This is a genomic window from Nocardioides dubius, from assembly GCF_039528155.1.
Lineage (GTDB): Bacteria > Actinomycetota > Actinomycetes > Propionibacteriales > Nocardioidaceae > Nocardioides > Nocardioides dubius.
Genome location: NZ_BAAALG010000005.1, coordinates 58,005 through 114,355, shown reverse-complemented (window position 1 = coordinate 114,355; position 56,351 = coordinate 58,005). Strand labels below are relative to the sequence as shown.

General features: G+C 69.0%; 51 protein-coding genes and 1 pseudogene. 28 read left to right on the top strand and 24 right to left on the bottom strand.

Annotated elements, in window-relative coordinates:
• Positions 1–275 precede the first annotated feature (275 nt).
• On the bottom strand, positions 276–1,712 hold the full coding sequence (locus ABD151_RS07390; protein WP_343992859.1) for a hypothetical protein: 1,437 nt from the start codon (positions 1,710–1,712) through the stop codon (positions 276–278).
• 237 nt (positions 1,713–1,949) lie between these two features.
• On the bottom strand, positions 1,950–2,801 hold the full coding sequence (locus tag ABD151_RS07385; RefSeq protein ID WP_343992857.1) for a nuclease-related domain-containing protein: 852 nt from the start codon (positions 2,799–2,801) through the stop codon (positions 1,950–1,952).
• Positions 2,802–2,871: 70 nt separating this feature from the next.
• On the opposite strand from ABD151_RS07385, the gene ABD151_RS07380 reads away from it, so the two are divergent.
• Both ABD151_RS07380 and ABD151_RS07375 read left to right on the top strand, forming a co-directional pair.
• Positions 2,872–3,426, top strand: a complete 555-nt coding sequence (locus ABD151_RS07380; protein ID WP_343992855.1) for a PGPGW domain-containing protein — start codon at positions 2,872–2,874, stop codon at positions 3,424–3,426.
• Between the two features lie 153 nt (positions 3,427–3,579).
• Positions 3,580–5,658, top strand: coding sequence for an OmpA family protein (locus tag ABD151_RS07375; RefSeq protein ID WP_343992853.1), 2,079 nt, complete (start codon positions 3,580–3,582; stop codon positions 5,656–5,658).
• A gap of 202 nt (positions 5,659–5,860) precedes the next feature.
• On the opposite strand, the gene ABD151_RS07370 is transcribed toward ABD151_RS07375, so the two are convergent.
• From ABD151_RS07370 to vapB, 3 genes are read right to left on the bottom strand one after another with little or no spacing between them, the layout of a single operon-like run.
• Positions 5,861–6,202, bottom strand: a complete 342-nt coding sequence (locus tag ABD151_RS07370; protein ID WP_343992851.1) for a metallopeptidase family protein — start codon at positions 6,200–6,202, stop codon at positions 5,861–5,863.
• Positions 6,203–6,249: 47 nt separating this feature from the next.
• Entirely contained in the window at positions 6,250–6,660 is a 411-nt protein-coding gene (locus tag ABD151_RS07365; RefSeq protein WP_343992849.1) for a PIN domain nuclease, read from the bottom strand.
• Positions 6,651–6,872, bottom strand: a complete 222-nt coding sequence (vapB, locus tag ABD151_RS07360) for a type II toxin-antitoxin system VapB family antitoxin (RefSeq protein ID WP_343992847.1) — start codon at positions 6,870–6,872, stop codon at positions 6,651–6,653. The genes ABD151_RS07365 and vapB overlap by 10 nt, the downstream gene beginning before the upstream one ends.
• A 71-nt stretch (positions 6,873–6,943) precedes the next feature.
• On the opposite strand from vapB, the gene ABD151_RS07355 reads away from it, so the two are divergent.
• A complete protein-coding gene (locus tag ABD151_RS07355; RefSeq protein ID WP_343992845.1) occupies positions 6,944–7,252 on the top strand; it encodes a hypothetical protein in 309 nt (102 codons plus the stop codon).
• Positions 7,253–7,365: 113 nt separating this feature from the next.
• Entirely contained in the window at positions 7,366–8,610 is a 1,245-nt protein-coding gene (locus ABD151_RS07350; RefSeq protein ID WP_343992843.1) for a chymotrypsin family serine protease, read from the top strand.
• A 288-nt stretch (positions 8,611–8,898) separates the two neighbouring features.
• On the opposite strand, the gene ABD151_RS07345 is transcribed toward ABD151_RS07350, so the two are convergent.
• Positions 8,899–9,981 carry an inositol-3-phosphate synthase gene (locus tag ABD151_RS07345; RefSeq protein ID WP_343992841.1) on the bottom strand — a complete coding sequence of 361 codons (1,083 nt, stop codon included), beginning with the start codon at positions 9,979–9,981 and terminating at the stop codon, positions 8,899–8,901.
• Positions 9,982–10,066: 85 nt separating this feature from the next.
• A complete protein-coding gene (locus tag ABD151_RS07340; RefSeq protein ID WP_343992839.1) occupies positions 10,067–10,639 on the bottom strand; it encodes a PadR family transcriptional regulator in 573 nt (190 codons plus the stop codon).
• A gap of 288 nt (positions 10,640–10,927) precedes the next feature.
• Here ABD151_RS07340 and ABD151_RS07335 point away from each other — a divergent pair, with 288 nt between their 5' ends.
• Both ABD151_RS07335 and ABD151_RS07330 read left to right on the top strand, forming a co-directional pair.
• Positions 10,928–13,192, top strand: coding sequence for a transglycosylase domain-containing protein (locus ABD151_RS07335; RefSeq protein WP_343992837.1), 2,265 nt, complete (start codon positions 10,928–10,930; stop codon positions 13,190–13,192).
• Between the two features lie 2 nt (positions 13,193–13,194).
• Positions 13,195–14,649: a glycosyltransferase family 87 protein gene (locus ABD151_RS07330; RefSeq protein WP_343992835.1), complete on the top strand. Its 1,455-nt coding sequence runs from the start codon at positions 13,195–13,197 to the stop codon at positions 14,647–14,649.
• A 103-nt stretch (positions 14,650–14,752) separates the two neighbouring features.
• Here ABD151_RS07330 and ABD151_RS07325 read toward each other — a convergent pair whose 3' ends face one another.
• From ABD151_RS07325 to ABD151_RS07305, 5 genes are all read right to left on the bottom strand, one after another.
• Positions 14,753–15,397, bottom strand: coding sequence for a DUF4760 domain-containing protein (locus ABD151_RS07325; RefSeq protein WP_343992833.1), 645 nt, complete (start codon positions 15,395–15,397; stop codon positions 14,753–14,755).
• 71 nt (positions 15,398–15,468) lie between these two features.
• Positions 15,469–16,515: an alanine racemase gene (locus ABD151_RS07320; protein ID WP_343992831.1), complete on the bottom strand. Its 1,047-nt coding sequence runs from the start codon at positions 16,513–16,515 to the stop codon at positions 15,469–15,471.
• Between the two features lie 4 nt (positions 16,516–16,519).
• Positions 16,520–17,674: a lipid II:glycine glycyltransferase FemX gene (locus tag ABD151_RS07315; RefSeq protein WP_343992829.1), complete on the bottom strand. Its 1,155-nt coding sequence runs from the start codon at positions 17,672–17,674 to the stop codon at positions 16,520–16,522.
• A 17-nt stretch (positions 17,675–17,691) separates the two neighbouring features.
• Entirely contained in the window at positions 17,692–18,501 is an 810-nt protein-coding gene (locus ABD151_RS07310; RefSeq protein ID WP_343992827.1) for a deoxyribonuclease IV, read from the bottom strand.
• Positions 18,502–18,553: 52 nt separating this feature from the next.
• Positions 18,554–20,014: a threonine dehydratase gene (locus tag ABD151_RS07305; protein ID WP_343992825.1), complete on the bottom strand. Its 1,461-nt coding sequence runs from the start codon at positions 20,012–20,014 to the stop codon at positions 18,554–18,556.
• A gap of 84 nt (positions 20,015–20,098) precedes the next feature.
• Here ABD151_RS07305 and ABD151_RS07300 point away from each other — a divergent pair, with 84 nt between their 5' ends.
• Positions 20,099–21,376, top strand: a complete 1,278-nt coding sequence (locus ABD151_RS07300) for a hypothetical protein (protein WP_343992823.1) — start codon at positions 20,099–20,101, stop codon at positions 21,374–21,376.
• 150 nt (positions 21,377–21,526) lie between these two features.
• Here ABD151_RS07300 and ABD151_RS07295 read toward each other — a convergent pair whose 3' ends face one another.
• Entirely contained in the window at positions 21,527–22,264 is a 738-nt protein-coding gene (locus ABD151_RS07295; RefSeq protein ID WP_343992821.1) for a PaaX domain-containing protein, C- domain protein, read from the bottom strand.
• Between the two features lie 69 nt (positions 22,265–22,333).
• On the opposite strand from ABD151_RS07295, the gene ABD151_RS07290 reads away from it, so the two are divergent.
• The gene (locus tag ABD151_RS07290; protein ID WP_343992819.1) at positions 22,334–23,989 is read left to right on the top strand and encodes an acyl-CoA dehydrogenase family protein; all 1,656 of its coding nucleotides are present in this window, start codon (positions 22,334–22,336) and stop codon (positions 23,987–23,989) included.
• Positions 23,990–24,028: 39 nt separating this feature from the next.
• On the opposite strand, the gene ABD151_RS07285 is transcribed toward ABD151_RS07290, so the two are convergent.
• Complete coding sequence (locus ABD151_RS07285) at positions 24,029–25,075, bottom strand: serine/threonine-protein kinase (RefSeq protein ID WP_343992817.1); 1,047 nt, start codon at positions 25,073–25,075, stop codon at positions 24,029–24,031.
• Between the two features lie 167 nt (positions 25,076–25,242).
• Between ABD151_RS07285 and rpsF the strand changes: the two genes are divergently transcribed.
• From rpsF to rplI, 4 genes are all read left to right on the top strand, one after another.
• Positions 25,243–25,530: a 30S ribosomal protein S6 gene (gene rpsF, locus ABD151_RS07280; protein WP_343992815.1), complete on the top strand. Its 288-nt coding sequence runs from the start codon at positions 25,243–25,245 to the stop codon at positions 25,528–25,530.
• Positions 25,531–25,624: 94 nt separating this feature from the next.
• Positions 25,625–26,194: a single-stranded DNA-binding protein gene (locus tag ABD151_RS07275; RefSeq protein ID WP_343992813.1), complete on the top strand. Its 570-nt coding sequence runs from the start codon at positions 25,625–25,627 to the stop codon at positions 26,192–26,194.
• 83 nt (positions 26,195–26,277) lie between these two features.
• A complete protein-coding gene (gene rpsR / locus ABD151_RS07270) occupies positions 26,278–26,514 on the top strand; it encodes a 30S ribosomal protein S18 (protein ID WP_101525917.1) in 237 nt (78 codons plus the stop codon).
• Between the two features lie 21 nt (positions 26,515–26,535).
• Positions 26,536–26,982, top strand: coding sequence for a 50S ribosomal protein L9 (gene rplI, locus ABD151_RS07265; protein ID WP_343992804.1), 447 nt, complete (start codon positions 26,536–26,538; stop codon positions 26,980–26,982).
• A gap of 170 nt (positions 26,983–27,152) precedes the next feature.
• Here rplI and ABD151_RS07260 read toward each other — a convergent pair whose 3' ends face one another.
• A complete protein-coding gene (locus ABD151_RS07260) occupies positions 27,153–27,776 on the bottom strand; it encodes a hypothetical protein (RefSeq protein WP_343992802.1) in 624 nt (207 codons plus the stop codon).
• A gap of 54 nt (positions 27,777–27,830) precedes the next feature.
• The gene (locus tag ABD151_RS07255; protein ID WP_343992799.1) at positions 27,831–29,156 is read right to left on the bottom strand and encodes an MATE family efflux transporter; all 1,326 of its coding nucleotides are present in this window, start codon (positions 29,154–29,156) and stop codon (positions 27,831–27,833) included.
• 499 nt (positions 29,157–29,655) lie between these two features.
• Here ABD151_RS07255 and dnaB point away from each other — a divergent pair, with 499 nt between their 5' ends.
• Positions 29,656–31,071, top strand: a complete 1,416-nt coding sequence (dnaB, locus tag ABD151_RS07250; protein WP_415629821.1) for a replicative DNA helicase — start codon at positions 29,656–29,658, stop codon at positions 31,069–31,071.
• Positions 31,072–31,084: 13 nt separating this feature from the next.
• Here the strand turns inward: dnaB and chrA are convergent, their stop codons facing one another.
• Positions 31,085–32,470 carry a chromate efflux transporter gene (chrA, locus tag ABD151_RS07245; RefSeq protein WP_343992795.1) on the bottom strand — a complete coding sequence of 462 codons (1,386 nt, stop codon included), beginning with the start codon at positions 32,468–32,470 and terminating at the stop codon, positions 31,085–31,087.
• A gap of 219 nt (positions 32,471–32,689) precedes the next feature.
• Between chrA and ABD151_RS07240 the strand changes: the two genes are divergently transcribed.
• Together ABD151_RS07240 and ABD151_RS07235 are read left to right on the top strand one after the other, a co-directional pair.
• Entirely contained in the window at positions 32,690–33,043 is a 354-nt protein-coding gene (locus tag ABD151_RS07240) for a hypothetical protein (RefSeq protein WP_343992793.1), read from the top strand.
• Between the two features lie 232 nt (positions 33,044–33,275).
• A complete protein-coding gene (locus ABD151_RS07235) occupies positions 33,276–34,106 on the top strand; it encodes a hypothetical protein (protein ID WP_343992791.1) in 831 nt (276 codons plus the stop codon).
• A gap of 17 nt (positions 34,107–34,123) precedes the next feature.
• On the opposite strand, the gene ABD151_RS07230 is transcribed toward ABD151_RS07235, so the two are convergent.
• Entirely contained in the window at positions 34,124–34,837 is a 714-nt protein-coding gene (locus ABD151_RS07230; protein WP_343992789.1) for a DUF488 family protein, N3 subclade, read from the bottom strand.
• A 185-nt stretch (positions 34,838–35,022) separates the two neighbouring features.
• On the opposite strand from ABD151_RS07230, the gene ABD151_RS07225 reads away from it, so the two are divergent.
• The 8 genes from ABD151_RS07225 (at position 35,023) to ABD151_RS07190 (ending at position 48,167) form a co-directional block, all read left to right on the top strand.
• Positions 35,023–35,610 (top strand): hypothetical protein, encoded by a 588-nt coding sequence (locus ABD151_RS07225; protein ID WP_343992787.1) that lies wholly within the window; start codon positions 35,023–35,025, stop codon positions 35,608–35,610.
• Positions 35,611–35,791: 181 nt separating this feature from the next.
• Positions 35,792–36,166 (top strand): hypothetical protein, encoded by a 375-nt coding sequence (locus ABD151_RS07220; RefSeq protein ID WP_343992784.1) that lies wholly within the window; start codon positions 35,792–35,794, stop codon positions 36,164–36,166.
• A gap of 98 nt (positions 36,167–36,264) precedes the next feature.
• Positions 36,265–37,605: an FAD-binding oxidoreductase gene (locus ABD151_RS07215; protein WP_343992782.1), complete on the top strand. Its 1,341-nt coding sequence runs from the start codon at positions 36,265–36,267 to the stop codon at positions 37,603–37,605.
• Positions 37,606–37,717: 112 nt separating this feature from the next.
• Positions 37,718–38,407 (top strand): Pr6Pr family membrane protein, encoded by a 690-nt coding sequence (locus tag ABD151_RS07210; RefSeq protein WP_343992780.1) that lies wholly within the window; start codon positions 37,718–37,720, stop codon positions 38,405–38,407.
• 210 nt (positions 38,408–38,617) lie between these two features.
• Positions 38,618–40,894: an ATP-binding protein gene (locus ABD151_RS07205; protein WP_343992777.1), complete on the top strand. Its 2,277-nt coding sequence runs from the start codon at positions 38,618–38,620 to the stop codon at positions 40,892–40,894.
• Entirely contained in the window at positions 40,891–41,586 is a 696-nt protein-coding gene (locus tag ABD151_RS07200) for a hypothetical protein (RefSeq protein ID WP_343992775.1), read from the top strand. The genes ABD151_RS07205 and ABD151_RS07200 overlap by 4 nt, the downstream gene beginning before the upstream one ends.
• A gap of 173 nt (positions 41,587–41,759) precedes the next feature.
• Complete coding sequence (locus ABD151_RS07195; protein WP_343992773.1) at positions 41,760–42,428, top strand: response regulator transcription factor; 669 nt, start codon at positions 41,760–41,762, stop codon at positions 42,426–42,428.
• Positions 42,429–42,617: 189 nt separating this feature from the next.
• Positions 42,618–48,167, top strand: coding sequence for an SdrD B-like domain-containing protein (locus ABD151_RS07190; RefSeq protein ID WP_343992771.1), 5,550 nt, complete (start codon positions 42,618–42,620; stop codon positions 48,165–48,167).
• Positions 48,168–48,306: 139 nt separating this feature from the next.
• On the opposite strand, the gene ABD151_RS07185 is transcribed toward ABD151_RS07190, so the two are convergent.
• Entirely contained in the window at positions 48,307–49,422 is a 1,116-nt protein-coding gene (locus ABD151_RS07185; RefSeq protein WP_343992769.1) for a Dyp-type peroxidase, read from the bottom strand.
• Between the two features lie 80 nt (positions 49,423–49,502).
• Complete coding sequence (locus ABD151_RS07180) at positions 49,503–50,831, bottom strand: right-handed parallel beta-helix repeat-containing protein (protein ID WP_343992767.1); 1,329 nt, start codon at positions 50,829–50,831, stop codon at positions 49,503–49,505.
• Between the two features lie 357 nt (positions 50,832–51,188).
• Between ABD151_RS07180 and ABD151_RS07175 the strand changes: the two genes are divergently transcribed.
• Positions 51,189–51,737: a hypothetical protein gene (locus ABD151_RS07175; RefSeq protein WP_343992765.1), complete on the top strand. Its 549-nt coding sequence runs from the start codon at positions 51,189–51,191 to the stop codon at positions 51,735–51,737.
• Positions 51,738–51,759: 22 nt separating this feature from the next.
• Here the strand turns inward: ABD151_RS07175 and ABD151_RS07170 are convergent, their stop codons facing one another.
• On the bottom strand, positions 51,760–52,647 hold the full coding sequence (locus ABD151_RS07170) for an LLM class flavin-dependent oxidoreductase (protein WP_343992763.1): 888 nt from the start codon (positions 52,645–52,647) through the stop codon (positions 51,760–51,762).
• 68 nt (positions 52,648–52,715) lie between these two features.
• Positions 52,716–53,114: an HIT family protein gene (locus tag ABD151_RS07165; RefSeq protein ID WP_343992761.1), complete on the bottom strand. Its 399-nt coding sequence runs from the start codon at positions 53,112–53,114 to the stop codon at positions 52,716–52,718.
• A 138-nt stretch (positions 53,115–53,252) separates the two neighbouring features.
• On the opposite strand from ABD151_RS07165, the gene ABD151_RS07160 reads away from it, so the two are divergent.
• Both ABD151_RS07160 and ABD151_RS07155 read left to right on the top strand, forming a co-directional pair.
• Positions 53,253–53,732, top strand: a complete 480-nt coding sequence (locus ABD151_RS07160) for an SRPBCC family protein (RefSeq protein WP_343992759.1) — start codon at positions 53,253–53,255, stop codon at positions 53,730–53,732.
• On the top strand, positions 53,729–54,055 hold the full coding sequence (locus tag ABD151_RS07155) for an ArsR/SmtB family transcription factor (protein ID WP_343992757.1): 327 nt from the start codon (positions 53,729–53,731) through the stop codon (positions 54,053–54,055). The genes ABD151_RS07160 and ABD151_RS07155 overlap by 4 nt, the downstream gene beginning before the upstream one ends.
• Before the next feature lie 39 nt (positions 54,056–54,094).
• Here the strand turns inward: ABD151_RS07155 and ABD151_RS07150 are convergent, their stop codons facing one another.
• Positions 54,095–54,841, bottom strand: coding sequence for a DinB family protein (locus ABD151_RS07150; RefSeq protein ID WP_343992755.1), 747 nt, complete (start codon positions 54,839–54,841; stop codon positions 54,095–54,097).
• Positions 54,842–54,925: 84 nt separating this feature from the next.
• Here ABD151_RS07150 and ABD151_RS07145 point away from each other — a divergent pair, with 84 nt between their 5' ends.
• Entirely contained in the window at positions 54,926–55,360 is a 435-nt protein-coding gene (locus tag ABD151_RS07145) for a VOC family protein (protein WP_343992753.1), read from the top strand.
• Positions 55,361–55,407: 47 nt separating this feature from the next.
• Entirely contained in the window at positions 55,408–55,920 is a 513-nt protein-coding gene (locus ABD151_RS07140) for a 2'-5' RNA ligase family protein (protein ID WP_343992751.1), read from the top strand.
• A gap of 56 nt (positions 55,921–55,976) precedes the next feature.
• Here ABD151_RS07140 and ABD151_RS07135 read toward each other — a convergent pair.
• Positions 55,977–56,351 (bottom strand): annotated as a pseudogene (locus ABD151_RS07135) (hypothetical protein); the annotation flags it as partial.

Below are 56,351 nucleotides of genomic sequence, written 5' to 3'. Positions count from 1 at the left end.
GACGACCTCCTGCAGGAGGTCGTCGACTCGCTCATGATGAAGCTCGGCGAGGCCGCTAACCGGCTGTCCAAGCTCGGAGTGCTCGCGCCGGACGGCGTCGAGTGGGCGCTTGCCGTCGCGAACCGCAACTTCCTGATCCATCAATATGACGAGATCAATCGCGACCTGACTGCATGACCTTGTCGGCCGACCTGCCGCCGTGGGCGCAGTCAGTGGACGGGCTCTTTCAGGCCTCCGATGCCGTGATCAGCAGTTCTGAGTGACAGCGGACGCTGTCACTCCAAGAGGCGATCAGCTGCGGTGTCGGAACTGGCATTGGCGAGGTCCGGTTCCGCCGTAGGCGAGTGATCAACCGCCTGCGGGTGGTGCGGTTCATCGTCCTGGGACGAGTAGTCGGTCGAGGACAACGCTGACGGGATGTCCTGGTCGATACCCTTCGCCGCCGCATCCGTCGGGCGCAGCCTCGGTGGTGCCGCCGACCATGCTCGCAACGACCCGAGCACATCGGAGTAGAACCCGTCGATAGAGGTAAGAACGGAGTCGATGAACGCCCCACGCCCGCGGCCGCGCTTGGTTCCCATCGTGGCGGTCGTCGCGATGCGGAAGGTCCGGATCTCCCTGCCGGAGTCATCAACCAGCGACGCTGGGTTCTCTCGGATTGTGCCGAGGAGCTCCGCCATCGCCGATCCGCGGCCGTGCGCAACGAAGGACTCCACGCGGGCCGAGTCTGGGGTGGCCTTCAACTGTCGGATCAGCCAGTTGACCCGCGTCGTCGGACGCCCTTCACGGGGCGCGTCCACATCGACATGGCAGGTCACCTTGGAAGAGCGCAGGTCTGCCGTGATGACGAGGTTCCCCACGGTATCGGGTATGCGCACGACACCGGTGAGAGTGCCAGTCTGGCAGAGCGTCGTGGTCATCGCTTGTACCCGTGATGCAGGGTCGGTGAGTTCTTTGCGGGTCAATACCGGGACGACCTCGGCGCCGAGCTGACGGCCGAGTTGCAGGCTCGCGAACCGGAGGAGCGCATCAAATCGCGTGATGACTTCGGAGACGCCCTTGTCGGACTGTCGGAGCGTGCCCGCAGCGACAGCGTCCCTCACCCCCACCCAGGCTTCGCCCATGTCGTCAAACTCGAGAGCGCCAGACTTCCGATGCTCCAGATACCGGATCAGCTCACCGAGGATCCAGGCCTGGTCCGGGTCGGCAACACCTCGGAACTCCTTCTGCATGACCGCGTCGGCAAGCACCTGTGACCACGAGACGTGGTGGAGTTCGACCTTGCGAAGCTTTCGCTTGTCGACTTTCGTCGGATGTTGACCGGCAATGGGTGGGATCTCGTTGGAGATGGTGATGACGACGTCGAACCCCTGCTCGCGGGCGATGTCCAAATAGGACTCAAGTTGCTCTGCGCCGAGTTGGTTCGGTCCCGTCTTCACCTCGACCAGAGCGGTCCAAGACTTGCTACCTCGCGAAACGCGAATGAGTCCGTCTGGATAGAGCCGCCGCTCGCCAAGCGCGAACGGCACCTCGATGTAGCACTCCATATTTCCTGCTGGGGCCCCGAACGGCTTCACGAAGCTCCGACCGAACTCCTTCACCGCGCTCAGCACCGCCAGTAGAGCCGAGGTTGCCCGTCGCTCCTGCTCCTCGGCGCCATTGATACCCGACGTTGGAATCAGGCGTGCCTCGTGCCAGGATTCTTCGCTCATCCCTGCCCCTACGCAGTCGGTCTTGATCGCTGATGCGGCACCGTCATTTTGCGGAACCTTTCGGCGAAGGCTAGCCCCGCATTGAAGTGCTGGGGGCCTAGATGCAGACATCCATCCGCGTACGACGGGGTCGACCTCATCGATTAGGAGGGCTCAACCGTGGGATCGACGATGACATCCGCCGCGAGACGGTGGCGCTGGGGAACCGCACGGAAGGCCCTGTTGCCGCCGGTCTGATCAGGCCTGAGGAAGTGCAGCACTAAGCCGGACCCCCGCTTCGTCAACGCTGTCAGGCAAATCGCCGCTTGCAACGAGGAGTGGGTACAACTTCTTGGGCCAGAGGACTTCCATACCTCGAATGGTGAAGGCGCCACCTAAAAGCGGCCAGTCGGCGTCAATGAAGCAGAGGACGCCAGTTACCGGTACGGCGTCACCGACGATGTCGCGCACGATCTCGACCTGGCTCAGCACGCCGTCGACGAGCTTGGTGCGGTCGCGGCCGCCGACCATCAACGTCGCCACCCGCGGGCGCAGGATGCCACCCTCGATCCGCAACGCCGGGCGCTGATTGACGTAGCGCTTGGCGTCGATGACGTAGATGCCGGTCGGGGTGATGGCGATGTGGTCGATGTTTGCGCGGGTGCCGGGGATGCGGCGGTCGTGGAGGACGCGGACCGAGTCCGAGGCCAGCTCATCGAGCCGGCGTCCGAGTTGCTCCTCGCCGATCGCTCCGGTGTTCCATGCCTTCGTGGACTGCGGGTCGTCGCTCATGGCAAGGATCAGTCCGCCGAGCTTGGGGTGTTTCGCGCGGATCCGCTTCTCGCGCTTGGCCTTACGGCGCTCGTACTCGCGCCGGGCGGAAGCGCCTGCGACGTCCGGTGCCGAGGTTGGCGGTTCGGCTTTCGATTCGGCGGTGGAGTCCGATGGTTCCGGGGCGTTGGGAGCTCCCGCAGGTGCGCATTCCAAGCACCGCACGGTTTTGGTGGCACGTTCGTAGACCGCTTCAACTCCTGCCGGGAGCGACGCGCCGCACAGACGACAGACGCCGTCGTAGCGAAGGCGCATTCGCTTCTCGCCGGACTGAGGCATGGGCTGAGGTTAACTGCGATGACGATCCTCTGGCGGGGTCTCGACAAGCTCGACCACCGAGGAACCACGCATGGGTGACGACAATTCGATCAGGAGAGGAGTCGAGACCTTCCAGCGCGGTCGCGCGCGACGGCGTCCAGGATTCGCCTCAGGCTCGGCTCAGGATGGCCTCAGACTCGTCAGGCATCCTGAGGGCACCGAACCGTTCAACGCTGGAGTCTTGATGTCCGAGAGCACTGCGCTTCCCCGCATGGAGGCCGTGTTCGCCCGCCTTGACGGGTGGGCGGGCCAGACCGCGGTGCGCCGTGCCATGATCAAGTCCTTCGTGGCGGTGACCGCCCCTGTGGTCATCCTGGCAGGCGTGGCCATGTTGGTCCTTCCTGGGCCGGGGCTGGTGGCCATGGCTGCCGGGTTCTCCCTGCTCGCTGTCGGCTTCCCGTGGGCCCGCCATGTGGTGAGCCGGGCAGGTCGAGTGCTCTCCGACCTGCGACAGATCGTGCTCCCCCCGAACTGCTCGCCTGCCCGCCGCCTCCTCGGCACGGCGATGATCGTGGGCTTCTTCGTGACGACCACGGTGGCCACGACCGCCGTCACCGCGTGGTTGGGCGCACAGGCGATCGTCTAGACACGACCGACCCGCGCACCGCGAAGCCTTAACTTCGCGTCTGCAGGGCCGATGGGATCAAGGCACTGCCACGAACGCCCGGGCAGTGGATCGAGTGCAGGTCTGCGCCGGGGCGCACCCGCCGCACACCTCGATCCCGAAGGCCGTCACCCCATGCTTGCCACCACTCCCCGTCGCAGGGGCTCGTCGCTGACCCGGCGCGCTGTCTCCGCGTTCCTCGCTCTCATCATCGCCGCCGTCGGCGCTATCGCCGGCTTGATCGCCGTCGCCGGACCCGCCTCCGCGGGTGCTCAGGCCACCTGCAGTTGGACCGAGCTGGTGGGTCTGCCCCAGGGGATCCGTGCCGCCGAGTTCTCCGCCTCCACCGACGGCTGGCTGGTGCTCTTCGCTGACGGCGTCCGCCGCGACGACCAGAGCATGTGGCTGCGCGGCACCATCAAGCAGGCCGATGCCGACTTCGCTGCCTACGTCGAGGCCGACCTCATCGAGTGGCGCTGGTACGACCCGGCCGTCATCGACAGCGAATCGCTGGCGACGATCACCCACGCGACGCCGTTCGTCTGCGACTTCAACTGGCCCGTGGCCGCCCCGGCCGCCGCGCAGAGCATCGACTTCACCCAGCCTGCCGACGTCACGCACGGTCAGCCCGTGCCGCCGCTCGTGGTCTCCGCGAGCTCGGGACTGCCCGTGACCACCGAGTCGCTGGCGCCCGACGTCTGCACGGTCGACGGCGTCGACGTCACGCTCGTCGGGATCGGCGAGTGCACCATCGAGGCCACCCAGGACGGCGGCGTCGGGCCGGACGAGGTCACCTACGCCGCGGCGTCCCCGGTGAGCCGCACGTTCAACGTCAACGCGGGCGCCCTGCACCAGGACGTTCAGTTCACCGACCCGCTGAACATGCGCCTCGGCGAGGGGTCCCAGGTGCTGCTCGCCACCGCCGACAGTGAGGGCCCGATCTGGTTCGAATCACTCACGCCGGAGGTCTGCATCGCGACCAACCGCGCCAGCAACTCCACCGTCTCCGCCGACGCGCTCGGCGTCTGCACCGTCCGCGCCCACCAGAGCGGCGGACCGGTCGGCGACGGCCACTACGAGTACAACGCGGCCAGCGCCGACAAGAGCTTCCACGTATGGCCGGCCGCCCTTGACCAGACCATCGCCTTCCCCGAGCTCGACGACGTCGACCTCGGCGACAGCGCCCAGAGCCCTGCCGCCACCGCCACCTCGGGCCTCGACGTCAGCTACCGCACCCTGACGCCGGAGACCTGCTCTGTCACCGGAGGCCAGGTCGCCTCCCTCGCAGTCGGCACCTGCACGATCGAGGCGACGCAGGCCGGCAACGCCGACGTGAACACCCTGGAGACGGTCTACAACGCCGCCGAGCCGGTCACCCGCTCCTTCGAGATCGCCGCCGCGCCGATCGAGCACACCCAGCAGGTCACCGTCGCAGGTGCCCACGGCTACCCGCTCTCCAAGCGCACGGCAGGCGTGCGGTTCACCAGCAGCGCGGGCCTCCCGGTCACCGTGACGTCGCAGACCCCGAAGGTCTGCACCGTGGCGAAGAACGCCGTCGCACTGAAGTCCGCGGGCACCTGCACCCTCACCGCGATCGCTGCCGGCAATGCCACCTACGCCCCGTCGGAGCAGGTCGAGGTCACCTTCGGTGTCTGGGCAGCCCCGAAGGCACCCGCCAAGGCGCCCGCGCCACGCGCGGTCACCGTGCTCGGCAAGGGCGAGGGTGCCTACCGCGTCACCGCGACGCCGGCGAAGGTCTGCGGCGTCGTCCGCGGCAAGGCCGTCCTCACCGGGGCGGGCCGCTGCACCATCGTGGTGCGCGACGGCTCGCGCGTCGTCCGCCGCTCTACGATCGCCGTCACCGAGGTCAACGGCGCCAAGCCCAGCGCCGGCGGCCTGGAGCGGATCGGCTCCGTGCGCTTCGCCTTCAACTCCGCCAAGCTCACCCCGGCCGCCAAGAAATGCCTGCGGAGCCTCGCCCCCAAGCTCCGCAAGGCCGAGCTGATCGTCGTCTACGGCAACACCCAGGCGTACGGCGGCGGCGACAACCCCGCCAACCGCAAGCTCTCGGCGAAGCGAGCGGCCGCGGTGGTGAAGTTCCTGCGCGGACTGCGGGTCAAGGCGAAGGCGACCACCGTCGCCACCTCCTCGCGCAACCCGCTCGGCAAGGACGACGCCGCAAATCGTCGCGCCGACGTCTACTGGCTGCCGTAACTCGCTCCGCCAGCTCGGGAGTCCGTGTGGTGGAACGGGCGGATTCCCCGCGGCTAGCGAGGCCCAACCCGTTCCGATGCCGGCGCGCGGTCCTTGCGGAACGCCTACCCATACTGGGCACGCGAGGGCGTGTCGATCCTAGAAGGTCGGTGCTGAGCGCACACCTGGTTAATTCGATGGTTTGGTGCGGTGCAGTCCGCCGTCACCAGCCGAGCTCGCGCAGCCTCGCATCCCCGATGCCGAAGTGGTGGCCCACCTCGTGCACGACCGTGCGCCGGACCTGGTCGACCACGTCGGCCTCGGTGTTGCAGATCCGGCAGATCGCCTGGCGGTAGATGGTGATCCGGTCGGGCAGCACCCCCGCGTAGTGGGTGGTGCGCCGGGTCAGCGGAATCCCTTGGTAGAGCCCGAGCAACCCGGGGCGATCCGCCCCATGCTCCACGACCACGGCGACGTTGCTCATCAGCGAGCCGAACTCGTCGGGCAGCCCGTCCAGTGCCTCGGCGACCATCGCCTCGAAGCGGGCTGGTTCGATCTCGATCACGCTGCCATCCTCCGCCGGCGCTCAACACCCGGGTTGCCGGGACCGGATCAGGTGGTGAGTCGCTCGACGGGCTGGCCGGTCAGCTCCGCGATCAGCTCGAAGCCTTTGTCGAGATGGAGGACGGTCAACCCAGCGAGCTCGGCAGTGGCGGCGATCAGGAGGTCGGGAATCGAGGGCACGCGGTGATGGCCCCGGTCGGCGAGCAGCAGTTGCACCTCCTGAGCGCGGTCCTCGATCGCGGGAGTGAGGTACTCCACCGGCATCATCGCGAGCGGAGGGCGGGTGAAGACCCGCCGCGCATCCTGGGCGGAGCGCGCCGAGTATCCGACCGCCAGGCGGGTCACTGTGCTGGCCCGGACCAGACCGCGTTCGATCCGGGTTGCCCACGTTGCTGCATCGGGACTGGGGCCCAGCCTGATCAGGGCCGACTTGTCGATCAGCCAGCTCGTCACCGCCACGCGGCGTCCATCACCGCGTCGTCACCGAGGTCAGCGAACTGGTCGCTGAACAACTGGAGATCCGCGACGGATACCGGGCTGCCCGACGAGGCGGCATCGGCGGCGAGGCGGCGTCGGATGTACTCCGCGCGCGAGAGGCCCAGGCGCGCCGCATGGGCATCGATGCCCGCCAGGACGTTCTCGGGAACGTCGCGGATCAACAGGTTGGGCATCGCACCTCCAGCGTTGGATATCGGATGATATCGCTCGCTGGCTGAACTCCTCCGCCTCGCGCTATCCGATCGTGACGATCAACCATGCCGCCGCGCTCGCGATGGCTGACGGCCCCCGGGTCGGCCTCGCGTTGCTTGCCACCCTCGACGTCGACGACCGCCTCGACCGCTACCAGCCATTACTCGCCACCCGCGCCGACCTGCTGTCGTTCAGCGAGTCGCCCTGCTCCGCGACCGATCAAGGCGGCCTTGCGAGGACGCCAGCCACCCGAATGCTGCTGGGGTCGGTCGGGTCAGCCAGACGCCGTCGTGTTGTCGACCTTTGTTACGTGCACTACAAATTCCACACCCAATTCGGACGGGGCCCGGGGACGTGCTGACGAAGTTCGCGTAGTCCTGTATCGATGGAATCTCGACTCGATAGGGGATTCACATGTTCGGACACCGTCATCGCCGTTCTCGGGTAGCGATCGTCGCCGTTAGCGTGGCACTTTTGAGCGCTGGCACCGCGGGCGCTGTGGCAATCGGGGTTGCCGAAGATCCTGCACCTACACGCGCGCAAGCGGTCCTCGAATCAGACGTTCTCCACCCGGAGGGCCTTATCAACGATGTACATGAGGACCTGCAATACCTTCGGGACGACCCCGCCTTCGGTAGCTTTGTATTACAGCCCGAGAGAAGTGCTATCCAGCTTTTCTGGGTGGGCAGTATGCGTCCTGAGTTGAAGGATCCGGCGGTCGCGAGCGCCGCGCAGCGCGGCATCACGGTTGAGATCAACGAGGCGAGGTTCTCGTCTATCGACCTGGAGCGACTTGTCGACCTTGGAACCGAGATCATTGATGAACACGCTCTTCCCGTCGTCGGAATCGGACCCGCGGGGAACGCGGGCGGCCTAGTGGTCACCATCAACCTCCTTGGAGAGGGATCCACCCCGGAGACGAGAAGGTTGAGTCGGGAGCTCCTGAGCGCAGGTATCGACGCGCCGATCGAGTTCCGAGAGGTTGAGGACATCGATTCGTATGCGTCGACCTTCAATATGACGAACCCCTACAAAGGCGGTGGGATGTTGAAGTTCTCCAACGGGCGCGGGTGCACGGCCGGCTTCAGCGTTCTGCGAGATGGCGGTGGCCGGATCCTGACCGCGGGCCACTGCGCCCCGCAGGGCGATCCATCGTGGGTGAAGGACGGAAACCTGTCAGAGACGATCGTTGCCGACCCTGTCGAGGTTGCCATCCGACCAGCGCTTGACTCGCTCTTGATTGACCCCGCTCCGAGTCCGGCGACCATCGGCAGGGTTTACCACGGCGGCTACACCACCAGCAATGTCATCGGCGTGGGCGGCAAAGCGGTTGCGCAAGAGGGGGAGCAGGTCTGCATTGGTGGATCGAACAGCGGTGGCACAAGTGGGGGCGAGTGCAAGCGTTCTTACGTCGACGTGGTTCAGAGATTTCGATGCGGGCTGGAGAACAATGACTGGTGTCCCGGATTCTGGGTCGAATCCAGCTCCGGTGGCCCGATTACTGGTCCCGTGGATAGCGGTGGTCCAGTCTATGTTCTGCGAAGCGAGGGGCGAGCTGGAGCCAGGGGAGTCATCTCCAAACAGTCCGGTTATGCCCAACAGTGTCCGCCCAGTCGCTATGACTACGGTGAACTATGCACCTCGGGCGCAAAAGTAGTGATGATCGACGCGTTGCTGGACAAGTGGGACGCGACGCTTGAGACCGCAGCGAATCCGTAGCCGATGCGGAGCTGCGTGCATGTCTCGTCCGGGTAGAGGGCGCGGCGACCCGATCCAAGTAGTGCTTGAACCCTCGACCTCACCGAGGACTCCGCCGAGTGCAGCGCGCGTACCCCTCATGGTGCCTGAGATGCGCGACGCGGGGCGGCGGAGGCTCCCCCGGCCGGGTGCGCTCGCTCGCTACGGCGACCTCCGCAAATGCTGAAGCGCCGCCGACCCCTTGCGGAGCCGACGGCGCTTGTTCAGTCAGTCAGGTGGTGCGGTCTCGGCACGAGTGCCGAGGGTGGATCACTCGCCCTTGATGAACTTCTCGAGCTCGGCGCGGCCGACCTCGTCCTGCATCTGCACCGGCGGGGACTTCATCAGGTACGCCGAGGCGGACAGGATCGGGCCACCGAGGCCACGGTCCTTGGCGATCTTGGCGGCACGGACGGCGTCGATGATGATGCCGGCCGAGTTGGGGGAGTCCCAGACCTCGAGCTTGTACTCCAGGTTCAGGGGCACGTCACCGAACGCGCGACCCTCGAGGCGCACGTAGGCCCACTTGCGGTCGTCGAGCCACGCCACGTAGTCGGACGGGCCGATGTGGACGTTCTTGTCCTCGATCTTGCCGGCCAGCGGGCCGGTCAGGTTCGAGGTCACGGCCTGGGTCTTGGAGACCTTCTTGGACTCAAGGCGCTCACGCTCGAGCATGTTCTTGAAGTCCATGTTGCCGCCGACGTTGAGCTGGTAGGTGCGGTCCAGCACGACGCCGCGGTCCTCGAACAGCTTCGCCATCACGCGGTGGGTGATGGTGGCGCCGACCTGCGACTTGATGTCGTCACCGACGATCGGGACGCCGGCGTCCTCGAACTTCTTGGCCCACTCCGGGTCCGAGGCGATGAAGACGGGCAGCGCGTTCACGAACGCCACGTTGGCGTCAATGGCGCACTGGGCGTAGAACTTGTCGGCCTGCTCGGAGCCCACCGGGAGGTAGGAGACGAGCACGTCGACCTGAGCGTCCTTGAGCGCCTGGACGACGTCGACCGGCTCGGCGTCGGACTCGTCGATGGTCATCGCGTAGTACTTGCCGATGCCGTCGAGGGTCGGGCCGCGCTGGACGGTCACGCCGGTCGGCGGGACGTCGGTGATGCTGATGGTGTTGTTCTCGGAGGCGACGATCGCCTCGGACAGGTCGAAGCCGACCTTCTTGGCGTCGACGTCGAACGCAGCGACGAACTCGACGTCGGAGACGTGGTAGTCACCGAACTTGACGTGCATCAGACCCGGAACGGTGCCGGACGGGTCGGCGTCCTTGTAGTACTCCACGCCCTGGATGAGGGAGGTGGCGCAGTTGCCGACTCCCACGATTGCTACGCGAACCGATCCCATCGGTCTCCTCATTCCTGCATTGTCGATTATCTGACTGACTGAACTGCTGACTGAACTGCGATCCCCGATTGCGCCAGAGGCCCGGTCAGGGTGACCCGGTGTTGTCCGCCGGGCGTTGGTTGCGCTCGGCGTTGATCAGGTCGGAGAGCCACTTGACCTCGCGCTCCACCGACTCCACGCCGTGGCGCTGGAGCTCGGCTGCGTATCGGTCCATCTCCTTCTGGGTGAGCGACAGGTCGCCCTGGACCTTCTCCAGGCGCTCCTGGAGCCGGCTGCGCCGACCCTCCAGGACCCGGAGCCGGATCTCCATGTCGGTCCGCCCGAAGAAGGCGAACCGGATGTCGAAGGTGTCGTCCTCCCACGCATTGGGGCCGACCTCGGACATCAGCCGGACGAACTGCTCCTCGCCGGCCGGGGTGAGCTGGTAGACGATGCGCGGACGTCGGCTGGTCAGGGCGCCGGGGTTGGTCACCGTGCGCTCTTCGATCCAGTCGGCGCGCAACATCTTCTTCAGGGCGGGGTAGAGGGACCCGTAGGAGAGGATCCGCCCCCAGCCCAGCATCAGGTTGAGGCGCTTGCGCAACTCGTATCCGTGCATGGGTGACTCGTGCAGCAGCCCTAGGACTGCTAGCTCGATGCTCTCTCCACGCCTTGCCACCGACCTATCGTACCGATATATCGCACCTCGTGTGAATTGCACTCCAACACGGAGTGTCCGCGGGGTGCCCGAGGTGACGGCGTCGACGTCGGCGGGGTGCGCCCTCGGTTGCCATTTGTGCGCCCTCGGGGGGCAGGAGCTGAGCCCTCGGGGGGCATTCGTGCGCCGTCGGGCGCGGCCGGGGGTGCGCGAGAACTCGGTGCGGCTGGACCGCCCCGCGTACTCTTGCGAACCGAAGCAGCGCCGCCAGCAGCATCGCGCGGCCAAGTCGAGGGAAGTTCTCAACACGTGACCGGTAAGCGCAAGTCCGCTCCGGCAGGGAAGGCTCCGGCCCGATCTGCGGCGGCGAAGAAGACCTCAGCGAGCAAGCGGCCCCCCGCCTCGCCGTTCAAGCGGCGCCTGCGCAAGGCGCTCAAGTGGAGCGGCATCACCGGCCTGGTGCTGGCGCTGCTCGGTGCTCTCGGCCTGGTGATCCTGTACCGGGCGATCGAGATCCCGAACCCGAACGCGGACTTCCAGACCGAGACGACCTTCGTCTACTACGCGGACGGCAAGGGTGAGCTCGGCAAGTTCGCCACCCAGAACCGGAACTCGATCCCGTTCTCGGAGATGCCGGACTCGATCAAGGCCGCCGTCGTGGCCGCCGAGGACCGCAGCTTCTGGACCAACAAGGGCATCGACCCCAAGGGCATCCTGCGTGCGGCCTTCTCCAACGCCCAGGGCAACGACCGCCAGGGTGCCTCCACGATCACCCAGCAGTACGTGAAGATCCTGTACCTGAGCCAGGAGCAGAGCTACAAGCGGAAGGTCCGTGAGGCGATCGTCTCGCTCAAGCTGCACCGTCAGCAGAGCAAGGAGCAGATCCTCGAGGGCTACCTCAACACCATCTACTTCGGCCGCGGTGCCTACGGCATCGACGCCGCCGCGCACGCCTACTTCGCGGTTCCCGCCAAGAAGCTGAGCCTGCGCCAGAGCGCGGTGCTCGCCTCGGTGATCAACAACCCCACCCTGTTCGACCCCGCCAACGGCAAGTCCAACAAGGAGGCGTTGAAGAACCGCTACGCCTGGATCCTGAACGGGATGGCCAAGTCCGGGGAGATCGACGCCACCGAGGCGACCAAGGCCGCCGCGAAGCTGCCGAAGTTCCCCAAGGTCAAGGCGGACACCACCTACGGCGGCCAGAAGGGCCACGCCCTGGCCCTGATCCGCAGCGAGCTGGTCCGCCTCGGCTTCACCGAGCAGGAGATCAACGGTGGCGGCCTCAAGGTGACCACCACGCTCACCAAGAAGGCGATGGACGCCGCTCAGGCCGGCGTCGAGGAGGCCCGCCCGCAGGGCGTCAAGGGCCTGCACATCGCCTCTGCCAGCGTCGAGCCCGGCACGGGTGCACTGCGCGGCTTCTACGGCGGCCAGGACTACCTGGAGTCGCAGATCAACTGGGCGGTCTCCGGCGGCCAGCCCGGCTCGACCTTCAAGGCGTTCGCGCTGGCGGCGGGCATCAAGGCCGGTTTCTCGCTCAAGGACACCTTCGAGGGCAACTCGCCGTTCGAGTTCGAGCCCGGCGTCAAGCCGGTCCGCAACCTCGGTGGCGGCGACGGCACCGACTACGGCCGGGTCAACCTGATCAAGGCCGCCGAGGACTCGATCAACACCGCGTTCGTCGACCTCACCATGTCGCTGCCCGACGGCCCCAAGGACGTGCTGAAGATGGCCAAGGCGATGGGCATCCCCGGCGACAACGGCAGCCGCGGCCTCGACAACCTGCGCAACTCGCCCGGTCTGCAGGCCAACCCCGGCATCGCGCTCGGCTCGGCCACGGTCAGCCCGATCAACATGGCCAACGGCTACGCCACGATCGCCAACGGCGGCGTCCGCGCCGACCTGCACGTGATCGACAAGGTCGTCGACAAGTCCGGCGAGACCCAGTACCAGCACAAGGTCACCGACAAGCGGGTGCTCGACGAGGACATCAACTCCGACGTCTCCTATGCGCTGGAGCAGGTCGTCCGCAACGGCTCCGGCACCAAGGCCCAGGGCCTCGGTCGTGAGGCGGCCGGCAAGACCGGTACCGCCACCAACTCCAAGGACCAGGTCTCCTCGTCCTGGTTCATCGGCTTCACCCCGCAGTTGGTCACCTCGGTGATGATGGTGCGCGGTGACGGCGACGACTCGGTGGAGGAGATCCTGCCGGGCGCCTACTACGGCGGCACCTACCCCACCTTGATGTGGACCTCGATCATGCGCCGCGCGCTCGAGGGCGAGCCGTACGAGTCGCTGCCGGAGCCCGCCAACACCGACGGCGAGGCGCCCAGCGACGGCCACGAGTACGTGCCGCCGCCGCCGAAGGAGACCAAGAAGCCGAAGCCTCCCAAGGAGACCAAGAAGCCGGAGCAGCCGTCGGAGGATCCCACCACTGAGGCGCCCACCCAGGAGCCCTCCGAGGAGCCGACCGACGTGCCTACCGACATCCCCACCGATCTGCCGACCGACCCGACGACCACCGGGCCGCCTGGCCTTCGTGGCGAGTCGTCGGGGCGTAGGGGTCGTCCGTAGCCATGCCCGATGACCGCCCCGCCGCGCCGTCGCTCGACGACCCGGTGCTCACCGCACTGAGTGAGTCGGTCGGCGGCCCGGCCGGTGCGCACGGGAGCGGTCACCGCTGGTGGACGCCGGTGCGGGTGATCCTCGCGGTCACCGCGCTCTTCTTCGTGCTCGGCATGGTGCAGAAGGCGCCCTGCTACACCAGCGACTGGTCCAACGGCGAAGAGCGCTTCGCCAAGATGTGCTACTCCGACATGCCCTACCTCTATGTGGGGCGTGGCTTCGCGGAGCTGTCGTGGCCCTATGACGACGACGAGCAGACCCGGGCCCGCTACGAGGTGATGGAGTACCCGGTCGGGATCTCCTACTTCGCCTACGGCGCCGCCTGGATCACCCAGGCCGTGCACGGCTTCCCGGACGTCGTGGCCCGCGGCAGCAGCCCGGTGGCGGAGCTGAGCGGCGACGTCGACATCATCCAGGAGCGCAGCGACTACGTCGCCGTCTCGGCGGTGCTGCTGGGCGCGATCACCCTGCTCGGCGCCTGGTTCCTGGCTCGCACGCACCGCTCGCGGCCGTGGGACGCGATGCTCTTCGCCGCAGCACCGGTGCTGGTGCTCAACGGCCTGATCAACTGGGACCTGCTCGCGGTCACCCTGGTCGCCGGCGCGCTCTACGCCTGGACCCGCGACCGACCGCTGCTGACCGGGATCATGATCGGCCTCGGCACGGCGACCAAGCTCTACCCGCTCTTCCTGCTCGGCGCGATCCTGGTGATCTGCATCCGCCGGCGCGAGTACGCGAAGTTCGCCATCGCCACCGGGGCGGCCGCGTTGAGCTGGCTGCTGGCGAACCTGCCGGCGATGCTGACCGGCTGGGAGGAGTGGAAGGTCTTCTGGAGCTTCAACTCCGAGCGCGGTGCCGACCTGGGCAGCATCTGGCTGGTGCTGTCGCAGGCGGGGCACACCTTCGACGCAGCGACCATCAACGACGTGTCGTGGGTCTTCTTCATCGGCTGGTGCGTGGCCGTGTTGGCGGTCGGCCTGGTCGCGCCGGAGACGCCGCGGATGGCGCAGCTCGGCTTCCTGATCGTGGCCGGATTCCTGCTGATCAACAAGGTCTACTCGCCGCAGTACGTGCTCTGGCTGCTGCCGCTGGCCGTGCTCGCCCGGCCGCGTTGGCGCGACCAGCTGATCTGGCAGGCCGGCGAGATCCTCTACTTCGCCGCCGTCTGGTGGTACCTGGGCGGCTTCCTGCAGCCCGGTGCCGGTGACGAGCCCGGCTTCTACTGGCTGGCCATCGCGCTCCGGCTGGCCTGCGAGCTCTACCTGATCGGGATCGTCGTGCGCGACATCCTCTGGCCGCAGTTCGACGTCGTCCGCGAGGGGCGGGGACACGACGGCTGGCCACGACGCCGCGCGGCCCAGCAGGAGGCGGATGCCTCGCTATGGTCGGAGCCGGTCAACCGGTGACTGGCCCGAGCCTCAGATGTCGCTGAGTTCGTCGTTCATCTGGACGTCCTCTCTCGTCATTGCTACGCAAGCATAGCGGCGCGACTCATCAGGGTTGGGACGCTCAGGCGCCGTGCGCGTCCTCTGCCCGTCGTGCGGCGAGCCACCTGACGAGCTGGGTGGTCTCGACGTAGGACGTCGGCTGGACGGTTCGCGCCCCGTTCACGAACTGTTCCAGGTGCGCGTGGGTGCGGGTGATCGGCCCGTGGCCGAGCAGGTAGAGGTGCTCGCGGTCGTAGAGCCCGTGACGACAGCCGACCGCGAGCCGCTCCAAGTGGTTGAGGATCGCCGCGAGCTCATGCACGCGGATGATCAGGGCCTTCTCCTTGGCATCCTTCGCGCTGGTCACCGTGCGGCCACGCACGGCCAGCAACTCGCTGACCTCGGGAAGCTCCACCGGCTTCGGCTCGCCCTCGCCGGTCGCAAGCTGCCGGCGGATCAGCTTCGAGGTCGCGCTCCGGTACGCGTGCCAGGCATGCATTGTTCGCTCGAGCCGTTGACGCTGAGTTGCGCGGTTGTAGGTCCACGCGGTCAACAGCAGCCCTGCAGAGGCGATGACCGCGGAGGCGGTGGGTGCCCACAGGCGCACCTGCTCCGGCTCGACCCACCTTGCCCAGGCGGCGACGGCCGCGACGGCAAGACTGATCGTTCCGATCGCGGCGAGGGCGAGCAGCATCAGATTCACAGGGTCGCGGCCGCGGTGTCTCATGCCCGGAAATGTAGTGCTCGGTGCCGGTGAGCCACCCGGTTATCCACAACAACGGGGCGGGCCCGCTGTCGTCAGCTGAAGACGACCCGATCGACGGTGGTGGTGGTGAACCGGACCCGGACGTCGATCTCGTCGCCGATCTCGGGGACAGCGGAGCCGTTCGGGACGAAGAGCATGCTGGCCTGCATGTGCGGGGGCTCGGCGAAGAGGCGCTGCTTGCCGCCGATGCTGTACGGCGAGCGGACGAAGCCGGCCGCGTCCATGCCGCCGCGGGCCAGGGCGCCGGCCTTGGCCTTCAGCGTGCTGGCGCCGGTCGGCGCCTCCAGGCCGATGCCGTGCGCGGTGCCGCCGCCGACGACCAGGATGGTGCCGTCCTTGGGGGCCGTGCGGCCCCGGTAGCCGAAGACGTCGCCGCGCGCGACCGGGTGCGCGTCCAGCACGGTGGCGGTGACCCGCAGCGCGCCGCGGTCGCCGAGCCAGAGCCTGGTGCCGGTGCGCGGCCGGAAGGCGTACTCGGGCCAGGTGCGGGCCAGCTCGGCCAGCTCGTGGTCGGAGAGGTGACTGACCCACACCGGGTGCGGGGGCAGCCCGGCGGCGACCTGGTCGTTCATCAGCCGCTGCACCTCGGACAGGTGTGAGGCGCCGCCCATCGGCAGGTGCAGGGCCACGCCCTCGACCTGCAGGCCGGGCAACGAGTCCAGCAGCTCGGCGGCCTCGCGCAGGCCCTGGGCGGTGAACCCGTGGCGCAGCATCGAGGTGCGCTGCTCGAGCACGATCCGGGCGTTCGGGTCACGCTCGGCGAGGTCGCGCAGGTCGCTGATCCGGCCGATCGTGTGGATCACCCGGTCGTCGTGGGTCTGGACGGCCGCCGAGCCGAAGGGGCGCCACGGCGTCAGCACCAGCAGCGAGCCGGTGAAGACGTCGCGCACCTCGGCGAGCTCGTCATAGGTGCCCACGGCCAGGGTGTCGACGCCGAGGAGCCGGGCCTCCTCCGCCAGCCAGGCGTTGCCGAGGCCGTAGCCGTTGCCCTTGGCGACCGGCACCAGCGTGGGTGCCTTGCCGAGGGTGAGGTGCTGGTTCGCCCGGAAGCGGGCAGTGTCCACGTGAAGGGTCAGCATCTCCTCACCGCTTCTCCATGTAGATCTCGAACGCCTTGTGGATCAGCCGGTTGATCGGGAGGTCCCACTCGCCGGCGTACTCCACGGCCTCGCCACCGGTACCCACCTTGAACTGGATCAGGCCCACGTGGGGGTCGGTGGCGTCCAGGGTGTCGGTGATCCCGCGCAGGTCGTAGACGTCGGCGTCCGCAGCGATCGCGTCGCGGATCATCTGCCACTGCACCGCGTTGGAGCCGCGGACGTCGCGCTTCTCGGTCGACGAGGCGCCGTAGGAGTACCAGGTGTGCGCGCCGGAGCGGATCCAGATCGTGCTGGCGACCAGGTCGCCCTCGTGGTGCGCGAGGTAGAGCCTGATCTCGGTGCTCGCGCCCTCGGCGCCGAGGGCGGCGAACATGGTGCGGAAGTAGCTCAACGGGCGCGGGGTGAAGCGGTCGCGCTCCGCCGTGAGCACGTAGAGCGCGTGGAACGCGGCCAGGTCGGCGTCGAGCGTCTCGGCGGTGGCCAGACGCACCTCGACGCCGGCCTTCGCGGCCTTCTTGATGTTGCGGCGCCAGAGCTGGTTCATCCCGGCCAGGACGTCGGCCTCGGTGCGCGGCTTGTCGTCGGCGTCGCGCAGCGGGATCGCGAAGTTGTACTGCGGCTGGCCGGCCGAGAAGCCGCCGTCCGCGGCCAGGTGCTTCCAGCCGAGCGCGTTGAGCTGGCTGACCACCCGCGCGCCGGCGACGCAGCGCTCCAGCGGCGCCATCTCGGTCAGCCGGTGCACGGACTCGTCGGCGATGCCCTGCTTGATCGCGGCGGCGTCCCAGCGGCCGGTGACCACCGGCGGGCCCATCCGGACGGCGAACGCCCCCTTGCGCTTGAGGTGCGCGACCATCGGGGCCAGCCAGGAGGCCAGGTGGTCGCTCTCCCAGTCGATCACCGGCCCCTCGGGCAGGTAGGCGAGGTAGCGCTTGACCTTCGGCAGCTGGCGGTAGAGCACCAGGGCAGCGCCGACGGCGACGCCGTCGCGCTCCCACAGCAGCGACTCGCTGCGCCACTCGGCCTTCACTGCCGCCCAGGCCGGGCTCTGCAGGAAGCTCGCCGAGCGGCGGGTGCGCAGGAACGCGGTGTGCTCGGCGGCGGTCGCGGTGCGGACGGTGATCGGGGCGGGGGAAGACACGGCCACGAGGCTACCGCTCAGAGTCGCTCGCGCAGCCATGCGAAGTCGGCGGTGTGCTCGGAGACACCACCCGGCGTCTCGCAGATCACCGGCGCGCCGGCGTCGCGGATCACGGCGGCGAGCAGCTCGGGATCGATCCTTCCGGCGCCGAAGTTGGCGTGCCGGTCGGCCCCGGAGTCGAACTCGTCGCGGCTGTCGTTGGCGTGCACCAGATCGATCCGGCCGGTGATCGCGCGGACCTTCTCCACGACCGTCTCCAGCGCGTTGCCACCGGCGTGGGCGTGGCAGGTGTCGAGGCAGAAGCCGACCTGATCGGCCTGGTCGGCGGTGCCGATCGCCTCCCAGACCTGGGCGATCCGCTCCAGGTGGCGGGTCATCGCGTGGTCGCCGCCGGCGGTGTTCTCGATCAGCAGCGGGATCTTCAGATCCGTGGCCTCGACGGCTTTGCGCCAGTTGTCGAACCCCTTGGCCAGCAGCTCCGGATCCTCGCCGGCCTTGTCGACGTGGCCACCGTGCACGACCAGGCCCTTGGCGCCGATCGAGGCGGCGGCGTCGATGTGCTGCTGGAGCAGCTTGCGCGACGGGATCCGCACCCGGTTGTTCGTGGTGGCGACGTTGATGATGTACGGCGCGTGCACGTAGATCGCCACGCCGGCCTCCTCGGCCGCCGCGCGCAGCGCCTCGGCACCATCGGCGTACTCCACCACCGGACCCTTGTACGACTGCGGGCTGCCCAGGAAGATCTGGACGACGTCGGCGCCGCGGGCGGTCGCCTCGGCGATCGGGTCGGTCTGGTCGACGTGGGCTCCGATGGAAAGCGTGCTCATGCACCCCATGCTCTCAGGTGGCCCCGACAGCCGCCCGGCGCGCTGCGCGACGTCAGGAGAAGGCATGCTCCAAGACGTCGTGGTCGCAGTTGCCGCCGGTGTGCACGATCGCCACCCGGCGCCCGCCGACCCGGGCCCGGTCGGCGAGCAGCCCGGCCAGGGCGAGCGAGCCGGCCGGCTCGGCGAGGTTGTGCGTGGTCCGGTACATCAGCGCCATCGCCTCGGCGGCGGCCTCCTCGCTGACCTCCAGGATCCGCGACGCCCCGGCCCGGATCACCGCGACGGCGTGCGGGTCCGGCGTACGGCAGGCGACGCCGTCCACGAACGTGTCGGCGCTCTCGGTGCTGATCGGCCGTCCGGCGGCCACCGAGCGGGCGTAGGCCGGCGCGTTGGCAGCGACCACGCCGACCACCTCGGTACGGGCGCCGAGCAGGTCGCGCACGGCGATCTGCGCGCAGATCCCCGAGCCCATCCCGACCGGCACGTAGACGACGTCGAGGCCGGGCACCTGCTCGTGCAGCTCGGCGGCGGCGGTCGCCACGCCCTCCACCAGCCAGGGGTGGAACGGCGGCACCATCATCAGGTTGCGCTGCGCCGCGAGGGCGGCGGCGTGCTCGGCCGCGGCCTGGAAGTCGGCGCCGTGCACGATCAGCTCGGCGCCCATCGCGGTGATCGCCACGTTCTTGTCGGGGCTGTTGCCCTCGGGGACCACGATCGTGATCGGCAGCCCGTAGGCCCGCCCGGCGAAGGCCAGGCTCTGGCCGTGGTTGCCGCGGGTCGCGGAGATCAGCCCAGGCGGCCGCGTGCCGGAGACGCGCAGGCGCTCCACGAAGTTCAGGCCGCCGCGGACCTTGAAGGCGCCGATCGGGGTGTGGTTCTCGTGCTTGACCCAGGTCTCGGTGCCGGTCAGCTGCTCCAGCAAGGGCCACCGGTAGGTGGGAGTGGTCGGCACGTGCCGGGCCACCACGCTGCGGGCGTAGCCCAGCGAGGTCGCCGACAGCAGGGGCGGGGTGCCGCCGCCGGACGACGGCGCGGCACCTGGGGCGGGCACGGCGCCGGGGGAGCCCGGAGCGGGCGCGGGGGAGCCCGGCGGCAGGTACGGCGGCGTCTGCTGAGGGCCCGATCGAGGCGCAGCGAACGGAGCAGCACCGCCTGAGCCGGGACCAGCGGCAGCCGCGTGGGCCGCCGGATGCGTCACGGCTCCCGGGACGGCGGGCAGCGTGGAGGCACGGATCTGGGCCAGCGCGAGTGACACGTCACCGGTCGGGGTGAGTCCGTTGCGGACGTTGACGATCAGCTCCTGAAGCTGGACCAGGCGGCCGATCGCGATCTGGTTGCCGATCCGCACCCGGGTGCCGCTGACCAGGGCGCCGAGCATCGGCTCGGAGAGTCCGATCAGGTCGGCGAGCTCGCCCGGCGGCACGCCGAGGATCCCGTGCGCCTGCTGGGCGATCGAGGCGACGGTGTCGCCGTAGAGGTCGATCTGCTGGCGACGTGCGTCGTCGTCACTCATCCACAGCCTCCTTCGCCAGCCCTGTGGGCACAGCCAACCCGTGGTGCGGATGTTACCGATGCCTCGGTCTGGCAGGCTGGCCCCATGACCACACGCTCGGGGAATGGGGCCATCGCGCTGACCGCTGCCGCGGCACTGGCGCCCTGGTTGCTCGTCCCGGCGGTGGGCGCGGCGGCCGTGGCCCCGGCCGCGTCGACGGTGCAGATGGCTCCCGACACCGCGAGTGCTCAGGTGCTCGCTCCGGGGGTGCACCAGGTCGCGATCTCCGACCAGGCCGGCTACTTCGCCGTCGAGCGCACCATCCCCGGCTCCACGCTGTGGGTCGGCGAGACGGTGGTCACCGCCAACCCCGGCAACGGCGACCTGCTGCTTGCGGCGGTCAAGGAGAACCTCGACGACTGCGGCTGGTCCAGCCCCGGCGTGGTCGACGACCTGATCAGCGACCACGAGTTCCGCACCGGCGTGGTCAACTCCGGCGACTGCACCGACGAGGACGTCGTCTACATCCGCAACGAGCCCGGCTCCGGCTCCAACTTCAGCGGAGAGACCCTCCAGGTCGCCGTCTGGGAGGAGCCGCCGGTCGCGGACGCCGGCCTGTTGCCGCCCGCCTCCGCGCAGGTGCGCTGGGACGGCGACCGGCGCGAGGACAAGGGCAGGATCACCCTCGGCAGCGACTTCGCCTCCGCACCCGACCTCAGCAACGGCAGCTGGCAGGTCCGGCTGTACCCGGGCCGCACTGCCCTGGCCAAGGTTCCGCTGGAGTGGGGGCAGCACCTGCAGGCCACGCTCTCGCACCCAGGCTACGAGGATGGTGTCGGCTTCTCCGGCAAGGAGCCGTTCGACGTCGAGCCCCGGCTGATCACGCCGCTGGGCGGCGAGGGCAACTGGGCGGAGGCCAAGCCGTCGCGCAGTGGCAGCAAGCCGCCGATCAACCACGCCCTCTATGTCTCCGACTACCCGCGCAGCTCCGGTGCGGTGTCGCCGGTGATCCAGTGGAAGAACCGCACCGACCCGACCCTGAACCCGGCCGCCTTCCCCGGCACCTACTACGTCTCGTTGCGCATCGACGCCGACGTGGAGCTGCCGGAGGTGATGAACGGTGCCGTCGACGTCACGCTCGACATCGGGGTCTTCGGGGAGCCGGCGACCGGTTCTCCCTACGCGAAGACCCCCGCCGACCTGCCGGACTTCAAGGCCGCTGCCGCCGAGTCCGCCGGCGACGCCGACGCCGACGATGCCAGCGATCCGAGCGAGCCGGCCTGGGGTGTGGTCGGCGGGCTCGGTGCGATCGCGGTCGGGATGACCGCGGCCGGCGGCGCGCTGCTGGTCCGCTGGCGTCGACTGACCGGGCGGGCCCGGTGAGCCTCGCCGTCTGGGCCGTCGACTCCTGGCCGTTGGTGTGGGGCCTGATCGGCGCCGCGGTGGTGTTGACGGTGCTCGGCCTGGTGCTCTGGCTGCGGAGCTAGGCGTACCCGGTCAGCCGGCTGCTACGAACCCCATGGCCAGGTATGTCTAGGGCATCCACTGCCCGTAGGCGCGGGCGCGATAGTCGGCGTACCCGGCGCGCAGTGCCTGCGCGGGCCAGTCGGCCGGCGTCAGGTGCGCGGGCAGGATCGGGTCGGCGAACAGGTGCCGCACGATGGCCGCCGCCACCGTGATCCGGGTCAGCGGCTCGGCGTCCGACTCGAAGTGGTCGAGCAGGAGGTGGCCGCGATCGCGCCACGCGTCGAGATCCCACAGCCTGTGGAGCAGCTCGCCGGGATCGCCGTCGGGGACGGCGCGGAACCGGGTGGTCTCGGAGCGCAGCTGGTCGGAGAGCTCGAGGGTCAGGTTGTCGGGTCGCAGCCAGTGCCCCTCGCGCAGCTCGGCGAGCCGCTGGCCGGAGAGCTCGCGGCGCAGCTCCTGGCGGCGGGCGGGGTCGCGGCCCTGGGTGGTGACCACCACCATCGCCCAGTGGCCGGCGTCGTCATGGGTCTGCGGAGTGAGCGCGGCGTCCTGGCGGCGCTGTCGCTCCAGCAGCCGCGGGCTGAGCCGGTAGCTGCCCTCCTCGCGCTCCAGGTCGCCGGCCGCGACCAGTCGGCTCAGGGCGACCCGCAGGGTGGTCTCGCTGACGCCGAGCTCGCCGACCAGCGCCACCAGCTCGCGCACCGGCCGCTGGGCGGGGTGGCTGCCCAGCAGCAGGCTCAGCACCAGCGAGCGCGCGCTGAGCGGCCGGAGCTCAAGGGCGGCGAGGGTCGCGGAGGCGGGCATGGGGAGATCCTACGGTCGTCGCATTACAACTCTTCACATAGATGTTGCTGAGGATGTAATGTCGAGGACATGACCCAGGTGCAGCCCTCCACGGACCCGCAGCTCGTGCTCAACCAGCCGCCGTCGCATGCGCCCTACGACGCCTCGGCCGACGCCGCTCTCCTGGAGGGGCTGCGCCGCGAGGGCGCCGGCTGGGCCGAGGACGACGTCCGGCGGCTCGGCCGACTCGCCGGCACGGCCGAGGTCCAGGAGTGGGGCGATCTGGCGAACCGCTTCGAGCCCGAGCTGCGCACCGTCGACCGCTACGGCCACCGCATCGACGAGGTCGAGTTCCACCCCAGCTGGCACAACCTGATGCGGGTCTCGGTCGCCGAGGGCCTGGCTGGTGCCGCCTGGGCCGACGAGCGCGCCGGAGCGCACGTGGCGCGGACGGCGGGCTACCTGGCCTGGGGGCACAGCGAGGCCGGTCACGGCTGCCCGGTGACGATGACCTACGCGGCCGTGCCCGCGCTGCGGCACCAGCCCGACCTCGCCGCCGTCTACGAGCCGCTGATCACCTCCCGGGTCTACGACCCGGGCCTGCGCACGCCCACCGAGAAGCGCGGCCTGCTGGTCGGCATGGGGATGACCGAGAAGCAGGGCGGCTCGGACGTCCGCACCAACTCGACGGTGGCCACCCCGACCGCCGAGCCCGGCGTCTTCGCGCTCAACGGCCACAAGTGGTTCACCTCGGCGCCGATGAGCGACCTCTTCCTGGTGCTCGCCCAGGCTCCCGACGGTCTGACCTGCTTCCTGGTGCCGCGGATCCTGCCCGACGGCACCCGCAACACGTTCCGGATCGTGCGGCTCAAGGAGAAGTTGGGCAACCGCTCCAACGCCTCCTCCGAGCCCGAGTTCGACAACACCCTCGCCTGGCAGGTCGGCGCGCAGGGACGCGGCGTGCGGACCATCATCGACATGGTCAACAGCACCCGGCTCGACTGCGTCACCGGATCCGCGGCGATGATGCGCAAGGCGTTCGTCGAGGCCGCGCACCATGTGAGCCACCGTTCCGCGTTCGGCGCCCGGCTGATCGACCAGCCGCTGATGCGCAACGTGCTCGCCGACCTCGCTCTCGAGTCGGAGGCGGCGACCACCCTGGCGCTGCGCCTGGCCGGCGCCGCCGACCGCGGCATCCGAGGCGACGACGGCGAGCAGGCCTTCCGTCGGATGGCCACCGCGGTCGGCAAGTACTGGGTGACCAAGCGCGGCTCCGCGTTCACCGCCGAGGCGATGGAGTGCCTGGGTGGCAACGGCTACGTCGAGGAGTCCGGAATGCCGCGGCTCTACCGCGAGGCACCGCTGAACTCGATCTGGGAGGGCTCCGGCAACGTCAACGCGCTCGACGTGCTGCGCGCCCTGGGGCGTCAGCCCGAGGCGCTGGAGGCGTTGCTGGCCGAGTTCGCGCTCTCCGCCGGTGCCGACGCGCGCCTCGACGCCGTGGTTGCGCGGCTCGGCGCCGAGCTGGCCGACCCGGACGCGATCGAGACCCGTGCCCGGCGCCTGGTGGAGCTGATGGCGCTCGCCCTGCAGGGCTCGCTCCTGGTGCGGCACGCGCCGACGGCGGTCGCCGACGCGTTCTGCGCCTCGCGGCTCGGCGGCGACTGGGGTCACGCCTTCGGCACGCTGCCGACCGGTGCCGACACCGACGCGATCATCGAGCGGGCGTTCCCCGAGGGCGCCTGAGGCCGCTGCCTCGCGCGCTCCGGTGGTGGAGGTGCCGGCTCAGACGAAGAGCAGCGTGATCGCGCCGACCGCGCAGCCGATCGCCACCAGGAAGCAGAGCAGGGCGGCGATCAGGGTGCCGTTCGCCGAGCCGGACGCTGCCGGGGTGGCACTGTGCGGGCCCGACGGCACGCCGCCGGAGGAGGGACCGGCGTAGGCGTAGCCGGTCGGCGGGGTCGGGGTGGGCCCGGCCGATGACGGGTGCGAGGGCGGTGCCGGGGGTTGCGCCTGGCCGAGCTGGTCGAAGACCTCCGGCGGCTCGGGCTCGAACTGCCAGGGCGCACCGGGCGGAACGCCCAACGAGCGCAGCGCGGCAAGGGCCTCGTGCGAGCTGCGCGGACGGCGTCCGGGATCTTCGTTGGTGAGCCAGCGCAGCCACTCGGCCAGCGGACCGTCCGGGACGCCCTGCTGGTGCCGGGGGCTGAGCCCGGTCAGCATCTGCACGCCGACCACGCCCAGGGCGTAGAGGTCCTGCTGCGGGGTGGGCGGCGCCCCGATCTGCTGCTCGGGGGCCATGTAGCCGCCGGTGCCGATCGCACCCGGGTGCATGGTGAGCCGGACGTCGTCGATCAACGCCGCGACGCCGAAGTCGCCGAGGCGCACGTGCGGGCGACCGGTGCCGGTCGGCTCGAGCAACAGGTTGGCGGGCTTCACGTCGCGATGCACGACGCCGGCGTCATGGACCGCCGTCAGGGCCTGCAGGGTCTGGTCGAGGAGCACCCGGACGTACGGGTCCGGGAGCGGGCCGTGGTCGCCGAGCAGGGTGTGCACCGAGCCGCCGCGGACCAGGTCCATCGCGAAGACGACGATGTTGTCCTCCGCGGCCCAGCCGCTGGGGGCCACCACGTGCGGGTGGTTGATCCGCACCGACTGCTCGCGCACGAAGCGCAGCAGCATCGCGCTGTCGTGCTGGCCGAGCACCTTCGCGGCGACAAACCGCTGGCCACGCAGATCCCAGGCGCGCCAGACCGAGCCCATGCCGCCTGCGCCGATCTGGTCGATCAGGGCGTAGCGGCCGGCGACGGGGTGGTCCGGAGAGAAGGTCATGGCGAGGATCACCCTACCCAGCAATTCGCGACCCACTCGCGCCCGCTGATAGTCTGCGGTGTCTTTCGGCTCTACTCCCACAGGCGGGAGATATCCGGAGACACTACGCAAGCCCTCCTGCCACGGAGAGACCGTGGCCGCCGAGTCCAGAGGAGGTGGAGACCGCTATGCGTGCATACGAAGTGATGGTCATCCTCGAGCCCAGCCTTGACGAGCGCACCATCGAGCCGTCGCTCGACAAGTACCTCAACGTCATCCGCAACGGTGGCGGCAACGTCGAGAACGTCGACGTGTGGGGTCGTCGTCGCCTGGCGTACGAGATCAAGAAGAACGCCGAAGGCATCTACGCCGTGATCACCCTGCAGGCGACGCCTGACGTGGTCAAGGAGTTCGACCGCCAGCTGACGCTCAACGAGTCGATCCTGCGCACCAAGGTCCTCCGCGCCGCAGCGTGAGGCCCATCGTCTGTGGATGAAGGGTGTCGCCGCGAGGCGACACCGGTCACCATAGGCAGAGCGAGTAATCCTCAGATCAGCTAGGAGAGCGCATATGGCAGGCGAAACCGTCATCACTGTGGTGGGCAACCTCACCGGTGACCCGGAGCTCCGCTTCACCCCCTCGGGTGCTGCGGTGGCCAACTTCACCATCGCGTCCACCCCCCGCACGTTCGATCGTCAGACGAACGAGTGGAAGGACGGCGAGGCCCTGTTCCTGCGTTGCTCCATCTGGCGTCAGGCGGCGGAGAACGTCGCCGAGTCGCTGCAGAAGGGCATGCGCGTCGTCGCCCAGGGCCGGCTCACTGCTCGCTCGTACGAGACCCGTGAAGGTGAGAAGCGCACCGTCATGGAGCTCGACGTCGAGGAGATCGGCCCCAGCCTCAAGTTCGCAACCGCCAAGGTGGCCCGTGCGGGTCGCAGCGGTGGTGGCGGCGGTGGCTACAACGGTGGCGGCGGTGGCGGTGGTTACAACGCCGGCGGCGCTCCTGCAGGCGGTGGCTTCGGTGGCGGTGCTCCCGCCAACGACCCGTGGGCCACGCCGGCTCCCCAGGGTGGTGGCGGTGCTCCCGCCAACGACCCGTGGGGCGCGCCGGGCGTCGCTCCGGAAGAGCCGCCGTTCTGATCGAGGGTCACTCCTCACCTTTCCAACCGAAACCAGCCAACCATTCCGGCATCCGCCGGGCTTACTGAGAAGGAAGCACCACAATGGCCAAGGCAGTGATTCGCAAGCCCAAGAAGAAGGTTTGCCAGTTCTGCAAGGAGAAGGCGACCGGTGTCGACTACAAGGACACCACGCTGCTCCGCAAGTTCATCTCCGACCGCGGCAAGATCCGTGCGCGTCGGGTCACCGGCAACTGCGTCCAGCACCAGCGCGACGTGGCCATGGCCGTCAAGAACGCCCGCGAGGTGGCACTCCTGCCCTACACCTCCACCGGTCGCTGAGTCGAGAAGGAGTACTGACTAATGAAGCTCATCCTGACTCAGGAAGTCGACGGTCTCGGCGCCGCCGGTGACGTCGTCGAGGTCAAGGACGGCTACGGCCGCAACTACCTGATCCCGCGCGGCGACGCGATCCGCTGGACCCGTGGCGGCGAGAAGACCGTCGAGTCGATCAAGGCTGCGCGTGCGTCGCGTGCCCTGCGCGACCACGGCCACGCCGTCGAGGTCAAGGCCAAGCTCGAGGCGAAGCCGGTCAACGTGGCCGTCCGCGCCGGTGAGGGCGGTCGCCTGTTCGGCGCCGTCACCGCCGCTGAGATCGCCGCTGCACTGGGCGAGACCTCGGGCGAGCAGGTCGACAAGCGGACCATCGTCATGGGCAACCCGATCAAGGCCCTGGGCGCGCACCAGGTCTCGGTCAAGCTGCACGACGAGGTGTCGGCCACGGTCGCCCTCAACGTCGTCTCTGCCTGACGAACGTCTCATCAGAAGGGCCCCAGCCGATCCGGCTGGGGCCCTTCTGCGTCTCGGTCGGGTTCTCGTCGCCGGGCTGTCCGTTCGGTTCCGGGGTTTCGCGCCGCCCCTCGTTTTCGGGGTCGTCCCTAACGTTCTGGTCGTTCTCCAGCCTGACCACAGCCAAAACGTTAGGGACGACCCGAGGTGGCGGGGCGGGCGGCGAGCCAGGGCCGGCCGCTGACGGCGAACAGGTTCCAGACCAGCCACAGCCAGAGCAGCACGAAGCCGCCGTCGGCTGCGGTGATCAGGCCGTCGGTCTCGGCGGCAGAGCCGATCGGGACCAGGGCGATCACCACGACGGCGGCGGTGAGCGCGACGCCGAAGCGGCCAGCCGCCGTGCGGTCCACCGGGCTCTGCCGGCGGGCGCCGGCGATCAGCGCGCGGCAGAGCACGATCACGAAGGCCAGGTCGGGCAGCTGGACGGCCCAGATCATCGCCAGGCCGGCGTCGCCGACGGCCTCCTCGATGACGGGGACGTAGAGCGCTGCAGCGGTAGCGGTCGCGATGCCGGCAGTCGTGAGCAGGGCGTTGCGCTCCGGCAGCGGGAGCTTGGCCACACCCCAGAGCACCAGTAGCCAGCCGAGCGGGTCGGGGAACAGATCGAAGCGCGACTGCGAGTCGAGCGCGATCAGGATCAGGCCCATCGCCATCCCCTGGAGCGGTGCCATCGGCTTGGCCTCGCGGCGTGCGCGTTGACGCGCCGTCTCCTCGGGCCGCGATACGTCGTCGGGCTGCGGCTCGGGGGCATTCACGAGCGAAAGCCTAGTGGGGCCGATGGACGGCGGCAGTCGATCCTGCGGCCCAGGTCAGGATGCGTCGCGGGTGGCACCGGTGACCATCCACCGCTCGCCGCGGGCGCGATGCAGCAGAACCGCCAGGCGTCCACCCATGAACACCGCACCGAAGGCCACCCAGACCCAGGTCAGCGAGCCGGCGAGCAGGGCCAGCGGGGCGTAGAGGACGAAGACCAGCAGCCCGCCCCAGGCCAGGTACCGACCGTCGCCGGCGCCGATCAGCACGCCGTCCAGGACGAAGACGACGCCCGCGGCGGGCTGGGCGAGGGCGGCCACCAGCAGGGCGCCCGCGAGCGTGGAGACCACGGCGTCGTCGTTGGTGAAGAGGTGCCCGATGACCGGGCTGAGGGCGGCCAGCGCGAGGCCGGTGACCACGCCGGACCAGATGCCCCACTGGATCATCCGCTGGGTGAGCGAGCGGGTGCGTGCGACGTCGCCGGAGCCGAGGGCGCGTCCGGTGAGGGCCTGCGCGGCGATGGCGACGGCGTCCAGGACGAAGGCGAGGAAGGTCCAGATGGTGAAGGCGAGCTGGTGGGCGGCGAGGGTGGTCGCGTCGCCGAAGCCGACCACGCTGTAGGTGGTGACCAGCAGTGCGGCGCGCAGGGTGAGGGTGCGGATCAGCAACGGGACGCCGGCCCGCCCGGCTGCGCGCACCCCGCCCGTGCGGGGCCGCAGGCTGACGCCGGCGCTGCGGGTCGCGCGGGCCAGCACCGCGAGCAGGCCGGCAGCCATCAGGGCTTGGGCGAGGACGGTGCCCCAGGCGGAGCCGACCAGTCCGAGCCTCGGCAGGGGACCGAGTCCGTGCACCAGGGAGAGGTTGGCGGCGATGTTGAGCAGGTTGCCGGCGACGGCGGCGACGAGGGGTGTGCGGGTGTCCTGGAGGCCGCGCAGCACGCCGGTCGCGGCGAGCACCAGCAGGAGCGGGGTGGTGCCGAGGAAGGCGATCCGCAGGTAGTCGGTGGCGGGCTGGCTGACCTCAGCGGAAGCGCCGAACAGGTCGATCCACCGGCCGGCGGTGAGGATGCCGGTCACGGTGACCGGGACGCCGATCGCGACCGCGAGCCAGACGCCGTCCATGCCGGCGGCGAGCGCTCCGGGACGGTCACCGGCGCCCAGCTTGCGGGCGACGTCGGCCGTGGTGCCGTAGGCGAGGAAGACGCAGAGCCCGACCACGGTGGTGATCACCGCGCCGGCGACCCCGAGGGCAGCGAGCGGGACGGTGCCCAGGTGGCCGATGATCGCGGCGTCGGCGAGCAGGAAGAGTGGCTCGGCCACCAGCGCCAGGAAGGCGGGGACGGCGAGGGCGAGGATCTCCCTGTCGACGGCTCGCTTCTGCACCGGGCAACCTTACGAGGGGTGGTCGCGCGGCCCATGCCGGGATGACGCGCACAGCGCGGCGTGTCGTGGGCGACGCGCCGTGGAAACTGGACATATGTCTACCGCTGTGACGGTTGTGAACAACTCGGCGCTTCCTGTGGAAACGGCACGATTGCAGGCTCGTGTCGACAAAGAAACACGGCAACGCCAGATGGACGCCAGGTGAACGAAAGTTCACCAGAATTGTTTTCTCCACAGCGATCGCGCGACGTTTCCGCAGGTCAGAGGCGGTTTCCCGGATCGAGCGTGTTGTTCTCCACAGGACAATCCCCAGGCTGTGCACAGTCAATCCACCGTCATCCACGGCTATCCACGGGTTATCCACAGGGCCTGTGGATGGGCTGCTTTCGCGTGAGGCTTGTGGGCGCGTACGGTCGCCTCGTCGGGCGCGCCTGACCGGTTGTGTCGGAGGTCGGAGATAGATCTAGATCCGGACGCCGTCCACGGTGGCGAGAGGGGTATGCAGGTGAGCGTCGTAGAGGGCACGCACGAGCTTCCGCCGGAGCCCGACTGGGGCGACGGACCGGCTGCCTTCGAGCCCGGTGAGGCCCCGCGCGGCCCGAACGACCGCACGCCGCCGTCCGACAACGCGGCCGAGCAGAGCGTGCTCGGCGCGATGCTGCTCTCCAAGGACGCGATCGCCGACGTCGCCGAGGTGATCCGCGGCACCGACTACTACCGGCCCGCGCACGAGATCATCCACGACTCGGTGATCGACCTGTTCGGTCGCGGCGAGCCCGCCGACCCGGTCACCGTGGCCGCCGAGCTGCAGCGCCGCGGCGAGCTGCAGCGAGCGGGCGGGGCGCCGTACCTGCACACGCTGGCCGCCAACGTGCCGATCGCCGCCAATGCCGGCTACTACGCCGAGATCGTGCGCGAGAAGGCGATCCTGCGCCGGATGGTCACCGCCGGCACCAAGATCGTCTCGCTGGGCTACGCCGGCGAGGGTGACGTCGACAACCTGGTCGACGAGGCCCAGGCCGAGATGTACAAGATCACCGACAAGCGGACCGCCGAGGACTACGCGCCGCTGGCCGACATCATGGAAGGGGTCCTCGACGAGATCGAGGCGATCTCCAACCGTGAGGAGGGCATCTACGGCGTGCCCACCGGCTTCGCCGACCTCGACGAGCTGACCAACGGTCTGCACGCCGGCCAGATGATCATCGTCGCGGCGCGTCCCGCCATGGGAAAGTCGACTTTGGCACTAGACTTTTGTCGGGCGGCGTCGATCCACAACGGCATGGCCAGTGTCTTCTTCTCGCTGGAGATGAACCGCGCCGAGATCACCATGCGTCTGCTCTCGGCCGAGGCGAAGGTTCCGCTGAACCACATCCGCAACGGCAACATGACCGACGACGACTGGGCACGGCTGGCGCGGAAGATGGGCGAGGTGTCGTCGGCGCCGATGTTCATCGACGACAGCCCGAACATGACGATGATGGAGATCCGGTCCAAGGCCCGGCGGTTGAAGCAGAACCACGACCTGCGCCTGATCGTGATCGACTACATGCAGCTGATGAGCTCGGGCAAGAAGGTCGAGTCCCGTCAGCTCGAGGTCTCGGAGTTCTCGCGGCAGATCAAGCTGCTGGCGAAGGAGATCGAGGTCCCGATCATCGCGCTGTCGCAGCTGAACCGTGGCCCCGAGCAGCGTGCCGACAAGAAGCCGGCGGCATCCGACCTTCGTGAGTCCGGCTCGCTCGAGCAAGACGCCGACATGATCATCCTGCTGCACCGCGAGGACGTCTACGAGAAGGAGTCGACCCGCCCCGGCGAGGCCGACCTGATCGTCGCCAAGCACCGCAACGGCCCCACCCGCGACGTGACGGTGGCCTTCCAGGGTCACTACAGCCGGTTCGTGGACATGGCGCACTGACGGTTCGGCTGAATCAGGCGGCTACCGCTACCAGGTGGAGGATGGTTCCGGCAATTGCGCAGGCTCCCAGGGTCTTGAGCACTGACCATTGCTGACGGAAGATCAGCAGGCATCCCAGCGCGGTCACGGCTAGCGCCGCCCATCGCATGGAGTCGACCCGAGCGACTTCGAAGTCGAGTGGCCCGGCGTCGATTCGCGTCGTGGCACCGAACAAGGTGTGCAGTGCGAAGTAGATCCCCAGGTTGGCGATGACGCCGACGACTGCGGCAGTGATCCCCTTGAGGGCCGAGGCGAGAGCCCGGTTGTGACGTAGGCGCTCGACGTACGGGGCACCTAGCAGGATGAACAAGAAGCATGGAACGAACGTGACCCAGGTAGTGACGAACGCGGCGAGCGCGGCCGCGACCCAGGGGTCCAAGTCGCCGGGGTTGCGGTAGGCACCCAGGAAGGCAACGAACTGGACCACCATGATCAATGGGCCAGGGGTGGTCTCCGCGAGCGCCAGGCCCTTGACCATCTCGCCTGGAGTCACCCAGCCGTAGAAGCCGACCGCTTGTTGAGCAACGTAGGCGAGGACGGCGTAGGCGCCGCCGAAGGTGACGACTGCTGCGCCTGAGAAGAAGAGACCCTGGTCGACGAGGACGCTGTCAGCCCCGAATGCCAGCAACGCCGCAATGACCGGTGCGGCCCACAGACTGAAGCCGACGGTCAGGATCACCACAGACCGTTTGAGCGATGGCCGGTCGGCGTGGAGGGCGTCGTCCGAGATCAGAGGCGGAACGTGGTCAGGGTCGGTCGATGGCGTAGCCGTCACCGCCTGTGGCCTGACGTGTTGGATCAGCCACCCGAAGGCAGCGGCGGCAGCGATGATGACGGGGAACGGCAGCGCGAAGAAGGTCAGTGCCACGAACGAGGCCACCGCGAGCGCCGCGAAGGCGGGGCGGTCCAAGCCCCGCTTCGCGACGCGGTGGACGGCTTGCGCGATGATCGCAATGACAGCTGGCCCGAGCCCGGCGAAGAGAGCCTCAACCGCGGTCGTGTCACCGAAGGCTACGTAGATGCCCGAGAGGACCAGCAGGGTGAGGGCGCCTGGCAGCACGAAGAGGACGCCGGCGATGAGAGCTCCCTTGACGCCGTTGAGCAGCCAACCCACGTAGGTCGCCAACTGCTGGGCCTCCGGGCCGGGCAGCAGGGTGCAGTAGGACAGCGCGAAGAGGAAACGCTGTTGGCCGATCCACCGCTTCTCGTCCACAAGCATGCGTTGCATGACGGCGATCTGACCGGCGGGACCTCCGAATGTCTGCAACGAGATCGCGAACCAAGCCCTGGTTGCTTCCCGCAACGGAATGACGTCGGAGGGGGTGGAGCGCTCTTCACCGGGTGAGGGCACGTCGGTCATGCTGTGCTCGATTCGGGGAGGTAACGGAGGGCTCTGGAGCAATCTTCGGACATTCGCGATCACCTGGGGAAGCGTTCTCACGCCTGCAGCGAGAGACGTTTTGGAAGGTCCAACGTGCTGACGAGCAACTCCCTGAACGGCGCCACGCGGTCGCCGCCCCGTACTCTGCGCGGTACCTGCATGGACCTCGTGGAGCCGATTGCAGGCAGAGTCCGTCCCATGGGTGTGATGACCGTGTCTCGGTCGATCGTTGCCACGGCCGCCTGCACGATCTTGAGTTCGTGCGCGAGTGGGACCGGCGGCGAGGGCCACTGCGAGAGCCGCTATGACGGCTCCATGACTGCGCCCACCTGGGTGTCACTGATGGACGCGATGGTGGAGTCACGGGAATGGGGTCGCGTCGCTTCGACTCGGATTCAGGCGAAGGGCGTCGATGTCGGCGCGGGCGATCAGGACGCCGTTCGGGTGGTGGATCTGCTCGACCACCAAGGCAGGCGGCTCGTTCAGGTCGATGTCTGGCGTACTGACGCGGGCAGTTGGAGTGCTGGCGTGTGGAGTCAGTGCATCGGCTGACTGGCACCACGTCCGCGGTGAGGCGTCGACCAGGCGTGCTGCGCCCTCGCCGAGGCCACGGCTGCGGCCGCTCGTAACAAAGTCCGGGTGGGGCATGTACTTCGGGCACCCGCTTGCCCAGCGACTTGAGGTGAGGGCGCGGTGGGTGGGAGCTTGCGCCAAACGCCAGAAAGTGTCGGAGCCGATGGTTACCGTCGAGACCCAGCAAACGTGCTCACCCCGAGGTGATGTGATGACCACGGAGTCCTTGTTCGGCGATACCATCGAGTACCCCACGGTGAAGCCGGTTGGCCCAGCGCGGCATCGCATTCTGATCACCGTCAAGGCAGCGCCGAACCCGTCGGTCAGCCACGGCGAGACCGTGTGCGTCGCCGGCGTCCTTCTTGGCGACGTCGGGCCAAGGGGTTGGATCCGGCTCTACCCGATCAACTTCCGGCACCTCCCCGCCGCGACGGAGGCGTTCACGAAGTACGACATCGTGTCCGTAGATTGCCAGCCTGCGGGCGAGGCCCGGCTGGAGTCCTGGAAGCCGAATATGGCGACCCTCCAGGTGGAGGGCCACCTGCCACCGTGGAAGCGCCGACAGCAACTCCTTGAATCGATCATCGATGACTCAATGTGCAGCATCCGAAAGCTGGCGAGTGCGGACGCGAAGGCTCGTTCCCTCGCCCTGGTGCGCCCGAAGGAGATCCTCGGGTTCCGGTTAGAGCCGCACCCAGGCTGGAGCAGCGGCGAGCAGGCGAAGATCGACGCCTACGTCAACCAGCTCGAGCTTGATGTCTTTGAGGAGGCGCAGGACAAGACGCCTCTCGAAGCCCCGAGGTTCAAAGGCTTCTACAAGTGGCGTTGCGCCGATCCCACATGCACAACCCACGAGCAATCGATCATGGACTGGGAGTTTGTCGCGCTGCAACGGCACCTGTGGAGCAGGTCGGACGCAGAAGCCCATGCGGCGATCCGCAAGCGATTCTTCGAGGAGATCTGTGCTGCCGAGAACGACGTCGCGTTTTACGTGGGCAACCAAGCCAAGCGGCCCCAGACGTTCAGCATCCTCGGCGTGTAATACCCGAAGAAGAGAGCCTAGAGCGGGAGCGCAGCAACGGGAATCTCAGAGGGACCGACCAGTTCGTCGATGATCACCTTGCGGTGGCACTTCTCCACGTCGGTCTCGAAGCAGAGCACGGCAACAACGTGGTCACGTACGAGTTCGGATAGCTCCTCCAGCGACGACTCCGCCTCGGGCGATCCAAGGGCCTCGCGGAAGACGCGCCGCCCCTCCTCGGCGCGACCGTCCCAGAACGGTTCACGATTCTCCTTCGCGTTGCCAAGGCTGCGCATGTGGCGGTATTCGATGCCGACATCCGCCAAGGCCTCCCGCAGGCGAGTCTTTGAGAACCCGGCCTTGCGGCTGATCGCGTTCAGGCGGACATCGGCGACCGTCTGCACTCCGGCGCGAACCAGCGCGTCGACGAAGGCATCTATCGTGCGTCCTTCGTACCCGACGGAGATGATTCCGTGCGTCATGCGGCTGACCCTCCCTGGCCGTTGGAGACGTTCCGCGTCGTGCAGCAGTTCGTCCATCGAAAGCGATAGGGCCCGGCACAGTGCGGCGATCTTCAGAACGCCTGGATCGCGGGTCTGTCCCTGCTCAACCTTCATCAGCGTGTTGATCGACAGACCTGCTTTGGCCGCGAGTGCTGAGCGGCTCATTCCAGATGCCTGGCGCCGGTCAACCAAGGCAGGGCCAATGGCGGTGACCTCTCGAGCATCTCTGCGCGGTCGCCCCGGACTCATATCGGGAGCCTAGCAGTAAATATTTACTTCTAGGTCGCTGCCGGTGACGCAGCGAGAGTCTCGGCTCTGGCGAGAGGGGGCGACGAACAGGCGTCTTGCGTGTAGCGAACTGCGTCCCAGTGCTAGCGCGAATGAGGAGGCTCCGAGCCTGACCTCAGGCGCTGAATCGGTGCAACACTGACCGCGTGATCGCGACCTCTGATGTAGCTGTGCCCTCAGCCCAAGGGCCCCAGAACCGCCGCGGCCGGACGACGATCCTGCTCACGGGCGTTGCGCTCGTGCTGGTCGTGGCAGGAGCAGTGACTTGGCGGTGGTGGACACACCCGCGGGCGTTCTCTGATCTAGGCGACTCCTTCGCGTCCCAGCCACTCCCGCTTGCCGATGCGGCTCTCTCGACCACCGTGATCTTGCCGAGGGTCGACGGCTCGTCGGAAGAGATCACCCTGGACGACCTTGACGTGACCTTCTCGTCCAACACGGCCGAGGCGGAGGCGACGTTCTGGGTCTGCCACATGGCTACCGGCGAGGAGCCAATTCTTGCGGTCGAGCAGCCGGACGCTTCCTGCAGCGACATCGAGGCGTTCAAGTCGCCAATGCGGTTCGAGTACGGGAGCGCGCCGGACAGTGACTACCTCTTCGTCACGATCACGCCCACCAAACAAGGCGTTGCCCACCTCGAGTCGGTGGACGTCGAGTACCGGCGCTCAGGCGGCCACCTGTACCAACGTGGCACCCAGGCCATCCGGGTCGATCGGATGATCACCGTCCGCTGAGGGCACCCTTGCCGTTACCGCACCTCGCAGAGGGCGTTCATCGACATGCCTGCAGGGCAACCTAGGCTGCGCCCATGACCTGGAGCCTGTCGTTGTTCCGCGTGCTCGCCAGGTTCTCCGCGGGCGGAACGTTGCTTGCGGTGTGGCGCCGTTTGCGCTGCAGGCGCCGCGAAGGTGAGCAATGACGATCCGCATCATGTGGGATGTCATGGCGTGCGGTCTGTTGGCGTACGGGATCTGGGTCTCGCGTGGGAAGGTCGTGGCAGAGGCGCTCCGACCGATCGCCGCGGGGTTCGCCGTTCCGCTGTTGGTCTACCTCGTGGGGTCGAGCTCCGGCTATCGAGCTGCGGTGTCTCTGGACCTCGCGTACTCGGCCATGGTGGTCGTGGTCATGGTGCGAACCGCAGGCCGACCCTGGCTCGCTCTCCCCGGCAAGTTCCTCACCCCCGACCACGATCAGCAGGAAGGGAAGCCTCGTGGCTTGGGGTTCGTCGCAATGGGCGCGTTCCTTCTGCTGTATCTCCTCCTCGAGTACGCGCTCGGCGACGGGATCTGATGACCCGGAGCGCCGCCTTCTATCTCCAATCCACGGGTTGTCCCCCACCACCCGCCCGAGGATCGTGAGAGGTCCGGGTAGGCCAGGAGGTCAGCGAGATGACGCAGTGGTGTGGGCCGGGTGCGGCCGACTATGACGAGCGGCGGGCGCTGTTCAACGCGATGATCGACAAGCGTCCGCGGCTGATCGCCTCGTGCGATGGACCTGCGGACGTCAAGGAGGCGTTGGAACGCGCGGCCCAGGACGACCTGCGCGTGGCGGTCCGCTCGGGCGGCCACTCGGTCGCCGGGCAGTCCTCCAACGACGATGGCCTGGTCATCGACGTCCGTCCGATGAAGGCCATCGAGATCGACCCGAAGGGCCGTCGGGCCCGGGTCGGCGGCGGATGCACCTGGGGCGAGTTCGATGCGGCCGCCCAGGAGTTCGGGCTGGCCACCACCGGCGGACGCGTCTCGTCCACCGGCGTCGCCGGGCTGACCCTCGGCGGCGGGTCGGGATGGCTGGAACGTCAGCACGGCCTGAGCTGCGACAACCTGCTCGCCGTCGAGCTGGTGACCGCCGACGGCCACGAGATCCGTGCCGACGAGCACCAGCACCAGGACCTGCTCTGGGCCAGCAAGGGCGGCGGCGGCAACTTCGGCGTCGTCACCGCGCTGGAGTTCCGGCTCCATCCGGTCGGCCCGACGATCCTCGGCGGGCTGATGGCGTGGCATGCGACGCACGCTGCGGAGGTGGCCCGGGCCTTCCGTGACTGGGCGGACGACGCACCCGAGGAGCTCGGCCCTGGGCTCGTCGTCCTCACCGGTCCGCCGGAGGAGTTCATTCCACCCCGCCTCCAGGGCGAGCCCCTGGTCGCCGTCGCGCTCTGCTGGATCGGCGACCCGGCGAGCGGCGAGGACCTGGTCCGGATCCTGCGGGACCTCGAGCCGGAGGTGGACCTGGTCGGCCCCATGCCGTACGCCGAACTCCAGTCGATGCTCGACGATCCCCCTGGGTTCCGGCAGTACTGGAGCGCCGACTACCACGACAGCTTCTCGGACGCCGCCCTCGACGTCTTCCTCGCCGCGGGGGCCAACCGGGCCTCGCCGATGACCCAGCATCTGCTGTTGCCGTGGGGCGGAGCCCTGGCCAGGGTCGATGCCGACGCGACGCCGCTCACACAGCGCACCGCGCGCTGGGTCAGCCACCCGTTCGCGACCTGGGAGCACGCGGCCGACGACGCCGCCAACCGCGCCTGGGTGCGCGAGTACCGCACGGCGAACGCCCCCTTCACCTCCGGTGGCGTCTACCTCAACTTCATCGGCGACGAGGGCGACGAGCGGATCAAGGCAGCCTTCGGCGCCGACAAGTACGAGCGCCTGGTCGCCATCAAGTCCGAGTACGACCCCGGCAACGTCTTCTCCGGCAACCAGAACATCCGGCCCCGCGCCAACGCCTGATCTGTCGGCGCCGAAGCTCGGCCGCACCGCGTGCGGTGCGCCGGGCGCCGCTCTGCGCGTCCTTCCGCCAGGATGAGCGGTAGGTACCGCCGAACCGGAACGGATCGCTGACATGCCGCTGGCGACGAACCATCAGAGCACGCGCCTCGCCTGGGCCATCGTCAGGCTGGCCACCAGCGCTGCCATCGTGGCCGCGTTCTGGGTCACCCTGTCCGCATCGGTCGACTCCTGGGACGACGCCGGCTATGCCGACAAGGGCACCCTGTGGGTGAACTTCTTCAGCTACTTCACCATCCTGTCGAACATCGCCGCCGCCGTGCTGCTGCTGGTGGGCGCGGTGCGCCTCCTCACCACCGGGCCGCGGCCTGAGCCCGGTTGGCTCAGTGGCACCCGGGCCGCCGTCGCGACCTACATGGGAATCACCGGCCTGGTCTACAACCTGCTCCTGCGCGGGCTGGAGGTCACCGGCGGCGGCGACGTCGCCGCCTGGACCAACGAGGTGATGCACGTGATCGGCCCGGTGGTCGTCGTCGCGGACTGGCTCTTCGCGCCGGACCGACGCCCGCTCGCCTGGCGTCAGGTCGCGACGATCCTGATCTTCCCGATCACCTGGGCGGCCTACACGCTGATCCGCGGTCCCCGCGTCACCGACCAGATCAAGGACCACGACAGCTGGTATCCCTACCCGTTCCTCAATCCCGACAACGGCGGCTACCTCGCGGTCGCCGGATGGGTCGTCGTGATCGCCCTCGCCTTCGGGATCGTGGCTGCCCTGCTGGTCTCGGCCTCGCGGCGCAACTGAGTCGTCGGCTGCGCGTCTCGTCGCGGAGGCCTCGGCTTCCGGCGACCGCGGCTGCCGTGCATCATATTTCCACGGGCTGAGGGGCCCGTCCGGTGGAGAGGCGGTCAGGTGCGGGCAAGGTCTCTGATGCATCGGTTCGCCTCAGATCGTCGTCCGCCCGCTACCGGGGCAGGGTGGGCCTCCGCGTCCCTCGATCACACGCTGCGTGGCGTGCTGCTGATGGGCAACGTGTGGTGGCACCTGTTGATGGTCACGGTGACGATCGGGACCGTCGGCGATACTCGCGTCATGGCGGTCCTTGCGGGCTGCCACGCACTGGCGGCGGGGCTCTTTGTGGCGGCGCGGGCCGGCCGCTTTCCGGCCAGTGTCGCCTTGGCCCTCACCTGGATCCTCTTCGTCGCCGACTGGGCGGTCGAGGACTCCGTCGACGGCGCCCTGCTCTTCGCGGCCTGCTGGTCGGCCAACCTTGCCGCCGCCACTCCCGCCTTCGCCCTCCGAGGCCGCGTCGCGATCTGGCTGCCGGTCGCAGCCTCCCTTGTCATGCCGCCTGCGATGGTGCTGATCCACCCCGATTGGAACAGCGTGCTGCCGTACGCCGTCGCGGTCACCACGCTCTCGATCCTCGGCGGCACCCGGGTCGGCGTCTCGTTCCTGTGGGACTTCGCGGAGCGGGTCGATGCCGAGAGCTCTGCAGCGGCGGCCCAGGCACGAGGCCTGGTCGCCGTTCGGGCGGCCAGTGCCGAGCCCGCCGAGAACGCGCGGATCCTGCACGACACGGTCATCAACACGATGGCCGCGATCGCGAGCGGAGGTCGCGGGCTTCGCGACACCGACGCGGTCCGGCGCCGGTGTGCGCGTGACGTGGAGACCGTCGAGGATCTGGAGGCCGGGCGCCCTGCGCTGCAGATCGGTGTCCTGGACAAGGGGGATACGGTGCCCGGCACCGACGTGCGGATCCGTCGCGTCGGCCTCGCCGGCTCCGCGCTGAATCGCGAGCTGGCCGACCTGCCACCTGCGGTGCAGCGCGCGGTCTCCGGCGCGGTCGACGAGCTTCTGCAGAACGCGGCGAAGCATGCCGACGTCGACGAGGTCGTCCTCGAGGTGCGCACCGACGCCCAGGAGTTCGTCGTCATCGTCGCCGACGATGGTCGCGGCTTCGAGGGGGAGCTGCCGGGCGATCGCGGCTTCGCGCGCTCCGTGCGCGCCCGCGCCGAGAGCGCTGGGATCGACGTCGTGCTCACCACCGCACCGGGAGCAGGCACGGCGGTCGCTCTCACTCATCGTCGCGGCACGGCACCGCGCGAGAAGGAACCCGGGTCGACGGGCGTCGCCTTCTCCGGAGTGATCCGAGGCCTGCGGGTGCGCGCCGCCTGGCTCTACTCCGTGGGCCTCGCTGCGATTGGCCTGGTGCTCTGCCTCTCCAACCACGGCGGCGCGTGGACGCCGGAGTATCTGATGGTCGCCGTGCTCCTGCTCGGGTCAGGGCTCGCCTGGCTGGAGGTCCGGCGTGCAGGACGCCACCGGGTCGGTGCCGTCGGCGTCGTGGTGCTCGCCCTGGCCGCGATCGTCGCCTTCCTGCTGGCGGCCTGGTCGGTCGACTTCGGCCGGGAGAATGTCGTGGTCTGGCAGGCGATCGGCTGCACGGGGCCGCTGGTCCTCCTGCTCGCGCTGAGGCGCACCCAGCGTGCCTTCCAGTTCGGCTGCGCGCTGCTGGTCCTCACTGCCCTCACGGTCGCCGGGCTGGTCGGGGTCGAGTCGCCCGAAGCGGCGGCTGTGGTCGTGGTCGCGGCGGCCGCCGCCCTGGGCCTGGCCATCGGATGGTCGCTCTTCCACCGGACGCTCGGAACGATCGCGGCCAAGGTTCTTCGCGAGCACCGCGTGGCCGAGACGGCGCGCGCAGACACCGCCAAGGTCGAGGCCGCAGCCGCCGCTCGCCAGCGTTGGCGAAGCGCCGGCCTGCAGGACGTGCTCATGCTGCTGCGTGGCATCGCCACCGGGCAGCTCGACCCTGCCGATCGGGCCGTCCGGCAGGCCTGTGGCGACGAGGAGTCCTATCTGCGTCAGCTCATCCAGCTCGACCCCGCGCTCGTCCGGATGGGCGACTGGTACGCGCAGGCGCTGCGCCAGGCTCGAGTCCGGGGCGTTCGACTCGCACTGCGGAGCGGCGAGGTGGAACCGGCCGACGACAAGACCGCCGCCGAGCTCGGGATGGAGATCCTGCGCGCCGTCGACACAGTCGAGAGCGACGAGGAGCTCACCATCACCCTGTACCCCGCCGGCGACGGACTCCGGTTGACGATGGTCGCGCCGCACCCGAGGCTCGTTCCGGAGGCAACCCGATGGTCACTGCCCGAGCATGCCGATGTGGCGTTCCTGGCACTGGGTGACCAGGACATGATCGAAGTCATGCTGCGTGCCGAGCGCGGCATGCGATGGGGGCTCGATCAACTCGACACAGGCAGCGAATGGAAGGCGGGCGCAGCATGAGAAGAGAGGCCACCGGCAAGGTGCCCAGGCACCAGCAGCGCCGGGTCGCGATCGTGGAGGATCATCTGCTTCAACGGCGTCGCACCGAGGAGTTGGTGACCGCACAAGCCGGGCTGCGGGTCGTGTGGTCGGGCGAGACGCTGCCGGACTTCGTGGTGTGGCTGGCCGAGGCGGAGGAGGCGGCACGTCCGCACATCCTCGTGCTGGACCTCCAGGTCGACCGTGGCGACTCCGCCGATCCGGACACCGTCCGCTCGGTCGTGAACGCGGGGATCCGGGTTCTGGCGCTCTCAGCGATGGCCTCTCCGGCACTCGTCCGGCAGATCCTCCGTGCTGGGATCGGCGGCATGGTGGGCAAGCGGGACGACGAGAGCGCGGTGGTGGGCGCGATCTGGACGGTGCTGGGCGGCGGCACCTGGGTGACTCCTGAGCTCGCCAGCGTGATGGCCGGCGATCCGGACCGTCCCAGGCTGAGCGACCAGGAGGAGCGGGCTCTGGTGCTCTACGCCTCCGGGCTCACCCTGGAGTCGGTGGCCGAGGCGCTCGGGGTGCAACGCGACACGGCGAAGAAGTACCTGAGCAGGGTGAAGGCCAAATACGCCGCTGCCGGACAGCCGGTGCGCACCAAGCTCGACCTCAACGCGATCGCCCAGCGCGACGGCTACCTCGACCCGACGGGGCGGACCGACTGATCTCGACCCCTGTTCGGGGGGCATCCGCGGGCCACGTTGCTCGTCCACTGGAAGTCGGTCTCCGCCCTTCCTAGCCTTCGAAGGGTTGGGTCATCGGGGCCCAGGGCGGGAGTCTGCTGGTGTCCGGGGGGCGAGGTTCGCGCGGTCCTCGAGAGTTCACGTGGTGTGTCGCGGTGGTCGAGGACCACCTGTTGCAACGGCTCGCCACCGTTGACCTCGTCGCCGCCCAGCCTGGCGTCCGTGTGGTGTGGCACGGCGAGACCCTGCACGACTTCCTCGTCTGGCGAGCCGACAGTCCGGTCCATCTCCACCCACGACTCCTGATGCTCGACCTGCATGTCGACCGCGGACCTGTGGTCGAGCCCGAGAGCGTTCGCGCGTTGGTCGCGGACGGCGTCGCCGTCCTGGTCTTCTCCGCGATGGGTGACCCCGACCAGCTGCGGGCGGTCCTGCGCGCAGGTGCCAGCGGCGTGCTCGGGAAGCGGGACAGCGAGGCCAACGTGGTGGCCGCGATGTGGGCGGTGCTGGCCCGGAGGCGCTGGATGACCCGCGAGCTCGAGGCCCTTCGCAGCGAGCCGGCGCGGCGCCCGGTGCTGAGCGAGCAGGAGCGGCAGGCCTTGGTGCTCTACGCCTCCGGCAACACCTTGCGCGCAGTGGCGGAGACGCTCGGCGTCCAGCTCAACACGGCGAAGAAGTACCTGAGCCGGGTCAAGCGCAAGTACGCCGACGTCGGTCGGCCGGTGCGGACCAAGGTGGAGCTGAACGCGGCCGCGCGCCGTGACGGACTCCTCGACGAGACACCGGACGTGCCTGGCCCCCACAGCACGCCACCTGACCCCTGATCAGGGGTCATTTGAACGCGGGGATACCCAAATTTCGGTAGAGCGGCGTCATCGGATCCCTAGCCTCACGCCTGGGGTTGACTGCGCGCACACGCGTCACTCCGGCAATCGGCATGGGCCGTTCACTCGTCAAGAGGAGCACACAAGGTGAGGCACGAGCGGGGTAGAAGGGTCGCCAGGCGGCGACCGATGCTGTCCAGCAGAGCGCGGAGATGGGCGGGGATCACGTCGGCGTTGGGCGTCACGGTGGCGGGCCTGACGGCCTACACCGCGACCGCGCCGGCTCAAGCCGCCCCCGGCGATGGAACCATCAAGATCCGGGTGGTTCAGGACTACAACGGCAACGGCTCGTGGGATGACGCGTTCATCGAGCCCGGTCTGGCCAACGTCGACGTCGACGTCACAGACGAGGCGGGCGTCACCCAAACGCTGCAGACGGACGCCGACGGCCTCATCACCTTGGTCGGCCCGCCCGGCTCGTATCGGGTCGTCGCTCAGAATCCCGATCCCACCGTGCTCCAGCCGGCTCCGGCACGGGAGAAGACGGGAACCGCTGACACTCCCTCTGCTCAGCGACTCTCGTCCAACGAGGAGTTCCTGACGGTAGCTGCGAACCAGACCGCCGAGATGACGACGGCCTTCTGGGACATCCGCGACTACTGCCAGTCGAACCCGCTGATCGTGAACGCGTGTCAGCCCCCGATCTTCGCGCCCAACGGCACGATCGCCAACAACGCGACCGCCGAGACGCTCTTCACTGCTCCCTACCGTGGCAACGGCGTCGACGCCGGCAAGACCGTGCTCTCGACCAAGGCCGACACCGGCTCGCTCTACGGCATCGGCTACCAGCGCAACGACCGTAAGATCTTCGCTGCCGCATTCGCCAAGCGCGGCGTCGCCTACGGCTCCGGGGGCCCGGGCGCGATCTACACGGTCAGCGCCGACGGCGGCCCGACGACGCTGTGGGGCACCGTGCCGAACGTGGGCTCGCGCGAACACAGCTTCGAGACCGCGGGTCTGCGCCAGGACTGGGACTTCGCTCCCGCCGTCGGCAAGGAGTCGCTCGGCGACCTCGACATCAGCGAGGACGGCGACGACCTGCAGGTACTCAACCTGTTCACCCGCGAGCTCTACGTCTACGACGCTCGCGCGGCGACGATGGGCGCGCCCACACACGTGGTCGACCTCTCCGGCAACCCCGAGGGCATCTGCGCCACCGGCTCCGACTGGCGCCCGGGTGCGCTCGCAGAGCGCAAGGGCGTGCTCTACGTCGGCGGCGTCTGCTCGGCCGAGTCCACGCAGGACCCGAACGACATGCGCGCGGTGATCCTCACCCTCGACGCCGAGGACTACACGCCGACCGGCGTCGTGATGGACCAGACCATCAACCGCAAGCGCGAGCTCAACGCCTTCCTGGCGTCGCGCTGCGACCCTCGCGACGTGGCGGATGGCGTCTACAGCACCAGCTTCCGTCCGTGGAGCAATGAGGGCATCGACTGCAACACCAAGAGCGGCGTCCGGATCTCCGACCCGCAGGCGTGGATGGACGACATCGTCGTGGAGAACAACGGCGATCTGATCATCGCCTTCCGCGACCGCACCGGCGACCAGCAGATGGGTCTCACCTCGCGCTACTACGAGAACACCGACGGCACCGGCGACCTCGTCGGCATCGTCGACTACGTGGTGGCCGGCGACATCAACAAGGCCTGCCGCAACGAAGAGGACGAACTGGTCCTCGACATCAACGGCGCCTGTGGCATCCCCGCGCCGCTTCCTGGCGAGCGCTCGGGCGAGTACTTCACCGGTGACGGCGGCGTTCACGCCGAGGAGGCCTACGGCGGTCTCGCTCTCAGCCGCGGTGAGCGCGGCATCGCGTCCAGCGCGATGGACCCGGCCGGCGGCATCTTCAGCCAGGGCTACTTCCGCATGGACCGCGGCACCGGACTTCCGATCCGCGCCGCCGGTGGCGGCACCGGCACCGACCCTCAGGAGGTGCTCCAGAGCCCGGGTGGCAACAGTGGCGGCAACGCCATCTCGGGTGCCAGCGCCTTCAGCAAGGGCCAGGGCATGGCCGACATGGAGGTGCTCTGTGACTTCGCGCCGATCCAGATCGGCAACCGCGTCTGGGACGACGAGGACGGCGATGGCGTCCAGGACGCCGGCGAAGCCGGCATCTCCGGTGTCACCGTCAACCTCTACGAGGCCGATGGTGTGACCCTGGTCGCGACGACGGTCACCAACTCGCGCGGCGAGTACTACTTCGACTCGATCACCGACGGCGTTGACTTCAACACCGACTACGTCGTCCGGATCGACAAGCCGGGTGACTACACCGGCAGCGGAAAGCTCGCCGGCCTGGGCCTCTCCAACGAGGACTCGGGCACCGGTCCTGATCAGGATCGCCTCGACTCCGACGGCGTGATGGTCGGTGGCTATCCGCAGGCCACCATCACCACCGGCAACCGCGGCGAGAACGACCACACCATCGACTTCGGCTTCAGCCCGGCAGCGGTTTCGGTGGGCAACTTCGTCTGGGTCGACAGTGACGGCGACGGCGTCCAGGACCCGGGCGAGCCCGGCATCCCGGGTGTGCAGCTGACGCTGACCGGTCCTGGCGGCGGACCTGTGACCGACGTCAACGGTGACCCGGTCGGTCCGGTGACCACGGATGCCAACGGCCGCTACGTCTTCGACAAGCTGCCGGTGCTTCCGGCCGGCCAGTCGTACACCGTGCACATCGACAACGGCCAGTCCGCGCTGGAGCCGTACCTGCCGACCCAGGCCGGCCAGGGCACTGACCCGGCTCAGGACTCGTCGACCGGCAGTGCCGCCTCGGGCGACCTGAGCAACGCGGGCGACCGTGACCTCACGCTGGACTTCGGCTTCATCCCGCGGCCCGTGGCCGTAGGTGACCTGGTCTGGGTGGACACCGACGGTGACGGGATCCAGGACCCGGGCGAGCCCGGCATCCCGGGCGTGCAGCTGACGCTCACCGGACCGGACGGCAACCCTGTCACGGACATCAACGGCGACCCGGTCGGACCGGTGACCACCGATGCGAACGGCTTCTACGTCTTCACCGATCTTCCGGTCCTCGGCGCCGGCGAGTCGTACACCGTGCACATCGACAACGGTCAGCCTGCGCTGGCTCCCTACCTGCCCACGCAGGCCGGCCAGGGCACCGACCCGGGTAGCGACTCCTCCACCGGTAGCGCCGAGTCGGGCCCGCTCACCACGCCGGACGCGCGTGACATGACCCTCGACTTCGGCTTCGTGCCGGCGAAGGTCTCCGTCGGCGACTACGTCTGGCTCGACAGCAACCGCGACGGCATCCAGGACAGCGGCGAGGACGGCATCGAAGGCGTCGTGCTCGTGCTCACCGGTCCGGACGGCGAGCCGGTGACCGACGTCAACGGCAACCCGGTCGGTCCGCAGACCACCGATGCCGACGGACGCTACTCGTTCGACAACCTGCCGGTCCTGCCGGCAGGCCAGCACTACACCGTGTCGATCGACCGTGACGCGAACTCCACGATCACGGCGCTGTCGGGGCTGCAGCCCACCCAGAGCGGTCAGGGCAACTCCGGCAACGACTCGTCCACCTGGACGGCGACCTCGGGCGACCTCACCAGCGATGGTGACCGTGACCCCACGCTCGACTTCGGCTTCAACCGGCCGTCGGTCTCCGTGGGCAACCTGGTCTGGGAGGACCTAAACAAGGACGGCATCCAGGACAGTGGTGAGCCCGGCATCGAGGGCGTGGTCCTCGTGCTCACCGGTCCGGACGGCGGCCCGGTCACCGACGTCGACGGAAACCCCGTCGGCCCGGTCACCACCGATGCGGATGGCAACTACTCGTTCGACAACCTGCCGGCACTGCCGGCCGGCTACTCCTACACGGTGTCGATCGATCGCGACCACCCGTCGACCCAGGAGGCGCTCGCGCCCTATGTGCCCAGCCCGGCCGGTGCCGGTGACGACGATGGGGCAGACTCCTCGACCTGGACCGCGGAGTCCGGCGACCTCACCGAGAACGGCGACCGGGACCCGACGCTCGACTTCGGGTTCTTCCGTCCCGAGGTCTCCGTGGGCGACTACGTCTGGCTGGACGCCGACCACGATGGCATCCAGGATGCCGGCGAGGACGGCATCGCAGGCGTGGTGCTGGTGCTGACCGGTCCGGACGGTGAGCCGGTGACCGACATCCACGGCGACCCGGTCGGCCCGGCGACCACCGATGCGAACGGCGAGTACTCGTTCGATCACCTGCCGCCGCTGCCTGCGGGCCAGTCGTACACGGTGACCATCGACACGGACGCCTCGGCGGCCGCGCTCGCCGGCCTCGCCCCGACCCTCACCGGTCAGGGCAACGGCGAGACCGACTCCTCCACGGGGTCGGCCACGTCGGGCGACCTGACCGAGGACGGCGACCGTGACCCGTCGCTCGACTTCGGGTTCTACCCGCTGCCCGGTGTCTCGGTCGGTGACCTGATCTGGTTCGACAAGGACAGGGACGGCGTCCAGGACGCCGGCGAGCCCGGCATCGAAGGCGTGGTGCTGGTGCTGCGAGGTCCGGACGGCAACCCCGTCACGGACATCGACGGCAACCCGGTCGGCCCGGTGACCACCGGTCCGGATGGGCTGTACAGCTTCGCGAACCTGCCGCCGCTGCCGGCCGGCCAGTCCTACACCGTGGCGATTGACCGCACCGCATCAGCCGAAGCACTGGCACCGTACGTGCCGACGAAGCCCGGCGCCGGGTCCCCGGCCACGGACTCGTCGACCTGGACGGCGAGCTCGGGCAACCTGACCACCAACGGTGACCGGGACCTGACCCTCGACTTCGGGTTCGTGCTGCGGCCTGCTGCGACCCTCGCCACGAAGACGGCGAAGAAGGTGGTGGCGAAGGTCAACGCCAACGGCACCATCAAGCCGGTCGCCCTGACCGACACCGTGAAGATCACCAACCTGCTCGGCACGGGTGAGGGCGTGGCTCGTCTCTACGGGCCGGCCAGCAAGCGGAGCAGCACCATGTGCACGCCGGCGAACCTGGCAGGCACCGTGAAGTTCACCGCGCGCAACGGCACCCACCGCACGCCGGCGGTCAAGGTCCGCAAGCCGGGTGTCTACACCTGGGTCGTGACGATCAAGACCAAGGACGGCAGCACGTTGTCGCACAAGTGTGGCCTCGCCAGCGAGACCACCACCGTGCAACGACAGGCGTACGGTCCGATCGACATCGAGACCGGTCGCTCGGCCGACGTCCAGGCTCGGTTCATCGGCTCGGCAGGCGCGCTCACCGCAGCCGCGATGGGCACGAAGAACGCCCCGCTCGTGACCGTGGGCCTCAACAAGCGCGAGATGATCATCCCCAAGGGCGTCAAGGAGATCGGTTGGCTCAACCGTTCCGCAGCGTTCGGTGATCTGATCGGCACCGCAGTGGTCGCGGCACACGTGTCGGACAACAGCGACCGCTCGATGGCGTTCCGGAACCTCACCAAGCTCAAGAAGGGGAAGGTCGTCACCATCAAGAAGGGTGGCAAGACCTACCGCTACAAGGTCACCTCGACCGCGAAGTTCTCGCGGGACAAGGGCCGGGGCATTCCGAAGCGCTACTTCAAGACCACCGGTGAGCACCGGCTGGTCCTGGTCACCTGCACCGACAAGGTGACCTACAAGAACGGCCGGTTCCACTACACCAACAACCTGGTGGTGACGGCCAAGCTGATCAAGTGACGCGACCGTAGGTGGGGGCACTCCCTGGTCCTCACCTACGGGTCACTGGTCGGGTGGTGCCCCATGGAGCGGGCATCGTCTGGAAGGAAGAGCGGGTCGCTAACCCCGAGGCGGCCCGCTCTTCCGTCTCCTCGAAGGCTCAGCGGAACAGGGTGGAGCCGAGCGGACGCTCGGCATCGAAGCCTGGCAGCACCAGGAAGGCGACCTCGGCGGTCGCAGTGGCGAACTCCATCAGCCGATCCTCACGGTCCATCCGGCTCTGAGTCCGGGAGAAGACCTCGAGGTCGTCCTGAAAGCTGATGAAGAGCAGACCGGATCGGTCCAGCCGGCCGTCCACCGACTCCCGGTAGCCGTAGCTGCGGCGCAGCATCAGGGTGCTGCCGGTGAAGGACGGATGCGCGGCCCGCACATGGGAGCCGGCCGGCACCAGGTACTCACCCGTCGCCGTCTTCGTGCCGAGGTTGACGTCCGTGTCCCTGGTGCCGCCACTGAGGGGCGCACCGGTGGCCTTGTCGCGCCCGAAGACGTGCTCCTGCTGGTCGCGGTCCAGGCGTGCGAAGGCAGCCGTGTCCAGCACGAAGCGCCGGATCACCCCGATCGTCCCGTTCTTGGCCGGTCCCTCATCGAGATAGACGTGCTCGGGCACCCCACCGGCGGTTGCCGGCTGCACGATTCCGTCGTCGAATCCGAGCGGATTGGCAGCGATCGTGCCCTCGCCCTGGGGACGGAAGCCGAGCTGGCTCCAGGAGGGGGTGAAGCCGGCGGCGGTGAGCAGCTCGGCCACGACGTCGCTGGCCTGGACCGAGATCTCCGGGTGTCGTGCGGCCACCGAGATGATGAGATCGCCGCGTCGGAGACGAGCAGGGATCGCGTCACTGCCGGCGAACTCCGGGAGCCGCACGTCGAGCGTGAGACCCGCCGCGGCGACGACGCGTGGCCCGACACCCACCTGCACGGTGAGATCGACCGGCGGCGCCGAGAGGCGCTCGTGTCGCGGCTCAGGCATGGTGAGAGCGCTGATCACGGTGCCGAGCTCGGTGAGGGTTGCGGCGAGGTCGGCGGCAGACAGCGCGCTCCGCTCGCTCTCGAAGACGTGCAGGCTGAGGTGGGTGGGCGGCGTCAACGGACGGTGCGTGCCTGCCTGGTGCACACCATGGGGGTCGACCGTGGTGATCTGGCTCTGGCCGCCGCTGACCGGTGCGTGGGCGCCCTCCGGCTCCGGGTCGCCGCCGCCGACCGCACCTACGGTCACCATGCCGGTCACTCCTGCCGCGAGCCCGGCGCCCCCGGCGAAGAGGAGACTGCGCCGAGTGGGCCGGACGGCGGGCTCCTCGCTCATCGGTGGCCGAGGCCGGCGAGCAGGCTGACCGCGGGAAGCGCGATGTCGGCCGCTGCGGGGTGGGTGACCGTGGCCGGCAGGGGCGCGGGGACGTCGGTCGATGCCGGCAGCGAGGGAAGTGCGCCCGGCCGGATCACCTCGAGGAAGGCGACGCCCTCCGGCACGCTGATCCCCGGCAGCGGCGTGGTGGCCGGGTCGGGGTCGGCGGTGCAAGTGCGACCGAACCCCTTCGGGTGCAGGATCAGCTGGCCCAGCCCCTGCCCCTTCAGGCAGGTCCGGCTTGCCGGATGCTCGGGGATCGAGAGGTTGACGAGGTCGGCACGATTGTCGGCGAGGACGTTGCCCTCGAAGGTGTTACCCGTGGAGGGGACGTCCTCGGCGTTCTGCACGATGACGCCGGCGTTGTCGTTGCCTGTGATCCGGTTGCGCAGCAAGACGTTGTCCTGACCGCCGGCGACGCCGACGCCGATGCCGAACGCGCCGTCCGCCTGGGCGGGGGAGCCGGCGTCGTTGTTGTCGCTGATCACGTTTCCTGCCACGAGGTTGCCCCGCTGCGGGACGAACGCCTCCTGGTAGTTCGAGGTCAACGTGAGACCGACCCGATTCTCACTGAACCGGTTGCCGATCACGGTGAGCGAGTCCGAGGCATTGGCGTTCTCGAAGCCGACCGCGTTGTGGGCGGCGACGTTGCCGGTGACCACCGTGTCGCAGTCGCGGCACTGGCCCACGTAGATGCCGCTGTCTGCTGAGCCGGAGGCCCATGAGTCGGCGATCACGCCGTGCTGGGTGTTGAAGGCGTAGATGCCATAGAGGCCGTTGTTGGTCGCCGTGACATGGTCGACGCGGAACCGTTGCAGGGGCGGGAACTTCGCGGGGTCGAACTGGTCGTACCCGTTCTGTGCTGGGGTGAGCACTTCGTTGCCCTCATGGGTGCCGGTGACCAGGACCCCGTAGAGGAGGGTGTCGGTCACCGTGAGGTTCTCGATGCGCACGCCGTCCGCGATGGCGATGACGCCGGCGGTTCGGGTGCCCTCGCCGGTGATCACCACGCCGTTGCGCTCCGTGCCACGCAGGGTCACCCCCTCGACGTCGATCAGCACCTGCTCCCGGTAGGTGCCGGGGGCCACCAGGACGAGCCCGTTCTCCTCGACGACCTCCAGCGCGTCGCCGATCGTCTCGGCGTCGCCGGGGACCTGGACCACCGACTGCTTCTGTCCGGACTGGTCCGACGGGACCTTGGAGTCGTCTCCGCAGCCGCTGAGGGCGCCGAGGGCGACTGCGACGGCGAGGGTGGTGGCAGCAGGACGCGGCAGAGGGAACGGCATGTGGCTGCTTTCGTTCAAGGACGCGAAGCGCGTGCTGGCGTTGACGATCGCGCGAACTCGGGGACTCCGCGATGATACCGTTCGACGGCTGTGGATGAGGGCTGACCGCGGGGATGTGGACCAGCGAAATCGAGAGGCGCGCAGATGACAACGAACCGGCCGGCGGCCGTTGCGATCGGACGCCGTGCGCTCCTCGTCTCGGCGCTCGGTGTGGCAGTCCTTGCGGCCTGCGCCGACGAGAAGAAGTCATCCACTGCCGCGCCTGCCGACGATCCCCGGCCCCTGACCTCGCAGGAGGCCGAGCTTCTCGCACTGGCCCGCTTCCGGCTCCATCAGCGCGCCACCGTTCCCGTGGACATGGAGTGGCCGGGCACGCCGTCTGCAAGCCTCGCCGTCACGCTCGATCTCCACGATGGCGTGGCCTGGGGACGGATGTCCACCGGTGACGACGATGCGGCCACCGACCGGCTGGTGTTGTGGGACCTGCAGGCCATCGGCACCGCGCCTTCGGCGGACGAAGCGCCGGCGCCGGCCGAGTGGTCCACTCGTGGGCTCTCCACGGACGTTCCCCAGGACATCTTCCTCACGCTGGCGCTGACCTTGGGGTCGGACCGGCCGGAGAACCCCGTCCTGCTGCAGCAGAGCACAGCGCAGTTCCTTCGTCGCGACGCCGTCGGCGGCGTCGAGACCTCCGTCTTCCAAGGCCCCCGGCCCGCCGAGGAGACCGAGCAGCGTCAGGCCCGAAGCCGATACTGGGTCGACGACGAGGGTGCTCTGCTGCGGTTCGAGGCCTACCTCGGCGACCGATCGGGCCAGTTGGCCAGGATCACCGTCACGGATCCTCACGATGAGGTCGAGGGCTTGCGGGAGGCCGCAGAAGGCGTGCTGGTCGCTGGTCGGCGCTGAGACCTGGCAGCCGTACCGGCGCTCAGCCCAACTGGGCAAGGCCTTCGGTGGCGATCCGCTCGAAGACGTCGAAGTCGTTGGCGAAGATCGAGTCGGGCACCGGCCAGTGGATGACCAGCTCGTCGATGCCCAGCTCACGGTAGGTGCCGGCCCAGTCGACGAAGGCGTCCACCGAGGCGAGCGGCCGCTCGGCGGTCGATCCCTCGAGCAGCACCTTGGCCAGCTCGGCGACGTCACGGCCCTGCTCGGCGCAGGCTGCCGCGAGCCGCTCGATCTGGCGCGCGACCACGGCCGGCGCCTCGGACGCGGGCACCCCGGCGGGGCCCTTCGGGTCGCCGTAGGTCACCCACCCCTGCCCGTACTGCGCGGCCAGCTTCAGGCCGCGCGGTCCGGTGGCGGCGACCAGGAACGGAACCCGTGGCGTCTGCACGCAGCCGGGGATGTTGCGGGCCTCGACCGCCTCGTAGAACCGGCCCTGGCGCGTGGTCACCGGCTCGCGGAGCAGCTCGTCGAGCAGCGGCAGGAACTCCTCGAAGCGGTCGGCGCGCTCCTTCGGCGTCCAGGCCTGCTGGCCCATCGCGGTGGCGTCGAACCCGGTACCGCCGACGCCGATGCCGACGCTCAGTCGACCGGCCGAGACGTCGTCGATGCTCATCAGGTCCTTGGCCAGGGTGACCGGGTGCCGGAAGTTCGGCGACGTCACCAGGGTGCCGAGCCGCAGCGTGCTGGTCGCGGTGGCGGCCGCCGTCAGGGTGGGCACCGCGCCGAACCACGGCTCGTCGCGGAACGAGCGCCACGAGAGGTGGTCGTAGGTGTAGGCGGTGTGGAAGCCGAGCTGCTCGGCTCGGCGCCACACCTGCTGCCCCTCGTGCCAGCGGTGGATCGGCAGGATGACCGTGCTCAGGCGCATGGCTCGACGTTACTCCCCGCTCGATGTGACCTCAGCGCGCCCTTTCGGTGCCGAAGCGCGCGCTGAGGTCACAGTGAGGCGAGGGCTTCCTTGATCTTGCGCTGCGCCTCGTCCAGCGACTCCGGCGACGGGTTGTTGTCGACGCCGGCGAAGCTGAAGTCGCCGAGCGAATGTGCGGCGAAGACGTGCAGGTGCAGGTGTGGCACCTCCAGCCCGGCGATGATCATGCCCACCCGCGGAGCGTCGAAGGCGCGCTCGATCGCGCGACCCACCAGCTGGGCGACGGCGGTCACCTTCGCGAAGGTGCCGGTCTCGATCGACTGCCAGTGGTCGATCTCCGCGCGCGGGACGACGAGCGTGTGGCCGGGCGTCAGCGGGGCGATGGTCAGGAAGGCGACGACGTCGTCGTCCTCGTAGACGAAGCGGCCCGGCAGGTCGCCGTTGATGATCTGGGTGAAGACGCTCATGTGGCCACCTTAGGCACTGCCTCGACGTGGGGCGTCGCGGCCCCGCGGCGTACTCCGTCGATGCGAAAGCAACTGGAAGGTTGCACTAGCGCCCGCGGTATGCAACTCTGGAATTGCAGATCAATCGAGGAGGATGGCATGACCGAGACGAGCTACAGCGCGGACGAGCTGGCAGCGCTCGACAGCATCACCCGCCAGATCGACATCGATGCCCCGCCCGCGAAGGTGTGGGCGCTGATCGTGCGACCCGGCTGGTACGTGAACGAGGGCAGCGTCGACGACCCACAGGACCTGCACTACGAGACCGACGACGCCGGCCGCGAGGTCGCCGTCCTGAACCACCCGAAGTGGGGCGAGTTCCGGTTCCTGACCGTCGAGCTCGACCAGCCCCGCTACGCCGCCTTCCGGTGGCTCAACCCAGCCAGGCCGGGTGCCGGGACGCTGGTGGAGTTCTGGATCGACGAACGCGAGCAAGGGGTGACGCTGCGGGTCAAGGAGAGTGGATTCTCGACCCTTGCCGACGACCCGGCCGCGTGGCTCAAGGAGCGCGAGGGCAACGACAAGGGCTGGCTCGAGGAGCTCGCGGTGGCCAAGGCCTATGTCGAGGCCGGCGCGTGACGGCGACCTCGGAGCTCACCGCGGTCTGCTCGGCGCTCGGCGACCCGACGCGGTGGGAGATCCTGTCGCTGTTGGGGGAGGAGGTGCTCTCCGCCTCGGCGCTGGCACGGGTGCTGCCGGTCTCGCGGCAGGCGATCGCCAAGCACCTGGAGGTGTTGACCGAGGTCGGGCTGATCGCGAGCGAGCGCCGCGGGCGGGAGGTCGTCCACCTGGTGATCGGGGCTCGGCTCAACGCCCTCGGCCATGAGCTCGACCGTCTCGGCAACGCCTGGGATGCTCGGCTGCGGGGCATCAAGGAGCTGGCGGAGGCGCCCGATGCCTAGCGGGCATCTGGCTCCCGAATGGTGGGAGCCACGCGCCATCTAGGCGGGCGCCGCGCCGTCGGCGAGCAGGGCGAGGTCGCGGCGGACGTAGCGCAGATGCGCCCACTCCTCCTCGAGGATCACCCGGATGCAGTCGCCCACGGTGGGATGCCAGTCCCCACCCCACGGGCCGTCGCGTTGCTCGTCGAGGAGCTCCGGCGTCGCGCTGGCGAGGAAGTCGGTCACCAGCTGCTGATGCTCCGCGCGCACGGCGAGGATCTCCGCGTAGGCCGGCGGCTCGTCGCGGAAGATCGAGGTGTCGAAGCCCATCTGCGCCGCCCCGGTGAAGATCTGGCCGATCTCGTGGAAAGGCTGCTCGACCCGCTGCACCGCGCCGACCAGCCACGCGTCGGTGGCCAGGATCAGGTGGCGCAGTGTCTGAGCCAGCGACCACTCCCCGCGGACCTGGGCGTTCACCCGATCGGGCGGCGTGGAGGTGACCGTCTCCCGCCACGCCTCCTGGACGGCGACCCAGCCCTTGCGCAGGCCGTCTGGGCTGGTCGCCTTCTGCAGCTCGCGGCCCGGGAACTGGCGGTTGAGCTCGGCATCCACCAGCGGGACGACGTCGACCCCGTTGACGATCAGGCTGCCGAAGAAGAGGTCGTGGCTGTCGATCTCCAGGCCGTTCACATCGACCTCGCGCATGCTCACGCTGCTGAGGTCGCAGAAGCGGAGGGTGGCTCCCCTGAAGCTCGCCGCGACGAACGTCGCTGCCTCGAAATCGTCCGTGTCCGAGTAGGTCGTCATCGCTCCATTCACCACCGGCTGGGCAGCGCGGTCAACCCTTCCGTGCCCTCGTCAGCGCTGCTCGCGCTGGCTACCGTGGGTGGCATGGCTATCAAGCTCGAGAACGTCGGCATCGCGGTCCGCGACCTGGAGGAGGCGATCGCCTTCTTCACCGACCTCGGGCTCACCGTGCTGGGGCGCGACACCGTCTTCGGAGAGTGGACCGACACCGCGGTGGGACTCGACGGCAACCACGCCAAGATCGCGATGCTGGCCACCCCTGACGGCGGCGCCCAGCTGGAGCTCTTCGAGTACCTGCACCCGGCCGCGATCGAGACCGAGCCCACGCTGCCGAACGAGATCGGCATGCATCGGGTGGCGTTCTCGGTCGACGACCTTGATGCAGCGTTGGCGATCGCGGCCCGGCACGGCTGCCATCCGCTGCGCGGCGTGGCGACCTATCAGGACGTCTACCGGCTCACGTACCTGCGCGGACCGAGCGGCATCCTGGTGATGCTGGCGCAGGAGCTGACGCGTTGACTCCTTGCTGTCACTGGTGTCCCGACCCGCGCCACTAGGCTGGTGTGGTGCCGGACCACGCCTTCGAGCTCAGCTTCACTGCCGCCTGTGAGCAGGCGATCGTCCAGCAGTGGTTGGCGTTGCAGGCGGCCGACATCCCGTCGCAGGCCGACCATCGGTCGATGACGAACGCGCCGCACCTCACCCTGGTGGCGGCAGCGCCGATCGACCCGCAGGTGATCGGGCCGGCCGTCTCGCTGATCGGCCCGCTGCTGCCGACCGAGGTCCGGCTGCGCGGCCTGATCCTGCTCGGCAGCGGTCCCCGGATCACCATCGCGCACCTGGTGGAGCCGACCGCTGAGCTCGCCGAGGCCACCTCCCGGCTGCGCGCGTTGGTGCCCGGGCTGCGACACCCGGTCTGGATGCCTCACCTGACCCTCGCCCGCCGGGTGCCGCGCCGCCTGCTGCCGGCCGCGCTCGAGGTGGTGCACGCCTCGCCGGCGCCGGAGGTGCTGGTGGCCGATCGCCTGCGCTGGTGGGATCCGGACGCCTCGGTGGTCGAGGACGTCGCGGTCGGCTAGCCCCCGCAGGCGGCTCGCCCGGCGCCGCGTCGCGCCGGGCGAGGGTGGTGGGCAGGTCAGGCGCTCTCGAACCAGGGCCGGTGCAGGTCGTAGTAGGTGGCCGACTGCATCGCGTAGTCGAGCTCGCTGCGGACCTCCGGCGGCGGCTCGACCTTCTCGCCCTCGCGCGCGGCCGCCTCACTGGTGAAGGCGATCGTCTCGATGAAGCTGCCGTCGTCCTCGATGGCGAGGGTGCCGCCGAGGATGTCCGGGCGCATCTGGTGCAGGGCGGTGGTGTCGGCGGTCATCATCGCCTTCAGCCGGCTCGGGTCGTCGACGCGGCCACGGATGATCTGCACGAAGCCGGCGTCGTCGGAGCCGCCGTCCATCAGCAGGGTGACGTCGTCACAGTCGTGGAACTCCATCGGCCCGTCCATCAGCTCCATCAACCG

Coding starts and splice junctions, on each gene's coding strand:
- ABD151_RS07390 (WP_343992859.1), bottom strand. CDS start 1,712: ATGAGCGAAGAATCCTGGCACGAGGCACGCCTGATTCCAACGTCGGGT.
- ABD151_RS07385 (WP_343992857.1), bottom strand. CDS start 2,801: ATGCCTCAGTCCGGCGAGAAGCGAATGCGCCTTCGCTACGACGGCGTC.
- ABD151_RS07380 (WP_343992855.1), top strand. CDS start 2,872: ATGGGTGACGACAATTCGATCAGGAGAGGAGTCGAGACCTTCCAGCGC.
- ABD151_RS07375 (WP_343992853.1), top strand. CDS start 3,580: ATGCTTGCCACCACTCCCCGTCGCAGGGGCTCGTCGCTGACCCGGCGC.
- vapB (WP_343992847.1), bottom strand. CDS start 6,872: ATGCCCAACCTGTTGATCCGCGACGTTCCCGAGAACGTCCTGGCGGGC.
- ABD151_RS07345 (WP_343992841.1), bottom strand. CDS start 9,981: ATGGGATCGGTTCGCGTAGCAATCGTGGGAGTCGGCAACTGCGCCACC.
- ABD151_RS07330 (WP_343992835.1), top strand. CDS start 13,195: ATGCCCGATGACCGCCCCGCCGCGCCGTCGCTCGACGACCCGGTGCTC.
- ABD151_RS07325 (WP_343992833.1), bottom strand. CDS start 15,397: ATGAGACACCGCGGCCGCGACCCTGTGAATCTGATGCTGCTCGCCCTC.
- ABD151_RS07320 (WP_343992831.1), bottom strand. CDS start 16,515: ATGCTGACCCTTCACGTGGACACTGCCCGCTTCCGGGCGAACCAGCAC.
- ABD151_RS07310 (WP_343992827.1), bottom strand. CDS start 18,501: ATGAGCACGCTTTCCATCGGAGCCCACGTCGACCAGACCGACCCGATC.
- ABD151_RS07305 (WP_343992825.1), bottom strand. CDS start 20,014: ATGAGTGACGACGACGCACGTCGCCAGCAGATCGACCTCTACGGCGAC.
- ABD151_RS07300 (WP_343992823.1), top strand. CDS start 20,099: ATGACCACACGCTCGGGGAATGGGGCCATCGCGCTGACCGCTGCCGCG.
- ABD151_RS07295 (WP_343992821.1), bottom strand. CDS start 22,264: ATGCCCGCCTCCGCGACCCTCGCCGCCCTTGAGCTCCGGCCGCTCAGC.
- ABD151_RS07290 (WP_343992819.1), top strand. CDS start 22,334: ATGACCCAGGTGCAGCCCTCCACGGACCCGCAGCTCGTGCTCAACCAG.
- ABD151_RS07285 (WP_343992817.1), bottom strand. CDS start 25,075: ATGACCTTCTCTCCGGACCACCCCGTCGCCGGCCGCTACGCCCTGATC.
- rpsF (WP_343992815.1), top strand. CDS start 25,243: ATGCGTGCATACGAAGTGATGGTCATCCTCGAGCCCAGCCTTGACGAG.
- ABD151_RS07275 (WP_343992813.1), top strand. CDS start 25,625: ATGGCAGGCGAAACCGTCATCACTGTGGTGGGCAACCTCACCGGTGAC.
- rpsR (WP_101525917.1), top strand. CDS start 26,278: ATGGCCAAGGCAGTGATTCGCAAGCCCAAGAAGAAGGTTTGCCAGTTC.
- rplI (WP_343992804.1), top strand. CDS start 26,536: ATGAAGCTCATCCTGACTCAGGAAGTCGACGGTCTCGGCGCCGCCGGT.
- dnaB (WP_415629821.1), top strand. CDS start 29,656: ATGCAGGTGAGCGTCGTAGAGGGCACGCACGAGCTTCCGCCGGAGCCC.
- chrA (WP_343992795.1), bottom strand. CDS start 32,470: ATGACCGACGTGCCCTCACCCGGTGAAGAGCGCTCCACCCCCTCCGAC.
- ABD151_RS07240 (WP_343992793.1), top strand. CDS start 32,690: ATGGGTGTGATGACCGTGTCTCGGTCGATCGTTGCCACGGCCGCCTGC.
- ABD151_RS07235 (WP_343992791.1), top strand. CDS start 33,276: ATGACCACGGAGTCCTTGTTCGGCGATACCATCGAGTACCCCACGGTG.
- ABD151_RS07230 (WP_343992789.1), bottom strand. CDS start 34,837: ATGAGTCCGGGGCGACCGCGCAGAGATGCTCGAGAGGTCACCGCCATT.
- ABD151_RS07220 (WP_343992784.1), top strand. CDS start 35,792: ATGACGATCCGCATCATGTGGGATGTCATGGCGTGCGGTCTGTTGGCG.
- ABD151_RS07215 (WP_343992782.1), top strand. CDS start 36,265: ATGACGCAGTGGTGTGGGCCGGGTGCGGCCGACTATGACGAGCGGCGG.
- ABD151_RS07210 (WP_343992780.1), top strand. CDS start 37,718: ATGCCGCTGGCGACGAACCATCAGAGCACGCGCCTCGCCTGGGCCATC.
- ABD151_RS07200 (WP_343992775.1), top strand. CDS start 40,891: ATGAGAAGAGAGGCCACCGGCAAGGTGCCCAGGCACCAGCAGCGCCGG.
- ABD151_RS07190 (WP_343992771.1), top strand. CDS start 42,618: ATGCTGTCCAGCAGAGCGCGGAGATGGGCGGGGATCACGTCGGCGTTG.
- ABD151_RS07185 (WP_343992769.1), bottom strand. CDS start 49,422: ATGGTGACCGTAGGTGCGGTCGGCGGCGGCGACCCGGAGCCGGAGGGC.
- ABD151_RS07180 (WP_343992767.1), bottom strand. CDS start 50,831: ATGCCGTTCCCTCTGCCGCGTCCTGCTGCCACCACCCTCGCCGTCGCA.
- ABD151_RS07175 (WP_343992765.1), top strand. CDS start 51,189: ATGGAGTGGCCGGGCACGCCGTCTGCAAGCCTCGCCGTCACGCTCGAT.
- ABD151_RS07170 (WP_343992763.1), bottom strand. CDS start 52,647: ATGCGCCTGAGCACGGTCATCCTGCCGATCCACCGCTGGCACGAGGGG.
- ABD151_RS07165 (WP_343992761.1), bottom strand. CDS start 53,114: ATGAGCGTCTTCACCCAGATCATCAACGGCGACCTGCCGGGCCGCTTC.
- ABD151_RS07160 (WP_343992759.1), top strand. CDS start 53,253: ATGACCGAGACGAGCTACAGCGCGGACGAGCTGGCAGCGCTCGACAGC.
- ABD151_RS07150 (WP_343992755.1), bottom strand. CDS start 54,841: ATGACGACCTACTCGGACACGGACGATTTCGAGGCAGCGACGTTCGTC.
- ABD151_RS07145 (WP_343992753.1), top strand. CDS start 54,926: ATGGCTATCAAGCTCGAGAACGTCGGCATCGCGGTCCGCGACCTGGAG.